The sequence below is a fragment of the Mucilaginibacter sp. P2_D11 genome, from assembly GCF_056404435.1.
Genome location: NZ_JBFUEA010000016.1, coordinates 57672 through 115342 on the forward strand (window position 1 = coordinate 57672; position 57671 = coordinate 115342).

53 protein-coding genes (2 of these 53 cut by a window edge) are annotated in these 57671 nt (G+C 45.8%); 21 read left to right on the forward strand and 32 right to left on the reverse strand.

What is annotated here, in order from left to right; genetic code table 11:
- Positions 1-1046 carry the 3' portion of a SusD/RagB family nutrient-binding outer membrane lipoprotein gene (locus tag AC1DXC_RS22325; protein ID WP_477461385.1) on the forward strand. It extends 394 nt beyond the left edge of the window, so only the last 1046 of its 1440 coding nucleotides appear in the window; its start codon lies off the left edge, out of view; the stop codon is at positions 1044-1046.
- Positions 1047-1159: 113 nt separating this feature from the next.
- Here the strand turns inward: AC1DXC_RS22325 and AC1DXC_RS22330 are convergent, their stop codons facing one another.
- Positions 1160-2338 (reverse strand): metallophosphoesterase, encoded by a 1179-nt coding sequence (locus AC1DXC_RS22330; protein ID WP_477461386.1) that lies wholly within the window; start codon positions 2336-2338, stop codon positions 1160-1162.
- A 200-nt stretch (positions 2339-2538) separates the two neighbouring features.
- Here AC1DXC_RS22330 and AC1DXC_RS22335 point away from each other — a divergent pair, with 200 nt between their 5' ends.
- Positions 2539-3228: a hypothetical protein gene (locus AC1DXC_RS22335; protein WP_477461387.1), complete on the forward strand. Its 690-nt coding sequence runs from the start codon at positions 2539-2541 to the stop codon at positions 3226-3228.
- Between the two features lie 65 nt (positions 3229-3293).
- Here AC1DXC_RS22335 and AC1DXC_RS22340 read toward each other — a convergent pair whose 3' ends face one another.
- The 8 genes from AC1DXC_RS22340 to AC1DXC_RS22375 form a co-directional block, all read right to left on the reverse strand.
- On the reverse strand, positions 3294-7418 hold the full coding sequence (locus AC1DXC_RS22340) for a hybrid sensor histidine kinase/response regulator transcription factor (RefSeq protein WP_477461388.1): 4125 nt from the start codon (positions 7416-7418) through the stop codon (positions 3294-3296).
- 500 nt (positions 7419-7918) lie between these two features.
- On the reverse strand, positions 7919-9055 hold the full coding sequence (locus AC1DXC_RS22345; protein WP_477461389.1) for a glycoside hydrolase family 26 protein: 1137 nt from the start codon (positions 9053-9055) through the stop codon (positions 7919-7921).
- Between the two features lie 54 nt (positions 9056-9109).
- The gene (locus AC1DXC_RS22350) at positions 9110-10024 is read right to left on the reverse strand and encodes a hypothetical protein (RefSeq protein WP_477461390.1); all 915 of its coding nucleotides are present in this window, start codon (positions 10022-10024) and stop codon (positions 9110-9112) included.
- 8 nt (positions 10025-10032) lie between these two features.
- The gene (locus AC1DXC_RS22355) at positions 10033-11541 is read right to left on the reverse strand and encodes a RagB/SusD family nutrient uptake outer membrane protein (protein ID WP_477461391.1); all 1509 of its coding nucleotides are present in this window, start codon (positions 11539-11541) and stop codon (positions 10033-10035) included.
- A 20-nt stretch (positions 11542-11561) separates the two neighbouring features.
- A complete protein-coding gene (locus AC1DXC_RS22360) occupies positions 11562-14585 on the reverse strand; it encodes a SusC/RagA family TonB-linked outer membrane protein (protein WP_477461392.1) in 3024 nt (1007 codons plus the stop codon).
- Positions 14586-14833: 248 nt separating this feature from the next.
- Positions 14834-16243 carry a DUF4403 family protein gene (locus AC1DXC_RS22365; RefSeq protein ID WP_477461393.1) on the reverse strand — a complete coding sequence of 470 codons (1410 nt, stop codon included), beginning with the start codon at positions 16241-16243 and terminating at the stop codon, positions 14834-14836.
- Positions 16244-16509: 266 nt separating this feature from the next.
- Positions 16510-17934: an MBOAT family O-acyltransferase gene (locus tag AC1DXC_RS22370; protein WP_477461394.1), complete on the reverse strand. Its 1425-nt coding sequence runs from the start codon at positions 17932-17934 to the stop codon at positions 16510-16512.
- 82 nt (positions 17935-18016) lie between these two features.
- Positions 18017-19042, reverse strand: coding sequence for a hypothetical protein (locus tag AC1DXC_RS22375; protein WP_477461395.1), 1026 nt, complete (start codon positions 19040-19042; stop codon positions 18017-18019).
- Between the two features lie 321 nt (positions 19043-19363).
- On the opposite strand from AC1DXC_RS22375, the gene AC1DXC_RS22380 reads away from it, so the two are divergent.
- From AC1DXC_RS22380 to AC1DXC_RS22420, 9 genes are all read left to right on the forward strand, one after another.
- Entirely contained in the window at positions 19364-20041 is a 678-nt protein-coding gene (locus AC1DXC_RS22380; RefSeq protein WP_477461396.1) for a response regulator transcription factor, read from the forward strand.
- A gap of 8 nt (positions 20042-20049) precedes the next feature.
- Positions 20050-21408 (forward strand): HAMP domain-containing sensor histidine kinase, encoded by a 1359-nt coding sequence (locus AC1DXC_RS22385; RefSeq protein WP_477461397.1) that lies wholly within the window; start codon positions 20050-20052, stop codon positions 21406-21408.
- 97 nt (positions 21409-21505) lie between these two features.
- Positions 21506-22777: a TolC family protein gene (locus tag AC1DXC_RS22390; RefSeq protein ID WP_477461398.1), complete on the forward strand. Its 1272-nt coding sequence runs from the start codon at positions 21506-21508 to the stop codon at positions 22775-22777.
- Between the two features lie 37 nt (positions 22778-22814).
- On the forward strand, positions 22815-23909 hold the full coding sequence (locus tag AC1DXC_RS22395) for an efflux RND transporter periplasmic adaptor subunit (RefSeq protein ID WP_477461399.1): 1095 nt from the start codon (positions 22815-22817) through the stop codon (positions 23907-23909).
- 69 nt (positions 23910-23978) lie between these two features.
- Positions 23979-27116 (forward strand): efflux RND transporter permease subunit, encoded by a 3138-nt coding sequence (locus AC1DXC_RS22400; RefSeq protein ID WP_477461400.1) that lies wholly within the window; start codon positions 23979-23981, stop codon positions 27114-27116.
- 46 nt (positions 27117-27162) lie between these two features.
- A complete protein-coding gene (locus AC1DXC_RS22405; protein ID WP_477461401.1) occupies positions 27163-27525 on the forward strand; it encodes a hypothetical protein in 363 nt (120 codons plus the stop codon).
- A 53-nt stretch (positions 27526-27578) separates the two neighbouring features.
- Positions 27579-27809, forward strand: coding sequence for a hypothetical protein (locus tag AC1DXC_RS22410; protein ID WP_477461402.1), 231 nt, complete (start codon positions 27579-27581; stop codon positions 27807-27809).
- The gene (locus AC1DXC_RS22415; protein WP_477461403.1) at positions 27802-28224 is read left to right on the forward strand and encodes a putative toxin-antitoxin system toxin component, PIN family; all 423 of its coding nucleotides are present in this window, start codon (positions 27802-27804) and stop codon (positions 28222-28224) included. Before AC1DXC_RS22410 ends, AC1DXC_RS22415 begins: the two co-directional genes overlap by 8 nt.
- Positions 28225-28283: 59 nt before the next feature.
- Positions 28284-28883 carry a DUF2238 domain-containing protein gene (locus AC1DXC_RS22420; protein ID WP_477461404.1) on the forward strand — a complete coding sequence of 200 codons (600 nt, stop codon included), beginning with the start codon at positions 28284-28286 and terminating at the stop codon, positions 28881-28883.
- A 157-nt stretch (positions 28884-29040) separates the two neighbouring features.
- On the opposite strand, the gene AC1DXC_RS22425 is transcribed toward AC1DXC_RS22420, so the two are convergent.
- Positions 29041-29529 carry a cupin domain-containing protein gene (locus AC1DXC_RS22425; protein ID WP_477461405.1) on the reverse strand — a complete coding sequence of 163 codons (489 nt, stop codon included), beginning with the start codon at positions 29527-29529 and terminating at the stop codon, positions 29041-29043.
- A gap of 103 nt (positions 29530-29632) precedes the next feature.
- Positions 29633-30211 (reverse strand): fasciclin domain-containing protein, encoded by a 579-nt coding sequence (locus AC1DXC_RS22430; RefSeq protein ID WP_477461406.1) that lies wholly within the window; start codon positions 30209-30211, stop codon positions 29633-29635.
- A 364-nt stretch (positions 30212-30575) separates the two neighbouring features.
- On the opposite strand from AC1DXC_RS22430, the gene AC1DXC_RS22435 reads away from it, so the two are divergent.
- Entirely contained in the window at positions 30576-31367 is a 792-nt protein-coding gene (locus AC1DXC_RS22435; RefSeq protein ID WP_477461407.1) for a phosphatase PAP2 family protein, read from the forward strand.
- Positions 31368-31457: 90 nt separating this feature from the next.
- Here AC1DXC_RS22435 and AC1DXC_RS22440 read toward each other — a convergent pair whose 3' ends face one another.
- The 5 genes from AC1DXC_RS22440 to AC1DXC_RS22460 all read right to left on the reverse strand — a co-directional run bounded on the left by AC1DXC_RS22440 (position 31458) and on the right by AC1DXC_RS22460 (position 38352).
- Entirely contained in the window at positions 31458-32378 is a 921-nt protein-coding gene (locus AC1DXC_RS22440) for a leucine-rich repeat domain-containing protein (RefSeq protein ID WP_477461408.1), read from the reverse strand.
- Positions 32379-32385: 7 nt separating this feature from the next.
- The gene (locus AC1DXC_RS22445; protein ID WP_477461409.1) at positions 32386-35097 is read right to left on the reverse strand and encodes a family 78 glycoside hydrolase catalytic domain; all 2712 of its coding nucleotides are present in this window, start codon (positions 35095-35097) and stop codon (positions 32386-32388) included.
- 335 nt (positions 35098-35432) lie between these two features.
- Positions 35433-36503, reverse strand: a complete 1071-nt coding sequence (locus AC1DXC_RS22450; protein ID WP_477461410.1) for a polysaccharide deacetylase family protein — start codon at positions 36501-36503, stop codon at positions 35433-35435.
- A complete protein-coding gene (locus AC1DXC_RS22455; protein ID WP_477461411.1) occupies positions 36490-37839 on the reverse strand; it encodes a glycoside hydrolase family 140 protein in 1350 nt (449 codons plus the stop codon). The genes AC1DXC_RS22450 and AC1DXC_RS22455 overlap by 14 nt, the downstream gene beginning before the upstream one ends.
- A 90-nt stretch (positions 37840-37929) precedes the next feature.
- Complete coding sequence (locus AC1DXC_RS22460) at positions 37930-38352, reverse strand: GNAT family N-acetyltransferase (RefSeq protein ID WP_477461412.1); 423 nt, start codon at positions 38350-38352, stop codon at positions 37930-37932.
- Between the two features lie 168 nt (positions 38353-38520).
- Here AC1DXC_RS22460 and AC1DXC_RS22465 point away from each other — a divergent pair, with 168 nt between their 5' ends.
- Together AC1DXC_RS22465 and AC1DXC_RS22470 are read left to right on the forward strand one after the other, a co-directional pair.
- Positions 38521-38766, forward strand: coding sequence for a hypothetical protein (locus AC1DXC_RS22465; RefSeq protein WP_477461413.1), 246 nt, complete (start codon positions 38521-38523; stop codon positions 38764-38766).
- Between the two features lie 3 nt (positions 38767-38769).
- On the forward strand, positions 38770-39102 hold the full coding sequence (locus AC1DXC_RS22470; RefSeq protein ID WP_477461414.1) for a hypothetical protein: 333 nt from the start codon (positions 38770-38772) through the stop codon (positions 39100-39102).
- Positions 39103-39179: 77 nt separating this feature from the next.
- Here AC1DXC_RS22470 and AC1DXC_RS22475 read toward each other — a convergent pair whose 3' ends face one another.
- Positions 39180-39509, reverse strand: coding sequence for a hypothetical protein (locus AC1DXC_RS22475; RefSeq protein WP_477461415.1), 330 nt, complete (start codon positions 39507-39509; stop codon positions 39180-39182).
- 343 nt (positions 39510-39852) lie between these two features.
- Here AC1DXC_RS22475 and AC1DXC_RS22480 point away from each other — a divergent pair, with 343 nt between their 5' ends.
- The 6 genes from AC1DXC_RS22480 to AC1DXC_RS22505 all read left to right on the forward strand — a co-directional run bounded on the left by AC1DXC_RS22480 (position 39853) and on the right by AC1DXC_RS22505 (position 44582).
- Positions 39853-40227 (forward strand): hypothetical protein, encoded by a 375-nt coding sequence (locus tag AC1DXC_RS22480; protein WP_477461416.1) that lies wholly within the window; start codon positions 39853-39855, stop codon positions 40225-40227.
- A 59-nt stretch (positions 40228-40286) separates the two neighbouring features.
- Complete coding sequence (locus AC1DXC_RS22485; protein ID WP_477461417.1) at positions 40287-40949, forward strand: hypothetical protein; 663 nt, start codon at positions 40287-40289, stop codon at positions 40947-40949.
- Positions 40913-41707 carry a sensor histidine kinase gene (locus AC1DXC_RS22490; protein ID WP_477461418.1) on the forward strand — a complete coding sequence of 265 codons (795 nt, stop codon included), beginning with the start codon at positions 40913-40915 and terminating at the stop codon, positions 41705-41707. The genes AC1DXC_RS22485 and AC1DXC_RS22490 overlap by 37 nt, the downstream gene beginning before the upstream one ends.
- A gap of 7 nt (positions 41708-41714) precedes the next feature.
- On the forward strand, positions 41715-42419 hold the full coding sequence (locus tag AC1DXC_RS22495) for a response regulator (RefSeq protein WP_477461419.1): 705 nt from the start codon (positions 41715-41717) through the stop codon (positions 42417-42419).
- Between the two features lie 196 nt (positions 42420-42615).
- Positions 42616-42876 (forward strand): hypothetical protein, encoded by a 261-nt coding sequence (locus AC1DXC_RS22500; RefSeq protein WP_477461420.1) that lies wholly within the window; start codon positions 42616-42618, stop codon positions 42874-42876.
- A gap of 38 nt (positions 42877-42914) precedes the next feature.
- On the forward strand, positions 42915-44582 hold the full coding sequence (locus AC1DXC_RS22505; protein ID WP_477461421.1) for a hypothetical protein: 1668 nt from the start codon (positions 42915-42917) through the stop codon (positions 44580-44582).
- On the opposite strand, the gene AC1DXC_RS22510 is transcribed toward AC1DXC_RS22505, so the two are convergent.
- The 15 genes from AC1DXC_RS22510 to AC1DXC_RS22580 all read right to left on the reverse strand — a co-directional run bounded on the left by AC1DXC_RS22510 (position 44564) and on the right by AC1DXC_RS22580 (position 56730).
- On the reverse strand, positions 44564-45025 hold the full coding sequence (locus AC1DXC_RS22510; protein ID WP_477461422.1) for a phosphatidylglycerophosphatase A family protein: 462 nt from the start codon (positions 45023-45025) through the stop codon (positions 44564-44566). The two genes, AC1DXC_RS22505 and AC1DXC_RS22510, sit on opposite strands and share 19 nt — an antisense overlap.
- Positions 45026-45033: 8 nt before the next feature.
- A complete protein-coding gene (locus AC1DXC_RS22515; RefSeq protein ID WP_477461423.1) occupies positions 45034-45855 on the reverse strand; it encodes a TerC family protein in 822 nt (273 codons plus the stop codon).
- A 7-nt stretch (positions 45856-45862) separates the two neighbouring features.
- Positions 45863-46840, reverse strand: coding sequence for a hypothetical protein (locus tag AC1DXC_RS22520; RefSeq protein ID WP_477461424.1), 978 nt, complete (start codon positions 46838-46840; stop codon positions 45863-45865).
- A 290-nt stretch (positions 46841-47130) separates the two neighbouring features.
- Positions 47131-47553, reverse strand: a complete 423-nt coding sequence (locus tag AC1DXC_RS22525) for a contact-dependent growth inhibition system immunity protein (protein ID WP_477461425.1) — start codon at positions 47551-47553, stop codon at positions 47131-47133.
- Positions 47554-47773: 220 nt separating this feature from the next.
- Positions 47774-48139 carry a hypothetical protein gene (locus AC1DXC_RS22530; RefSeq protein ID WP_477461426.1) on the reverse strand — a complete coding sequence of 122 codons (366 nt, stop codon included), beginning with the start codon at positions 48137-48139 and terminating at the stop codon, positions 47774-47776.
- 388 nt (positions 48140-48527) lie between these two features.
- Positions 48528-48965, reverse strand: coding sequence for a hypothetical protein (locus AC1DXC_RS22535; protein WP_477461427.1), 438 nt, complete (start codon positions 48963-48965; stop codon positions 48528-48530).
- Positions 48966-49357: 392 nt separating this feature from the next.
- The gene (locus tag AC1DXC_RS22540) at positions 49358-49846 is read right to left on the reverse strand and encodes a hypothetical protein (RefSeq protein ID WP_477461428.1); all 489 of its coding nucleotides are present in this window, start codon (positions 49844-49846) and stop codon (positions 49358-49360) included.
- A gap of 831 nt (positions 49847-50677) precedes the next feature.
- A complete protein-coding gene (locus tag AC1DXC_RS22545) occupies positions 50678-51169 on the reverse strand; it encodes a hypothetical protein (protein ID WP_477461429.1) in 492 nt (163 codons plus the stop codon).
- 340 nt (positions 51170-51509) lie between these two features.
- Positions 51510-52661, reverse strand: coding sequence for a toxic anion resistance protein (locus AC1DXC_RS22550; protein ID WP_477461430.1), 1152 nt, complete (start codon positions 52659-52661; stop codon positions 51510-51512).
- A 28-nt stretch (positions 52662-52689) separates the two neighbouring features.
- A complete protein-coding gene (locus tag AC1DXC_RS22555) occupies positions 52690-53304 on the reverse strand; it encodes a TerD family protein (protein ID WP_477461431.1) in 615 nt (204 codons plus the stop codon).
- Between the two features lie 107 nt (positions 53305-53411).
- The gene (locus AC1DXC_RS22560) at positions 53412-53966 is read right to left on the reverse strand and encodes a TerD family protein (protein ID WP_477461432.1); all 555 of its coding nucleotides are present in this window, start codon (positions 53964-53966) and stop codon (positions 53412-53414) included.
- Positions 53956-54801: a phosphoribosyltransferase family protein gene (locus AC1DXC_RS22565; RefSeq protein ID WP_477461433.1), complete on the reverse strand. Its 846-nt coding sequence runs from the start codon at positions 54799-54801 to the stop codon at positions 53956-53958. The genes AC1DXC_RS22560 and AC1DXC_RS22565 overlap by 11 nt, the downstream gene beginning before the upstream one ends.
- A gap of 1 nt (position 54802) precedes the next feature.
- On the reverse strand, positions 54803-55501 hold the full coding sequence (locus AC1DXC_RS22570) for an HAD family hydrolase (RefSeq protein WP_477461434.1): 699 nt from the start codon (positions 55499-55501) through the stop codon (positions 54803-54805).
- 371 nt (positions 55502-55872) lie between these two features.
- Positions 55873-56310 (reverse strand): Fur family transcriptional regulator, encoded by a 438-nt coding sequence (locus AC1DXC_RS22575; RefSeq protein WP_477461435.1) that lies wholly within the window; start codon positions 56308-56310, stop codon positions 55873-55875.
- A complete protein-coding gene (locus AC1DXC_RS22580) occupies positions 56311-56730 on the reverse strand; it encodes a MerC domain-containing protein (protein ID WP_477461436.1) in 420 nt (139 codons plus the stop codon). It lies immediately after the preceding gene.
- A gap of 197 nt (positions 56731-56927) precedes the next feature.
- Here AC1DXC_RS22580 and AC1DXC_RS22585 point away from each other — a divergent pair, with 197 nt between their 5' ends.
- Positions 56928-57671, forward strand: the 5' portion of a protein-coding gene (locus AC1DXC_RS22585) for an alpha-L-fucosidase (protein ID WP_477461437.1). It continues 648 nt past the right edge of the window; only the first 744 of its 1392 coding nucleotides appear in the window; it begins with the start codon at positions 56928-56930; its stop codon lies off the right edge, out of view.

Below are 57671 nucleotides of genomic sequence, written 5' to 3' on the forward strand. Positions count from 1 at the left end.
TTACATTGCTTACAGATAACTACGGCGATATCCCCTACACCCAGGCTACCAACATCAGCACCTACCTTACGCCGGTTTACGACAAACAAAAGGATATTTACTTCGCCTTGTTAGAGGACCTGAAAACGGGACAGGCTGCATTGAATGCATCCGGCCCTGCTATAGCAGGCGATGTAATCTACAGCAACAAAATTGCACAATGGAAAAAGTTCGCCAACTCGTTGCGTTTACGCATTGCCTTAAGGATAGCCGACCGCGAGCCCGAAAAGGCAAAGCAAGTTTTAGCCGATATTCAGGCAGAAGGCAGTGGTTACATCAGCGCAAATAGCGAAACTGCCCAACTGGTTTACCTGGCATCGCCAAATCAAAACCCGATAAGCAACCTGTTTGATACCCGCGACGATTACCGCATCAGTAAAACGATAGTAGATAAACTATTTGCGCTGAACGACCCACGTTTACCTGTTTACGCCAGCAAAACCCAGGATGCTACCCCCAATACCTATGTGGGCATACCAAACGGTTTATTGGTTGGCGATGCCAGTAACCTGGGCTTCACCAAAACATCAAAACCAGGCACCTACTTTTTGGCACCGGGCGCACCGGCGGTAATCATCAGCTATGCAGAGGTATTGTTTGACCGTGCAGAAGCTGCCGCACGTGGCTTCACAACCGAGAATGCTGCCGACCTTTACAATCAAGCGGTAACCGCATCCTTAAAGCAGTATGGCATCGGCGATGCGGCAATAGCCACCTATATCGCGCAGCCATCGGTACAGTACGATGCTACCAACTATAAAAAATCGATAGGCGAACAAAAATGGCTTGCACTATTTGGGCAGGGCTTAGAGGCCTTTGCCGAATGGCGCAGGCTGGATTACCCGCAACTGCAACCAGCGGTAGCAGGTACCCTTAGCGGAAAATTGCCTTTGAGGTTTATCTATCCCGGTACGGAGCAATCCTTAAACGGGACAAGCTACCAAGCTGCTGTAGCCAGCCAGGGTGCAGATGTGCTGACCACCAAACTTTGGTTTGATGTGAATTAATCGCACTTAAAACGGCACGATAAACAAGCTGCCCGCAATGGGCGGCTTGTTTTATTTTAAGGGCATACGGCGTATCTGAAAGAGCCTGGGCCCGGCAAGCTGCGCGATTTGCATCAAACCGCAACCTGAGGCTTCCGTCTCAGCGTGAGCACGGCTATTTCGGGCCAGATACCCACCCGCCCTTTAAGGCCTAAAAAGCCAAAACCGCGGTTAACATACAAGTAACGGCCTGCTTTTTCATATAGCCCCGCCCATTGCTTGTAAACGTATTTGATCGGGCTCCACTTAAAGCCAAAAAGCTCGAAGCCGAACTGCGCGCCATGCGTATGCCCGGCAAGCGTAAGATCTATACGCTTATCATGGCCCAACGTAACGGCGTCCCAATGCGAGGGATCGTGCGACATCAATATCTTAAAATCCTTATCAGCCACGTTGGCCGTAGCCAAATTGAGGTCGCCGTATTTATGGAAACCGCCTTTGCCCCAGTTCTCAACACCGATCAACTCTATCGAGCGGCCATCTTTTTCAATCTTCACCCTTTCATTCAGTAACAAACGGAAGCCTATCTCGGTGTGTACTTCCTTCAACCTTACCAGGTTATTGCGCTTTTCTTCGGCATTTTCCCATTGCAGGTAATCGCCATAGTCGTGATTGCCCAATACAGAAAACTTTCCAAGCGGTGCTTTCAATCCGGCAAAGGCGGGTATCCAGGGGTCCATTTCGCTGGCCTGGTTGTTTACCAGGTCGCCGGTAAACAATATCACATCGCTTCCTTGCGCATTCACCAAATCGAGCCCTTTCTGTACGCCTTCGGCATCGCTGAAACTGCCTGCATGGATATCTGATAATTGCGTGATGGTAAAATCATTAAATACCTCCGGCAGGTTCTCAAAATACAAGATAGTGCGCCTAACCTTATAGTAATGCCGGCCTTTAGTAATACCGAACAGCACCGAGAAGAAAGTAATCAACGCCACGGCAATTACGAGCTCGCTAAAAAGATAGCTTCTGGCAGGGGTATGGCGGAACGGCCTTGTGAGATCCTCTAATAGTAGAAACACATCCCCGATAAGTTTAGGTATAAGCGACAATAGCATTAGCGACATAAATGGCGACACCAATCTGCGCCTGCCGGTCAGCAGGCTAAGAGCTATCCCGCCGGCCAGGAAAATATCCACTGCCCAATAAATATAAAAAGTAACCGGCCCCGGGGCCAAGGTGTTAATTGCTGCAAAAAAATAAATGTCGATCAGCAGCCATAAGATCAACACGCTAAATATTCGTGATTTCATATGAGGTAAGACGACTGCGGCTGAGAAACATTTTAACGGGCAATTCAAGATTGCCGTTCGATGACAAACGCCGGAGCATCCGCCGGGCGCATGCAATCGGAAATCCAAATCCATCTGTGTACTAAAACGAAACTTTTGTGGACTTATTTAAATAAGAAGCAATATAGCTTTGACCAGTTATAAACCAAAAACCATTTTTTATGAGAAAAATCAATCAAATTGGGGTTGGCAGCTTGCTGCTGCTAACGCTTGCCCTTGGCTGTGCAAAAGATGCCAGCAAACCATCGTCAACAGATGTTAATGCCGATGGCAAAAGCACTACCCCGCGCGCCGCACTGCCGCAAAGCGCCTTTAACCTGTGGCAAACCTGTAACGGTGTACCCTACAACATCTCGGGCACTAATGGCATCTGTATTCCGGTGGGCAATTGCAGTACGGATATTGATGCCGCGCAACAAAAAACAGGGCAAACCGCCAATGGCATGCAGTTTAACGGCGCGTTTAAAGGCGGTAGCAACGCCTACAGCGGCTCAAGCGAAGAGGCTGTATTTGTGTGCGACAATGTAACCCAATGGAACGGCAACGAGATGGGTTTCGTTAAAACATTGGAGAACAACGACCTGAAAGCCTACCTGCAAGGCGGCGGGCAGTACATTACCGCGCTAATATCGCATAACGATAACGGCTACCATACCTTTAAAGCCCAGGCACGTTCTACCAACACGCACATGGTTGATTTTTATGTAGATGGCACTTACAAATGCACGCTTACCAACAACAGCGGCAGCTACTACAACAAGTTCTTCTACTTTGTAGGCACCAACCACTGGTACGGAGGCAGCACCCCTACCGGCCAGCAGATAGAGATGTATAATATGGTTACTTATTAAGTAACAAAACATAACAGCAAAGGCGGCCTTTCGGTCGCCTTTGCTGTATTAAATCATTTCGGTTATTACTTCGAGGCTTTGATGCCCGGCAACCTGTTTTGCGCCCGGTATTCGTTTGGCGAGCAATTGTATATCTTTTTAAACTCCCTAAAGAAATAGGTTTTATTGTTGAACCCCGTGCGGTAAAATATCTCAGATACGGTTAAGTCCGATGCGGTAAGCAACGCCGATGCCTTTTGCAGGCGGATGTGGCGGATGAGCTCCGTAGGCGTCATATCTGAGAGGGTTTTTATTTTACGGTACAGCTGGATTTTACTGAGATTGAGGGCGTTTTCCAGGAAGGCGCCATCCAATTCCTCATCTATATTTTCCTCTATCACACGGGTTACTTTTTCTATGAAGCTTTTATCGCTGGCATCCAGGTCGCGGGTATCCAGTTGCAAGGCGGCGTTGCCTGTGTTGAACAGCTTGTGTAGCTTATCGCGGTATTCCAGCAGTTTCTGCACGCGCACCAGCAAATGCTCGGTTTGGAAAGGCTTGGGGATGTAGGCATCGGCGCCGCAGCTATAGCCCTCCGTCATGTGTTGGATGGTAGTGCGGGCAGATAGCAGCACAAACGGGATATGGCAGGTTTCGGCGGTATTTTTTACCAGGTCGCAAAGTTGCAGGCCGTTCATATCCGGCATCATCACATCGCTGATGATGAGGTTGGGCATGGCGCGGTTGATTACTTCTATGGCTTGCTTGCCGGTAGATGCCTCGTAAATGATGTATGCATCACCCAAAATATCTTTCAGCAGGTAGCGAATAAGCTCTTCATCGTCTACAATTAAAATGGCTTTTTTCTCCTCCTGTTCAAAGCTTTTCACCAGCGATTTTTTGTTATTATCCGCCAGGTTGAAATGCACCACCGGCGTTTGGATATCGGGCAGGGAAGCAAACACGTAAGATGCATTATCGCTTTTATCTGCCGCTTCCACAATTTTGTGCTTATCGGCGGGGACGAAATTGAGCGGCAACAGCACTTTAAAAGCAATCCAGTTGTTCTCGCAGCTAACGCTTATCTCTCCACCTAGCAGGTTCACTAGCTGCCGCGTAAAGGCCAGCCCTATGCCCGAACTTATCTTGCTTTGCTGACTGCCATCCACCACAAAGAAGCGGTCGAACAGGCGGCTCGTCTCCGCATGGGTAAGCTTACAGCCCGAATTAGCTACTACGATTTCCAGCATGTCGGTGCCTTTTTTGGGATGGGCATCAAAAATAATATACTCCCTTGGGCCGCAGTGCTTAAAAGCGTTTGAGAGCAGGTTGAAGATGATTTTCTCCAGCTTATCTTTATCCATCCACATGCTGATGCCGGCATCTATATGGCTCGAAAAATCGAGCTTTTTTTGCTCGACCAATGCATCGAACAAACCCGAGCGGTTCGTCAATAAATCCGATACATCAATATAGCTGTAATGATTTTGCAGTTGCCCGGCCTCTGCTTTACGAAACTCCAACAACTGGTGCAACAGAAAGTGCAGCCTTGATGCCTCCTGTTTTACGATGGACAGGAAATTGCCGCCTTTTTCCTGTTGTGCCGTATGTTTCGATTTGAAAAGGTAACGCTCCAGCGAGCCGAGGATTAGCGTTAAGGGAGTTTGCAGTTCGTGCGCTATATTGGTGAAAAAGTTGAGTTGCTCCTGGTGCAGGTGTTCGTCTTTCTCGCGCAGCAGGTGCTCCATCTTCAGCTCCTGTGCCATCACGAATTTGTTCTTTCGGTAACGTACGAACAAGGATACCGACCCGAAAATGACGATCATGTAACCTGCAAAAGCAATGGGCGTAAGCCACCAATACTGCCTTACGGTTACGGTAAAAGCGGTAACCCCGGGTGTCCAAACTCCTTCGCCGTTGCTCCATTTTATCTGTAGGGTATAATCGCCCGGGGGCAGGTTGTTGTAGATGATTTTCTCGTGCTTGCCTATAAAGTGCCAGCCTTTATCGCTGCCTGCCAAGAAATAAGCGTACTGGCATTTTTGCGAATTGGTATAAGTAATGGGCTGCAGATTAAGTTCGAAATAATTGTCCTGCGGCTTTAGAACATAGTGCTGGGTAATTACCGAGCCATTCCTGGTCAGTACCTTCAGCCCGCGCTCCGGCGCATTTTTCCCGGCGAACTGCATATCAGATATCAGCAGGTGCGGCTGCTCGTTGCTTACGTTGATATTTTGCGGCATAAAGTAGTTGAAGCCGTAAATACCGCCGAAAAACAGCATACCGGCCTTATCCTTCCAAACGGCGTTATCGCTAAACTCGTCGCTTTGCAAACCGTCGGATTCTTTATAGTGGACTATCTTAAGGCTCTGCGGGTTTATCTTCGCCAGCCCTTTATTGGTGCTTATCCAGATGTTATTTTGGTTATCATCGCTGATGGCGTGGATGGTATTATTGGGCAGGCCATTATCGGTACTAAGCTTTTTGAACACCGGTTTGGCAGATGCGGCCGCCTCGCTCTCGTCAATCCAATTTAGCCCAAAACTTGTGCCCACCCAAAGCCGCTGCGCTTTATCCATGTAAAGCGATAGCACATCGTTATTGGACAGGCTACCATTGTATGAGAAGGCCTTGAACGTTTTAAAGCTTTTGGTGGCTTTATCGAACATGCTCAAGCCACCATACCGGCAGCCAATCCATATGCGGTTGCCGCCGCCCTGTGCAAGGGTGTAAATAACGTCGTTCGCCGGGCCTTTATTATCACCGCTGCGATAGCTTTGCAGATAGCTTATCTTTATCTGCCCGGCTAAGTTTTGCTCCAGCTTTAAATGTACCAGCCCGGTCTCGTTCAGGCCCAGCCAAACGGAGCCATCCTTATCGGGCAGTACGCAATGCACCGAGCCGAAGGATGGGTAATCTTTACTGTTGAGGATTTCGCTCCAGCGGATGAAGTGCTTCCGTTTAAGGTCGTACACGGTGATTCCCTCCGCGTCAGAGCCGATATAGGCCAGCCCATCCTGCCCTTTTTCGATGGCGTAGACACAATTATCCAGCAAATCCACATTGGTGTGGAAGGTATTGATGGAGGAAAACGACACGTTTTTGCTGCCCCAATCTTTTATGGTGATAATGCCGTTGCCCTTGGTGCCTATCCAAAGCTCGCCATTGATGTCAGAAAAAGCCCTCACCGGAATATGGAACGATTGCCCGTTTGGCTGCTTTTGTACGATGCCGAAGTAGTTCTCTTTTTTGGCCACCTTCATTACACCATTGCCATCGGTACCAAACCAAAGCAGGCTGGTAGCATCGTTCATCAGCGAGGTTATTCGTACGTTCTGCAACACCGGTATCTGCGTGGCAATAACCTGGGCGGGTTTAAACTGCTCGTCGTACTCGCCTATCCCTTTTGATGCCCATGCAAATACGTAATGGTTCTTGAAGAAGCTCATCGAACGTACCTCGTGCGGCAAGCGGGTCAGCAATTGCTTTTGGTACTGCTTGTCAATCGCATTCAATTCGGCCTTAGTGGTATAAAATACGCGGTGATTGCTGAAGAAGATGTTATCGATGTTTTGTACCGATTTGAATTGTTTTACCGCCACGAAGCCGGAAGTTGTACGTTTAAATGCTTCCAGTATCCCGTTATCCTTTAGCAGCCAAAGGTTATCCTGCTCATCGAACAGGATTTTCACCAGCATAAAATCAGTAAGTCCTTTGATGCCAATCTTATCGAAGGCATCGGTTTGTTTGTTGTAGAGATATAGTTGCGAGCTGTTCTTATTGGCGGCAAATACGTTATCGTGGCTGTCTATCGCCACCGTAAACCCGCTCGATTTTACCTTTTTGGCGTTGTAGAAGTAGTTGGTAAAATCTCCGGTATTTTTGTTGAATTTACTGAGACCCTGCACGGTGCCTATCCAAATATTGCGGTTTTTATCGCCCTCTATCTGGTAGATGATATTGCTGGCGATGGCATTTTTGTTGTCGGCCTTTTCGTAGTTGAAAACGTGGATATTGTTGCCGTCATAATAGTTCAACCCGTCCCAGGTGCCGAACCAGATGATGTTGTCGCTATCCTGATAAATGGAGTTGATGCAGCTGTTGGAGAGCCCGCTGCTGTTGTCTATTTGCTGAACCGTGAACTGTGCCTTACACAGATTGGCAGACAACACAAAACCAAGCAATACTATTAATGCACGTAAATATCTCATACAACCGGCATTTAAATTTAAGCAGATGCTGACGCTGCGGATAGCATAGGAAACACCCCGACAGGTCATTTATAATTGTGTATCAAAACTAAGTTTACAGCCCAAAGTAAAGTAATACTATTTTAACATTTAAAACGCCTGGCTTACGAAAAACGCTGTTTACGCGTTTTGAGATAGCATTTTTACAATGCAAAATTTACGCATAAAGATGAGCTTGTGCCAAACCCGCGTTGCTTGGTGGATAGAGCGTAGATGTTAAAAGCAAGGTTTTTTGCGCAAATTTAACACACTGCAACAATACTGATGGTGACACCGTTTTGACACCATTTTAAAATTTACAAATGCCTGATTAAGAGAATATTGAGAATGTTCACGGTGTTCACGCTGCGCCGCGTGAACACTTAATGAGAAAAGAAAAGCTAAATCCATCTAATTTTCCGATAAACAAAGAAAAGGCGGAGAACCTCCCCGCCCTTCAACCAATATAAAACTAAAATTACCTACCAACCCGGCATCTTATCCAGCGTAACCACACGCGGAGAAGTGTATAGCGTTTTGATATTCGCTTCCGTATTGCCCGAGAAGGTAAGCTCTGACCAACTCATGAAGAACGACCATCTGGGTTGCGAAGCAAGCTCATCGGCCGTGGGCAATTTCTCGCACTCGCCTATCACGATGGGCTTGCCCGCGGCCGCAGCAACCATAATATCATACTTGGCTTTGGTGTAGCCACTGCCATCGTACACGTCCAGCGCGGCTACATCCCAGTAAGCATCGCCCGGTTTGTAGGTGGATGCATCGCTGCCTAGCGAGCCAAAATCCTGTATATCCCAAACCCAAATGAGGTTGGTGAGGCCCTTGGTCTTGGTCATGTAATCGTGCAATTGTTCGTACAAATTGCGCGTACCATTGGCACCCGGGCGACCGCCCCACCAAAACGCGCCCTGGTTCATTTCGTGGTATGGGCGCCAGAGCACCTCCACATTCTTATCTTTCAGCTGTTGCAGGTACACACAAATCTCATCAACCAGGCCTTTCCATTTGGTATTAATGACCGTACCATCTGTGAGCAGTTCTGTCCATTGCGCATCCGTAAGTTTGCTTTGCACGCCTGTGGCATCAAATCCGCAAGGCTCGGCAAGGGCCGGGTTGCAGGAGTGCCACATGATGTTTACCAGCGCGCCCTTTTTGTATTGCGCAACAGCTTCGTCGGTCATTACCTGCCGGTTCATAATATTATCCGCCTGGAACAGGAAATCGCCGCTCCACAGTGCCGGGTACTTGCCGGTAACGCTGAAAGTTTTGTTGGTCCATACGGCGGGGGTTGTGTTTGGCTCGCGGTTATGGATGCCGCTTACCACTTTGCTACCGGTTATGCTGTAGAGGTATTTTAATGATTTGAATGGTGTATTGGGTATCACGGGTACGATTACCTCCGGTGCGGGCGGCGATTGTTTTACCTCTTTTTGGCAGGCGTAAAAGGCAAATGCTACACACATCAATCCTATTGCCGATACTATGGTTTTATTTTTCATCGATAACGATTTAAAGCGCCTTATTAAAGGCTGGTTTTGGAAAGCATCCGCAAGTGCTTTGGCGGATGCGTTTTTGGTACTGATATGCAGGTTATTAACCATCAGGCTTAAGTATTAACGGCGGGCATAACTATTACGCCCGCTGTTATAAATTTATTATTGTTTCTTAACATCAACCCAGAGCTTATATGGGCGTTTCACTATCTTATCATAGTCGCTATAGATATTGCCATAGTCATCCGCACCGGCTAAGGCGAAGGTGAAGGCATTATCGGTAATGGTTTTCTTAAGGCCGTTACCCAAATCCGTAGTACCTGCGCCATCAAACGTGCATACCTTGGTAGTACCGTCCGGGAAAGTGAAAGTGATGGTATTATTAGCATAGTTGTGCAGCCATTTGCCGTTACCTTTGGGGATAACGCGATACTTGCCGTTAACATCGGTAACCGGGTTTTTGATGAAGGTAAAATCGGCATAAGCCCCGTCGGCACCGGCCGCGTTTACTACATCGCCTTGCGTATTGCCATCGGCAGTGATGCCGGTATAGGTAAAGGTTAGCGTATTATCATACTCCGATGATGGCCCATTTGCCGGCCAAACTGATTTGGAAGCCAGATTCAATACAGCGCCACCACCATATTGCGGACCAGTACCGCCATACAAAGTATAATCCTGTATGCTAAAGGTGCCCAGCAATGCCTCGGTAAATGGCTGGATAATTACCGTCCACTCGCGGGTTTCGCCTGTTTCTGATGTAACGGTGTATTTGGCCTTATTGGCATTCGCCGCAAAATCTACCGGCTGGCCGGATGCCGGGCTCACCGTCGATTTATACGAGGTTTGGATATTGGGTTTCACCGCGTTGAAGCTGGTACCTGCCTGCAGCAGCACACGCACGGTAACGGTAGCGTTCGGCCTGTCTACAACGGCGGGGCCAACCTGCACCAGGCCATCGCCCAGACTTACTGCTTCTATCGCACGCTCATGGCTTTGGATACCCGCGGCAGGGTCTTTTTTACAGGCCGCGAATAACAGCAGGGCCAGTAGAAATAAGTAATTTATGCGTTTCATTTTCTTGCTTAGTTATTGTTAAGATTTGGGTTCCTGTCAACTTCCGATTGCGGGATAGGGAAAAAGTAAGGGTCGCCGCTTACGCTTTTGCCGTATTTGGTTACCAGTATATTCTCGATATTATGCGTACGGCGCAGGTCGAACAAACGCTGACCCTCGAAACATAATTCCCATGAACGTTCCTGCAAAACCGCATCGCGGAACTGTTGCACGGTTAATCCCGGCGGCAGGTCGCCCAGCCCGGCACGCGTGCGGATGGCTTTTACGGCGGCATAGCCTTCGGGAGTAGGGCCGCTTGCTTCGGCATAAACCAATAGCACATCAGAGTAGCGAAGGATGGGCGTGTTACAGCTGGTTTGGTCGCCGGCCTGCCAGCCCGAATCGTTGAATTTATTGCTAAAGGGGCGGGTGTAAGCATCGGTAATGCTCAAATTTTGGGTTGGCCCGGTGCCAGAATTACCGCCATTCACATCGCTGATGGTAGAGATGATAAGCTGCGTTTTGCGCTTATCATTGGCATCAAAGCTATTGTATAGAGCCGATTCAGTTAAAAACTCGTTAAACCCTCCCGGAACGAATACCCCGTTTGGCAACCTGAAATTCAGGTTCGGCATGAACATTTTTGGGAGTTTGGAGTAGAGGCCCTCGTTGGTGCCGGTGCGGTCGGCGCTGGCATCCCAAAGGTGCTCGGGCCCTGCCTTCTTGGTTACATCGTAAATAGCTACAAGGCTTGGGTCTAAACCATAGGCGGTTTGATCGTTTACTACTTTGCCCGAAAACTCTTTGGCTTTGGCGTACATATCATCGGCGCTGGCCACAAAATCATAACCCGGTGAGCCGGTAGCTTTGCCCGAAGCCAGCGTTAAATACACCTTCGAAAGTAATCCCCACGCCCCTACCTGGTTTACGCGACCGAGGCGACGGGTTTGATCCATCATGCCTGCGGCTTTGGTAAGGTCGGCGATAATCTGGTCGTAAATATCCTTCATGGATGATTTACCGAGGTTGGTTTTGCTGGGGTCGTCTACCGGTTCCAAATGCATTGGCACCGCACCGAATAAACGTACCAGGTTAAAGTAGTGCAAAGCACGCAGGGTGTATGCCTCGCCTAATATTTCATTCTTGGCGGCATCAGCTATTTTGGTAATTGCGGGCACATAGGCTATAACTAAGTTAGCCCTGTTGATGCCCACATAAGGCAACTGGAAACCCGGCCTCAGCGTACCGTTTGTTGATGTTGCCGATAATTTATCCAGCAAAATATTATCCGCGCTTTTACCTGCGGCTACTTCCATATCCTCGGTTGGTGCCTCGGTGAGGGTGATGAAGTTACGCGAGTAATAATCTAGATCGGGCAGAATGGAGTAGGCATATATCAATGCCGAATTGGCATCCGCCTCGGTTTTATAAAAGTTATCGGTGGAGAGGAAGCCGTAGGGCTTCTCTTCCAGTTGTTTTTTACAGGCAGTGAAACCGGTAAGGGCTACAACCAGCGCTATATATTTTAATTTTTTCATGTGTTGTTTGCTCTTATGAATTAGAAACTAACATTTACGCCCAATGAGTAAGTGCGTGGTTTGCGGTAATTGCCGCCAAACTGCCCGTTCTCCTGCACCTCGGGATCGAAGCTTGGGTTGAATTTGGTAAACGTGTATAGGTTATTCCCCGAGAAATACACCCGCAGATTAGAGATACCTTTGATGGTTTGCGGCTTAAGCGTATAACCTAAATTCACGTTCTGAATGCGCAGGAACGACCCGCTTTCAATATACCAATCCGATGCATAGTTTACCCTTGTAGAGTTTACGCTCGGGTAAATATTACTTGGGTTATCGGGCGTCCAGCGTTGTAACTGTGCGCTTGGGGTAAATTTGGAAAAGTTAAAGATATCGTTCCCTTTTACGCCGTAGAATTGTGTCGACAAATCGAACCTTGCATACTTCAGGCTGGTGTTAAAGCTGTAAGTAAAATCGGGGTTAGGGTTGCCTATGATGTATTTGCCGTTTTGGCCAACAGCCAGCGGACCGCCTGCGATATATTTCAGGTCACCGGCTTTTTGCACGGTACCATCAACAGGAGATGTACCGCCGGTTTGCTGTACGATGCCATCGAACAAGTACCCCACAAACACCTGCGCAGGGTAACCGTTGATGTAATAGTTAAGCGGCGCGCGGATGGCTTCTATATCGCCCTGCGCAGCTTCGATGGAGTTGCCACCGCCAATGTTGAGCACCTTGTTGCGGTTGAGGTTGAAATTCCCGCCAACGCTCCAATCGAATTTGCCTTGCAGGATTTGGGCATTCACGCCGAACTCAAAACCTTTGTTATCGATAACGCCATCGTTTATCTGGATAACGCTATAGCCTGACGATAACGCAATCTGATTAAGCCTTAACAGGTCGGTTGTGTGTTTAAAGTAGTAATCGGCGTTCAGCGTGAAGCGCTGGTCGAACAGGCCTAAATCTATACCAATATCCAGCTGGCGGGTGGTTTCCCATTTCAAACTCTTATTGCCGAGCCCGTTGAACACTTTACCATTGGTGTTAGAGCCATCATTGAAAAAAGGCGGACCGTAACCTGTTTGGAAACCGCCATCAGTAAAGTATTTATAGCTACCCAACAGAGATAAAGATTGGTAAGGCGAGATGCCCTGGTTACCCACAATACCATAGCTAGCGCGCAATTTCAATTCTGATACCTGCGGGATGCTTTTCATGAAAGCCTCTTCGTTCACCTTCCAGGCTATGGCACCGGTTGGGAAGAAAGCGTATTTGTTATTCGCACCGAATTTTGATGAACCATCCGTACGGCCTGTAAAGGTAAACAGGTAGCGGTTCAGGAAGGTGTAATTGAACCTGCCATAGTAAGATTCCAATACCGACTTGGTGGAGTTGTTACCTACCAGGTATGTTGTGGCGCCTGCGAGGTTTTCGTCCTTCAAAATATCATTTACAAAACCCTGGCCCTGTATGCTTGAAGTGCGCACGGTTTGGGTTTCGTAACTAGTACCTGCCACAAAATTGATGTGGTGATTTTTGCCGAAATCCCTGTCGTAGGTTAAAAAATTCTCTACAATGAGGTGATTCGAATCATAATTGCTGATGGTCCCCAATCCCTGGAACTGGTAGCCCGATCCTGTTGCATCCCTCGGCTGATAATTATCGCTGATGGAATTGCCGAACGCATTGCTGATGCGGGTGCGGAAGTTCAGGCCCTTCAGGATATCCCAGCTGATATAGGCCGAGGATAATAAATCTAACGTTTTGCTTTTGTTAAGCACCTCGTTGGCAATTTGCACCGGGTTGTTGTAATCGTTGCTGCCGATGTGGAAGTAAGTTCCATCGGGATTGTAGGCCGGGAAGATGATGTTCCTGTCTACCGATAAGCCTTGCCCGTAATTCTTGGTCCAGGTGGCTATTATGTTTACGCCCAGGGTGACATTTGATTTTAACTTCTGCTCCAGGTTGGCACGGCCGATGTATTTTTCGTAACCGTTCTTGATAGCAAGCCCCTGCTCGTTGTAATAATTGCCCGATACTGAATATTTGGTTTTATCGGTACCGCCATCTGCAGAGAGCGTATAGCTTTGCGAGATAGGATTACGGTAAACCAGATCGACCCAGTTGGTATTGTATGGCCATGGCTGCTTAGTAGGGTCTATGCCACGTAGTTCTGCAACGGAGGGGTAATAAGTACCGCCGATAACCTGCCCAACATATTGCGGTGTTTCGCCACCATTGATGCGCGATTCGTTGTTGATGCTGGCTACATCCACCGGGTCGGTAAACAAATCAAGTTTGTTGCCCAGGGTAGATACGGTTGTCAGCGCACTCAGGCTGATGCGGGCCTGCCCGGTTTTGCCACGACGGGTAGTAATCAGGATAACGCCGTTTGCACCACGCGAACCATAGATGGCAGCGGATGATGCATCCTTCAATACCTCGATAGATTCGATATCATCCGGGTTTACCTGCTTGATTCCGCCGGCATCGCCCAATGGGATACCATCGATAACCACCAGCGCATTGGCATCGCTTCGCGAACCATAGCCACGCACCCGGATAGTTGCCCCCGCGCCCGGCTGGCCCGAAGGCGCAATTACCTGCACGCCTGGGATTTTACCTTGCAATAGCTGGTCAACATTGGCTGATGGCACACGGTTGAGGTCGCTGCCTTTGATAGAGGCTACCGCGCCGGTAACATCGCTCTTTTTGGTAGTACCGTAACCCACCACCACTACCTCGTTCAGGTCGCGCGGAGCATCCTGTAACGATACATCTACTTTAGTTTGCCCTGCGGCTACCTGCACCTCGCGGGTTTGCATGCCGATGAATGTAAAAACAAGTGTGGTTTGTTGCGCGGGCAGGGCAATGGAGAATGCGCCTTTAGCATCTGATACTACCCCCGTTGCTGTGCCTTTAACCGCGATGCTAACGCCGGGCAGGGTGCCCCCTTGCTGATCTGTTACTACACCGGTAACCTGCCTTTGCTGCGCCAGTGCCGTTGCCGCGCTGATGCAAAGCCAGATTACACACATGAAAGTTGTGTAAATTGTCCTCATAAATTTAATTGGTTTTTATGAGGGCAATATTAGGGGCACAAAGGCGGTACACTAATCCACCATTTATTCAATTAGGTACACCAAACAGGCATTCTATCCAAAAACCGGCCTAATCCTGTAAAAATAGGCTTGGTATATAGGCTAAATTGAGTGAAAAATCCGTCACAGTCGCTTAAACAATAAAGGCCACCCTTAAACGGATGGCCTCTTCTTTTTGTGTTTTATTTTCGATTCCTTCGGAAAGCTGCTTACATCACTGCTTTAACCTTCATCTGCCCGCTGGATAAGGTGCGGATAATCAGCTTCTCACTGGTGGGATAAATGGCCATGATATCCATGTCGCGTATGGCAACCTCAGGGCGGATATTTTTATTGGCGTTGCCGGCAATTTCGCTTTGTATCCTGGTTTTGCTATCGGCAATAAACTGGCTTAAATTATAAGCAGCCTTTTGGCGTATCATATCGGTTATTTTGCCGTTGAACATCCACTTGGCGGCTTTAAGCATCCATGCTTTAGTCTGCAGGTCGAAGGTAAGATCGGGGAACGACAGTTCGTGCGTGGCGGCGTTGTAGGTTGGCGTACCAACCAGGTAAATGGTGCCGGTGTTCGAACCTTTAAAATCAACCTGCATGGCTATCTGCTTTCCAATGCCATATATTTTGGTATTGTCTACAATAAAATCCTTACCCGCTATCTGTGCGCTTTGGCCAACGATTTGCTTGTTTACCACATCGGTAAGGTGATTGTAATTCTCCAGCAGATCAAGGTAAATGCTAAAACCATTTGCCGGGGCATAGGTGGTTAAATTAGGCAAGGACTTAGCCGGCAGGTTTGCGCTTGCGGTTGTTACGATGGGCTTTGCCGACAAGCCGACCGAGAAGTTAAGCACCGAGCCATTTAAGCTGAATTTGCTTAACCTAACCGTTTGCGGGTTGATAGAAAGATACCCCACATCACCAATTTTTACCTCCGAGGCCATATTCTTCCATATCTGTTCAACCATTGGCCTGATGTTATAGGCCGCAATTTTCGCATCAACCTGTTTGCCAAGGTCGTTTAAGGGGCCGCTTACATACTGTATCAGCCTGTCGGTTACATCGATATTACCCATCAGAATATTGCATCTGTCCAACGGTTTCGGGGCAGGATACAACACCGTTTTAGAACTCAAATGAAAATCGGGCGAGATACTGAAGGTTGATTGGTAAGATATCTCCATTTTTCGTGGAGGTTCGGTACCCCATCCGCATTGCGCAGATAGCGTGGGCACCATGCACTTTGTGTCGCCGCCAAACAAACTACCGCATTTGGCACAGTAGGATGCATTGATACCATAGCTGCCCACGAATTTTAAATTGACAACATTGCTGCTGCCCGTAATATTAAAGGGGCTACGTGTAAAGGTATAAGCGTATCGCAAACCCTCGCAAGGCTGCTGATTATCGGTGTACTTAACCGGTACAGAATTTTCGGCCTGCACAAAATAGCTTTTCAGGTCTACACTAACGGGAACCTCTATATTCGATACGGGCTGTATAAGTTTAGGGATATCTTCGGCCGCGAGATTTACAGGTGCCGGTGGTTTTACAACGGAGCAGGAACAAAAGACAAGCGACAGCAACAAGGCCGTAAAAAGGGGTTTAGGGGCAAACTTCATGTGAAAGGTTAAAATATTAAATACAGGGAATAATCAATGCGGCAAAAATAACAAAGCAACGGGGTTTTCCTCAATATTTTTGCAGGGATAGCTAGGGCCGGTAAGTATGATTATATCGCAATTACTAAACCGATGATTTGATGTGCAGATGTGCAAATTTCAAATGTCCAGATGAACACAAACCCGGTTATGTTATTACAAACAGCCCATAAAAAATCCGCCCTTGCTGGTGCGCTGGAGCGGATTTTTAGGTGTCAAAAAAAATATTAAAACTGAAAATAGATAAACGATTTGCCCGATTCCTGGCTGAGGACAATCATCACCAGCATAAAGCCCCAAACCATCGCCACGCCCCACCAGGGCATTTTAGCTGCGGTTTTTAATACGCTGTTTTTGCGCATGGTCCATTGCACTACCAGCATCAGTGTGATTAATACTGCTACTTTAATGATGGCTATGCTAGTGAGCAGCGGTGTAAGGCCCGCTTTTGGCGCAAACATAGCATTGAGCAGTCCCCATGCACCGCCAAAGGTGGCAGAGCGGAAGAACACCCAGGTAATGCATATCAGGAAAAAGGTAAGCAGGGCCTTTAAAAAATTCTCTTTTATCTTAACGCCTGGAAGGATAGATGCCGTTACTACCACAGCCTCGGCAGACTGCTGATTTGTAGCCTTGCGTTTGTTGTCTTCAAAAGCTTTTTCTACCCAGAGGTACAGACCGTGCAATCCACCCCATACCACAAAAGTCCAGTTTGCGCCATGCCATAGGCCGCCTATAAGCATGGTTATCATGAGGTTGATATAGGTGCGGAATTTACCTTTTCGGTTGCCGCCCAGCGGGATGTACAGGTAATCGCGCAGCCAGCTCGACAGCGTGATGTGCCACCTGCGCCAAAAATCAGAAAAACCTATGGCAGCGTACGGGTACGAGAAATTCTGCGGCAATACAAAGCCCAGGCACATGGCCACGCCGATGGCAGCGGTAGAGTAGCCGGCAAAATCAAAAAATATCTGCCCAGAGAATGCCAGCACGCCGGCCCAGGCATCCAGCGAGGTAAGTGGTGCATGCGCGCCAAAAACGGCATCGGCAGTGGCGGCCAACATATTATCGGCCAGGGTAACTTTCATGAAAATCCCCAGGGTTAACAGCAGCAGGCCATCGATTAAGTTCTGCTTGATGGTTTTGCGTTCGCTCTCAAATTGTGGCACTAACTGCTCGGGGCGCACAATGGGCCCGGCAACCAAATGCGGGAAGAAGGTTACGAACAACGAAAAATCGAGCAGGGATTTTACCGGCTTGCTGTGACGTTTGTACATATCCACGGTATAGCACAGCGTGGTAAAGGTGTAGAACGATATACCTGCAGGCAATATAATGTTAGGCTGCGCCGGGTGATAATCAAAGCCGAGCGCGTTGCTGAGGGCCACAAAATTCTCTAAAAAGAAGTTGCCGTATTTAAAGAAGCACAGCATGCCCAGGTTGCCTATGAGGCTTATCACCAGCAGTGCCCTGCGTTTCATTATATTTTGCTGCGTGTAAAGTGCACGGCCCACAAAAAAATCCACCACGGTGCTAAGCCATAGCAACAGGATAAAAGGTGGATTCCAGGCAGCGTAAAATATATAGCTCGCCAAAAGCAGGTTTATTTTTTTTACCTTCCACGATAGCGGAAGGTTATGTAGTAGCAGCATTGCTGCAAAAAATACTACGAATGTATATGAATTGAATACCATGATGAGATAGGTGTAGATGTTGAAAAAACTTATTGAACGATTATAACTTCCAGTCGGTTTGCTGTTTAAGGGCGGCTATGAGGCCATTGGTGTATAAAACAGCATCCTGGGGTGTCAGGTGCGAAAACTCGGGACAAACCAGGTTAGCCATTGCCGGATAATCTTTAAAGTAAATGCCTTTGCAGCCGGTGGTGGTCAGTATGCGATCGTAATACTTTTCGCGGGGGTAGCCCATGCTTTCGCCCATAAAAAACGGGCCGCTTGATGGTGTGCGCGTAAAAACCACATCGCCGCCGCGTGCTTTTATTTTATCTACATCGGCTTTTAGCGCGGCCAAAAAAGCATCCAGTTCTTTACCGCTGATTGGCGGCGGGCCGGGCTTTTTCGCCAGCATGCCCCAAATGCCACGCACCTGGTTTATTCGGTTAGTATCGGCCAAAAAATCAGGCGTCATTTTGGTTTGCCTGTTATAGCAGGTAGAACCGAAACCAACCGGAAAATCGGGCCCCGCGTAAACACCCATCCGGTCGGGCACCCCGGCGTGGTTAAGCAAGCCATTCAACGAGAAAAAATCCTGGTTGAACATGGCCAGGTTAGCCTCAGCGTATTTGCTGATGGCAAAACTTGCCTTTTGGGCAGGCGTGCGTTTTTGGTAAAAACTGATGCCGGCCTCGGGGGATTCGAGCACATAAGGCGCATTATTGAAAAACAAGATTTCGGTCACGTCTACAACCAGGCGACCTTTAAAGTTAGAGTCGTTGGCAAGGTTGGCCAGTATGGTGCGCGGCGATGAGCCCACCATGGCCAATTGCACGGCATGGGTTTTGGTAGCGGTTTCCCAGGTTGGAATATCCAGATCGTATTTAATGCGCGATGAGCCGATGAAAACAGTGGCTTTATCAGATGGTTCGTAAACCATATCGCGGGCGTTTGACCATAGTTCGGGGCTGTCGTCAAAATCGGGCGCGATGCCATTGCTTCTTAGATATAGTTCCCAGCATACAGCTGCACTTGCTACAAATGCCAATGCCAGAATTAGTGATTTTACAGGTAGGTGTACTTTCATTTTACTTTTACTTAATTTTTATCAATAACTAAATACATAAAACATTGTAAAGTAGCTATTTATAAGGAAATTTTAAAACACAAACGCGTTTTTTAATTATTATTTAATATTATTCGAATGGCCGTTCAGTTGCTGTAGACTTGTTGTATCACAAATCCGTTACAAAGGATTTCAAAAAATAATAAGCGTTAAAACACCGATTTTGCTTCATAGAGGGACGACTCAGCCCGACAAGCCTCTCCCAGCTCAATTAATTATCGTTGTATCCTGTATAGAAAGCTAAATACAACTAAATTAGGCCGTTTAAAATATATTGCCTTTATGGATACTATTTGCCTGGTTGAGGATAACGAGAAGGTGTCGTCGTTTATAAAAAAGGGGCTCAACGAGCATAAATACCATGTAGACGTTACCGCCACCGGCGAGGCAGCCCTGGAAATGCTGCTGCAAAAGAACTACAACCTGCTTATATTGGATATTATGCTGCCCGGCATGAGCGGTATTGAACTATGCCGGCAGATACGCAAAACCCGGCCCCTAATACCCATACTGATGCTAAGCGCCCTCGGCACAATCGACGATAAGGTGAATGGCCTGAAATCGGGCGCGGACGATTACCTGCTCAAACCTTTCCATTTCAACGAGCTGCTTGCGCGCATAGAGGCCTTGCTGCGCCGCAAAAAAGTTGCCGACGAAGAAGAGCATATCCTTAGTTTCGGCGGCCTCAAACTAAACACCTGGACCAAAACCGCAGAGCGCGAGGGGCAACAGATTATCCTTACGGCCAAAGAATACAGCTTACTTGAACTTTTCATCCAGCACCCGGCCAAGCTGCTATCCCGCGAGTTTATTATGGAGAAAGTATGGGGCATCAGCTTTGATACGGGCACTAATATGGTTGATGTGTACGTAAATTATCTGCGCAATAAAATACAGAAGGGTTTCGATAAAAAACTTATCCATACCGTTATAGGCATGGGCTATATACTGAAAGATTAAGGCACACCATGAAGATAAAAACACGCCTTTCCTTATACTTCACGCTTATTAGCTCCGGTGCCTTGCTGCTGGTGCTGATTGCCGTGTACGTGGCGGTTTTCTCTTTCTTCAATGCCGATTTTTACAACAGGCTGCGCGAACGCGCCAAGCTGGCCTCGCAATTCTACCTAAAAGCCGATGAGCTGGCCACCGATTCGCTGGTGCGGGTGCAGCAAAAATACCTGGAAAAACTGCCCGACGAGGTCATCCGCATTTATGATGATTACAACCTATCGGCATTCAACACCAAAAACAATGTGTATTGGACCAAAGACATTATTGATCAGGTGCGCCGCGATGGAAGCATACAATACGAAGAGGGACGAAGAAAGGTAGTAGGCGAGTATTATAAAGACAATCAAGGTAATTTCGTTATCCTGGTATCGGCAGTTGATGCCAACCTGGAGCACCGCACTTGGGTGTTAGCAAAAATTACGGGCGTGCTGTTTCTTATTTTCGGTACATGCTTATTTTTTGCCGGCCGGGTATTTGCCCAACGGGCACTATCGCCGGTGGATAAAATAATAGCCCAGATAAACAATATACAAGCCAGCAACCTTCATTTACGTGTAGATAAGGTAAACAGCCGCGACGAGATTGCCGAACTGGTAAACAACTTTAATCGTCTGCTGGAGCATCTGCAGAACGCCTTCGAACTGCAGCAAACCTTTGTAGCCAATGCCTCGCACGAATTGCGTACCCCGCTTACCAGCATCATGGGCGAAGTGGATGTAGCTCTTACCAAAAAACGCAACATCGTTGAATATGAACGGGTGCTGCGCTCAATAGCCAACGATGGCGGCCGCCTGCAGGAAACCATTACCAGCCTGATGGAACTGGCACAGGTAGACCTCAACTACACCCGCGCCGCGCTCACCCCCGTGCGTGCCGACGAATTGATATGGGAATTGGAAGAATATTGGGCCACCAAAAAAGGCCCGGGCATGCTCAGGATAGAGTTAGGTACTTTGCCCGAGGATGAAGAACTGCTCACCCTTCCTGCCCATAAATCTATGCTGTACATCGCGCTGAACAACATTATCGATAACGCATTCAAATATTCGGACGGCAACCCGGTCACTTTAAGCTTCAGGGCAGACGTGGGGCGTATCAGGATTGCCATTGTCGATAAAGGGCAGGGAATCAGCGTAGAAGATGCCGAAAAAATCTTCCTGCCCTTTTATAGGGTAAACAAAGATAAAAGCATATCAGGCAGCGGTATAGGCTTGTACATCACCAGTAAGATTGTCGAACTATTCAAGGGTACGATAAGGATACAGTCGGAACTGGGTAGCGGCAGCACCTTTATCGTCGAGTTTTTAAAGTAGCAAGCGCTTGCTGCAATTCTAATGCTAATCTAATTTGGTTTTAATGCGCCTCTAATTTGAGTGAAATAGGTTTGTATCATCAAATTCTATTGAACTCATGATACGCAGCTATTTCCGAACCGCCCTCCTGTTGGCCCTGCTCATTGTGGCGGGCCAGGGCGTAAAAGCACAAACAGACACGCTCAAAATCACCTTTAAAGATGCCGAAAAGGCCTTTTTAGACAAAAACCTAAGCCTGCTTGCTCAAAAATACAATGTAGATGCCGCCCAGGCATTGGTTAAGCAGGCAAAACTTTGGGACAACCCCGTATTAAGCACCGACCAAAACATCACCGATGCGGGCCATAAATACTTTGCCCACAGCAACGGGCAGGGCCAGGTTTTGGTGCAGTTAAGCCAGTTGATAAAAACAGCAGGCAAGCGCGGCAAGCAGATACAGATAGCGCAGGATGGCGTGCAGATACAGCAAGCACAGTTTAACGATCTGCTACGCAACCTGCATTACAACCTGCTGTTAGATTTTTCGCAGGTGGCCGGCCTGATAGAGCAGCGCAAGGTGTACCAAACCGAGATAGCTTCTGCTACTGCGATGGTAAACGCCACCGAAAAATCGTACCAGGCAGGCAACAACTCGCTTAAGGATGTCATCCGTTTAAAGGCCTTGAATTTTGGCTTGCAAAACGACCTCGTAGAGATAGACCGCCAGATAAACGATTTGCAAAGCGAGCTAAAAACACTGCTCACGGCCAACGAAAACCAGTTTATTGCGCCGCAAATCACTTTCAACAATAGCGATACTACTTTGAACGCTGCTACCCTTGCCGAGCAAGCCAAAGCCAACCGCGGCGATTACCTGGCCAGCAAATACCTGCTTGACCAAAGCAACCACAACCTGGCCCTGCAAAAAGCAATGGCCGTACCCGATATCACCATCGGTAGTACATACGATCAACATAGTAGCTATGCCAGCAACTACGTGGGCCTGGAAATTAGCCTGCCCCTACCCTTCTTCAACCGCAACCAGGGCAATATCAAAAGTGCTAAGTTAAGCGCGCAAAGCCAGGGATTTACCGTGCAAAGCAACGAACTGCAGCTAAAGAACGAGGTGTATTCGGCAGTAAACCAGTACAAACTTAGCCAGCAACTGCTGGGCAATAACGAAACCGATTTTTACAGCAAGTACGACCAGCTTTACGCCAGCATGCTCAAAAGCTTCCGCGAAAAACAGGTGGGTTTGCAGGAGTTCATCGATTTCTTCGACTCGTACCGCGAAACCAAATTAAAGATATTACAACAGCAGCTTAACCTACAAAAGGCCATTGCCGACCTTAACTACGCCGTGGGCACCACCGTAGTTACGCCTTTATAACACACAGAACAAAAAACACAGCATATACAGCAATAACATGAAAAAGGGATTAATATATATAGCGGCAGCATCCATAGCACTTGCATCCTGCCAGGAAAAGAAAACCGGGACGATGGCAGTGGAACAGGTTTGCGTAAGCGATTCCATGGCCAAAATAATAAAAATAGATACCGCCAAAACCACGCCGATGGAAGACGAGCTGGCACTTACCGGCGAGGTATCGTTCGACGAGAACAAGGTAGTGAAGGTGTTCCCCTTTACCAGCGGGCAGGTAACCGAAGTAAAGGTTTCCCTGGGCGATAAGGTAAGCAAGGGCCAAACCCTGGCCGTACTGCGCAGCGCCGACGTGGCGGGCAACTATACTGACCTCAGCTCCACCAAAGCCGACCTCGCCATAAGCAAACGCCAGATGGAGCAGGCAGAATACCTGTACAAAAACGGCATTTCCAGCGAACGCGACTATGTTGAGGCAAAAGAAAACTACGCTAAGGCCCTGGCCGCTAACAGCAAGGTACAGCAGCAAATAGCCATCAATGGCGGCGGCAATACTAATGCCAGCGGTACGCTCATCATCAAAGCGCCTGCCGATGGCTTCATCGTGGAGAAAAACATCAGCGCAGGCAACTTCATCCGCCCCGATAACAGCAGCAGCCTGTTTACCATATCAAACATGAAAGATGTTTGGATATGGGCCAACGTATTCGAAACCGACATAGCTAAAGTAAAGAAAGGCTACGATGCGCACATCACTACCCTGGCCTACCCCAATAAGGTGTTCACCGGCAATGTAGACGAAGTAAGCACGGTGCTGGACCCAGATAATAAGGTAATGAAAGTGCGCATAGCCCTAAGTAACAACGATATGCTGCTTAAGCCCGAGATGTTTACCAACGTATTGATAACCAATAAGGAGGCTTCAAGTTCGGTAGCTATACCCGCATCGGCAGTGATATTCGATGACAGCAAAAACTTTGTGGTGGTGTACAACGGCAAATGCAATATGCGCGTGCAAGAGGTTAGCGTAATCAAAACGGTAGATAATATTACCTACATCTCTAACGGGCTTAAGCCCGGCGACAAGGTGATTTCACAAGGGCAGTTGTTGCTGTATAACGCACTTACCGAAGAATAAGCCGCTAAAGCCCAAAAAACAATGGTTGTCAACAGTGCCTCTACAGGCGCTATCATCACATAAAAATATATGAACAAGCTCATTAAAAATATAATATACTTCTCGCTGAGGCATCGGGGGATGGTATTCTTCCTTACCGCTGTGCTGGCCGTGCTCGGGGTATGGAGTTACGTTAATACCCCAATAGAAACCTTCCCGGATGTTACTAACACCCAAATCATCATTATTGCCCAATGGCCCGGCCGCAGCGCCGAAGAGGTGGAGAAAATGATCACCATCCCCATGGAAACAGTGCTGAACTCGGTGCAAAAAAAGGCAAACCTGCGCACTACATCTTCTTTCGGCCTATCATACGTCCGCATTATTTTTGATGATGATGTAGACGATGCATTTGCCCGCCAGCAGGTGCTTAGCCGCCTGGGCAATGCCGACCTGCCCGATGGCGTAAAACCCGAAGTGGAGCCACCATACGGCCCCACCGGCGAAATTTACCGCTACACGCTTAAAAGCAAAACAAAATCAATACATGATTTAACCGCCATACAGGATTGGATACTTGATAAACAGTTTAAATCGATAGAAGGCGTAGCCGATGTAAACAGCTTTGGTGGCGAGGAAAAAACTTACGAAGTGAGCGTTAACCCCTCGCTGCTGCAAAAATACGGTTTAACCTCGCTGGATGTTTTCACGGCCATAAACCGCAGCAACATCAACGTAGGCGGCGATGTGATAGAGAAGAACGACCAGGCCTTCGTGGTGCGGGGCATCGGCCTTATCAACAACATCAGCGAGATACAAAGCATCATCATCAAAAACGTAAACAATGTACCCATATTGGTAAGCAGTGTTGCCGACGTAAAAGAAGGCGGCCTACCCCGCTTAGGCCAGGTGAGCCGCGACAGGCAAAAAGACGTGATAGAAGGCATCATCGTAATGCGCAAGGGCGAAAACCCGGCCGCAGTGCTGGATAAGATACGCGCAAAAGTTACCGACCTGAACGATAACATACTCCCAAGGGGCGTTAAGATCGATACGTTCTACGACCGTACAAACCTGATGGATTTTTGTACCGAAACGGTGATACACAACCTTTGCGAGGGTATTATACTGGTAACCGTTATCGTGTTCCTGTTCATGGCAGATTGGCGCACCACACTTACAGTAGCTATCATTATCCCGCTGGCTCTGCTGTTTGCCTTTATATGCATGCGCATAAAAGGGATGACAGCTAACCTGCTATCGATGGGGGCGGTAGATTTCGGCATCATTATAGATGGCGCGGTGGTGATGGTAGAGGGTATCTTCGTGGCGCTGGACCATAAGGCAAAAGAAGTTGGGATGCAAAAGTTCAATGGCCTGGCTAAACTGGGCCTGTTTAAGAACGTGGGCGCCGAAATGGGGAAAGCTATCTTCTTCTCCAAACTGATCATTATTACTTGTTTGGTGCCAATCTTTGCATTTCAAAAGGTAGAGGGTAAAATGTTTTCTCCGCTGGCGTACACTTTAGGCTTTGCTTTGCTGGGTGCGTTGTTGTTTACCCTTACGCTTGTGCCTGCTTTATCCAGCATTCTGCTGCGGAAAAACGTCAAAGAAAAACACAACCCGGTGGTTATCTTTTTTGAGAAAAGTATCATGCGGATGTTTAATTTCACTTACAAAAATCAAAAGCTCAGCATCATCATTGCCCTTGTTTTTATGGCGTTGACTTTCTTCTCCGCCAAATTCTTAGGCACCGAGTTCCTACCCGACCTGAATGAAGGCGCACTATGGGTTGAGGCTGAATTGCCCATGAGCGTTTCCTTAAACCAGGCAGAAAGCATCAACCAAAAAATGATGCAGATACTGGAGAAGTTCCCCGAGGTGAAACAAACCCTGGCACAGGTGGGCCGTACTAACGACGGGACCGACCCCAAAGGATTCTTCGACGTACAGATACAGGTTGACCTTAAAAACAAAAAAACCTGGCCTAGCGGGCTTACTGAAGAAGAACTGATAGACCAAATGGACACGCAATTGCGTAAACTACCGGGCATTGTTTACAACTACTCGCAGCCCATACGCGATAACGTAGACGAAGCCGTAGCCGGGGTAAATGCCAGCATGGCCGTAAAAATATTCGGTACCGACTTTGACGTACTGGATAAAAAGGCTGATAAAGTGATGGACGTTTTAAAAACCGTGAAAGGTGTGGATGACCTTGGTGTACTGCGCAATCTGGGCCAACCCGAGTTTAGGATAGAGCTGGACCAGCGTAAGATGGCCCTGTACGGCGTTGCCACTGCCGATGCCAACTCGGTAATAGAAATGGCCATTGGCGGTAAAGCAGCAACCCAGTTATACGAAGGTGAACGCAAGTTCGATATCCGTATCCGGTACGAGAAGCAATACCGCGATACCCGCGATAAAATAGAAAACCTGATGGTGCCAACGCTCAACGGTTCTAAGATATCTATCAAAGAAATATCTACCATCAAAGAGCTTACCGGTCCGGCGTTCATCTTTAGGGATAATAACACCCGTTACATTGCGGTAAAATTCTCGGTACGCGGCCGCGATTTGGGCAGCACTATTGCCGAAGCACAGCAAAAGGTAAACGCAAAGGTAAAGCTTGACCGTGGCTACGCTTTCACCTGGAACGGCGAATTCGAAAACCAGATACGTGCATCAAACACCTTATCGCACGTGGTGCCTATCTGCTTGCTGGTTATCTTCCTGATATTGTATATCATGTTCGGCAACGCCAAAGATGCGACGTTGGTTATCTTCAACGTACCGTTCGCCTTAATTGGGGGTATATTGGCGCTGCATATTACGGGCATCAACTTCAGTATATCTGCAGGGATTGGTTTTATAGCCTTGTTTGGGGTATGTATCCAAAACGGGGTTATCCTTATCTCGGTCTTCCGTAAAAATCTCGAAGAAGGTAAACATTTGGACGAAGCCATCATGACGGGCGTACTATCCCGCATCCGCCCCGTGGTGATGACGGCCTTGATGGCTGCGATAGGCTTGATGCCTGCTGCCTTATCAACCGGTATCGGATCCGAAACGCAGAAGCCACTGGCAGTGGTAGTTATCGGCGGCTTAATAACCTCCACCATACTTACCCTGCTCATATTACCGCTTATTTATGCCATAGTTTACAGGTTTATCCATAAACGAGAAAACCGTAAAACACTAAAACGGATAGGTGCAATTAATTCATAAACATTTACTTTTGGCCGCAGAGCCCCCCTGCGGCCAAAAGTTTTTTATGATAAAAGCCTACAAACTATACACCGGCCCCGATGGGCACTCGCATATACAAACCGGCACGATTGCCCAGAGCGTGCTTAACCAGGCATCCAGCATCCGTTTCCAGGAATCTCCCCCGCATTCGTTTTACGATTGGCATAACGCGCCCACCTGCCAGTATGTGATTACCCTAACAGGCACACTAGAGTTTGAGACTTTCCCCGGCGAAACCTTTGTTTTACGCCCCGGCGAATTGCTTATAGCCATGGATACCACCGGCACAGCCCACAAATGGAAAATGCTGGGCGATGAACCCTGGCGGCGCATTTACATAGCGTTCGATGAGAGTCAGCCGGTTAATTTTGTGGAGGATGAGGCTTAAAACCGACTCATTTTTTGTATTTTTGATATTATCAAAATCTAAGAGATACGCATATGCAAAGGATTATATTGGAAGTTGAGGATACCGTTGGGAAAGCTTATCAAGGGTTTAGCAACGAGACTAAACAGCAGTTTAACAACACGGTTAGCTTGATGATAAAAAAAGCCTTGAACGATGCCACATTTGCCGATTATTCTAAATTATTAGATGATGCAGGTAACGAAGCGATCAAAAATGGCCTAACCCCCGAAATACTCGAAGCGCTGTTAGCCCAAAATGATTAACATATTTGTTTTCGACACCAACAGCCTGATAAGCGCCAATTTATTGCCAAACTCCATAACCAGGAAAGCATACGATATCGCACGCGAAATCGGCATTCCCGTTTACTCTAAAGAAACCTTGGCAGAATTTGCCGAAACATTTATCAGACCAAAATTCGACAAATATCTCACCATAGAAACACGTTTGAAAGAGATATCCGTGTTCGAAGAAAAAGGGCAGTTAATCAACATTTCTATTCAGATTGATGCGTGCAGAGACGTAAAGGATAATAAATTTTTAGAACTGGCTGTAGAATCCGGAGCAGCCTGCATAATAACCGGCGATTTGGATCTATTGATATTAAATCCATTCAAAAACATTCAAATATTATCCCCGGCGGATTTCGTCAAAACTTTTTCAAAGGACAATAACTAAAGCCTTCCCTCTTACCCGCCGCCAGCTTTTTATTACCATATTTCTTCATACCTTACCGCATGAATAAACATGCCGTACTCATCGTACTGTTCTTTGTTGGCCTTCTCGGCTCGGCCATCAACCCGCACGATTATTTTACCTGGATACTGGAAGTCTTCCCGGCCATTATTGGTTTCGTGGTGCTGGTGCTTACTTACAAACGCTTCCAATTCAGCTACCTTACCTACTTGGCTATTTTGTTTCACTGCTATGTATTATTCATCGGCGGGCATTATACTTATGCCGAAGTACCAGCATTCAACTGGCTGCGCGATGCCCTGCACCAAACCCGCAACAATTACGATAAAGTGGGCCACTTTACACAAGGGTTCGTGCCAGCCATGATTGCCCGCGAGCTTTTTATCCGCTGTGGAATCATCCTCAAAAAAGGCTGGGTGGCATTCCTAACCGTATGCGTTTGCATGAGCATTAGCGTAACATATGAATTTATCGAGTGGTTCGTATCGGTAACCTCCGGCTCCAGCGGCGATTCGTTTTTAGGCACACAAGGCGATATATGGGATACGCAAAGCGATATGCTATTCGCCACAATCGGGGCGATTTGTATGGTCGTGCTTTTTTCGAAACTTCAAGACAAGCAAATCAATACACTTGCTTAGTTATAATTAAACCGCGTCATTGCGAGGCACGAAGCAATCTCTATGCTTGCAAATCAGACTTGCAAGGCGGCTCTGCTCATTGGGAGATTGCTTCGTGCCTCGCAATGACGTTGGTGGTGAATGATTGCTTCGCAATCGTCGAATGGCGATGATAAGACTACCGGCACAACCTCCCAAACAACTCCTCATTACCAAGATAAGCTTTTATCAATTCCCCCTTCTCCGCCATCTCAAACTCGCTGAACTCGAAACCCGGCGCAACGGCGCAGCTAACCAGCGTATAACCTGCTTTGGAAGATATCTCGGCTGCAAACCATAAACCGGCGGGCACTATCAAGGACAAACTGCCATCGGGCTGGTCTGATAACACCCATGCTTCGGGCACGCCTTCTGCAGTTATCACATGGATGGTAAGCGGCAGGCCTTTATGAAAATACCATATCTCGTCCGAAGAAATCCTATGGAAGCCGGAGTAGTCGTCCCCTTCCAGCAGATAGTAGATAGATGTACAAGCCTGCAGCGTTTTTTCGTCGCCAACCCTCTTCACCTCTTGTTGCGACCGGAATACCTCTTTATAATAACCACCCTCGGGATGGGGCTGTAGCGATAATTGCTTTATCCAATATGCGGCATCGTTCGTTTCCATATGTACAGAATTTTTCCTGGCTAAATGTAAGTTTTTAGGCGACGCTTTAAAACAGTAAAACCCGGCTGTGGCCGGGTTTTGCTGTTTTAAATTACCAATTTATTTACGGCTTGGACGCGAGCACGCCGTTAAGCCCGTTCACGATGCCGTTGGCTCCCACCAAATCGAACAGTATAACCTGCGCCGAACTACCTGTGGCATTGGTGAGCTGCAATTTACTGCCTGCCAATGATAGCGTGAGGGTCTGCCCATCTAGGGTGGTTACCGTTGCTTTGCCTTTACCTGCGGTTAGTGCTGCTACAATTTCTTTTTTTCCATATTTGCCTGTAACCACATGCCCTTTAAGCAGGGTTGCCAGCTTTACAGGGTCTTTCAGCAGGCTATCCAGCTTGCCCGCAGGCAAACTGCCGAAAGCAGTATTATTGGGCGCAAAAATGGTATAGGGCCCGCCGACCTTTAAAACAGAATCGAGCTTGGCTGCCTTAACGGCTAATAATGCGGTGCTATAATCGGCATTGCTGGCCAGCGCACCTACTACATCGCTTGCGGCATCAGTAGTTGTTGTGGTAGTGGTGGTAGTTGTGGTCTTTTTAGTAGTATCTTGTGTTGTTTGTGCAAATACGCTGCTTGTAGTAAAACCAAATGCGATTACCGCTGCAGCCATAAAAATGGATCGTTTCATGTTTCTCCTTTGTTTTTAGATGTATAATAATTAAGTGTTGTGTAATTATTTATCGCATAGTAATTTTTTATTAACTATTGAATAAGCAAATAAATAGAAAGATTGTTTAAGGAAATTTGAATTTGTGGAGCGGCGACCGTTCTATCGCACATACAAGGCCCATTAATACTGCAAACAAGAACACGGGGAAGCAAGAATATCCTCCGGAGAAAGGAAAAATTTAAAACATGGCTGACGAGCCGGTGTTAACTATTTTTAAGTAAATTATTAAATCAGACACCACTATCCCTAATATCGCGTTATATCCAGATTTTCTACAGATTAATAACTTAAATAGCAACAATTTTAACTCAGCTTATATTCTTTGAAAAAGATAATCCTCATACTCCTTTGCATCGCGTCTTTAACCGCTAACGCCCAAATAAAGGTTAGTACTAAAGATTCCTTAAAAACGGATTCGGCGAACCTGCTGGCCCTGCCCGATACGGTTAAACATTTAAAGACGGCCTGGCAATCGTTTATCCCGCCTGCGGCATTTATTACTTATGGTGCACTGTCATTCAATGTAAAAGCTATCCGTAACTTCGATTTTTACATCGACAGGGAGGCGGAGAAAGACCACCCCGGCAACCTCTACCCGGTAGAAAACTACTTACAATATGCCCCTATTGTGCTGGTGTATGGTTTGAATTTTGCGGGCGTGCACGGCAAAAACACCTTTATCGATAGATCTATACTGCTCGGCTTATCAGAAGGTATATTCGGCCTGGCTACTTATGGTTTAAAACGCTCGTCAGACAGACTAAGGCCCAACGGTGCCGACCGTAATTCGTTCCCTTCGGGGCACTCGGGCAGTGCGTTCGTAGCAGCCGAGTTCATAGCGCAGGAGTATGGCGGAAAGTCGCCATGGTATGGCGTGCTTGGCTACACGTGTGCTACCGCTACGGCAGTTTTAAGAGTTTACAATCACAAGCATTGGTTCAGCGATATTGTGGCAGGTGCCGGTTTTGGTATATTAGGTACTAAAGCAGCCTATGCCATCTATCCGCTGTTCAGGAATAAGCTTTTCCACGGCGATAAATCAAATAAACAGAGCATGATCATGCCAACTTTCAGCGACGGTGTGGTGGGGTTTGTGTTTACCAAGCAGTTGTAAGCTAATCGGAGGCTAATTTGTTAACCCTGGCTTGCGAGCGTATTTAAAAAACGTTTACAGGCAAGCTAAAGGATTATTACAGGATCTGTCTCACCGTGTTTTACTACCAAGCAACTGGATATTATAATGCTTCCTGGGCCTACAAAACACATCCTCAATATTTTGAGCGGGGGTTAAATCTCCATCGACGACATCAACATCTGCCAAGAGGTGAAACGTTTTTAAATTCTTAAGGTGGTGCAGAAAGTTTATTGAATTGATTTTTCCACTATCAACGATTCGCAAATCCTCCAACTTTGTTAAGGTATTTAAAGCCTGATAATCCTCTATGCGACGACACATATCGATTTTGAGCGACGTGAGATCTTTTAAATAAGAAATATCTGTTATCGATGTCAATGACCGACATGCGCCCAAAAGCATTGTTCGAACATTTATTAATTTCTCGACACCTTTTAACGACTTGATAGAAGCTGTTTTAATCACTAATTCATTTAAACCCGCCAGATTTTTAATAGGATCTAGGTCCTGTTCCTTGTATTCAATTAGAAAAAGCGATTTTAGGTTTTGGCAATTTTCGATACCTTTAACACGTCCTTTTCGCCATTGGATACTTAATTTTTGAAGGTGAGTTAGAGAGGTTAAATCGATAATATTGTTTCCTTGTAGATAGAGGCTTAACCCCTTCAACTTGTCTAAGTTGTTCAAAAAACTAAAGTCGGCATCGTCGAGGCTCGCTATACTAAGGGATTCCAAAAAGGTGAATTCACTTAAAAAATCAAAACTATCAAGCCTGTCTTCCTTTAAATGTGCAAAAATGCGAAGCCCATTCAATTTCTCCTTTCTGATGGTCGATTCAATAAATTCTTTGCTATACTCTTTTTTATAAACCAGCAGGTTGCCCGTTGGGGAAATCTCAAAATTCTTAATATTACCAGAGGAGTTTTTCATCCTGTCACTTACGCTGTTTAATAGGCTCTTTAAATTACGAAAGATTTCGCCGCCGGCCATATTAATTTCAATTAGTTACTGTATAATGATACGTACCCGAGCCAAGTTCTACCTGTACATAAGTTTCTTTGCTGTTGGCTGGCTGATAAGGCTTGCCGTTTTGTAATGGCTTGCCGTTATCCATTACACTTGCCGCATCCTTTGCGGGGATATACACCGATGCCGTGGTGTTTACCGGGATTTGTACGTCCAGGCTTAGCTTGCCCTCGGCTATCTTCCATGCGGCGCTCACTGTACCGTAATACGTTTGCAAACTTGCCGATGCATTGCTGAAACCGCCACCCGGGTGCGGCATTATTTTGATATGCTTATAGCCCGGCGCATCGTTATAAGTATCCAACCCTACCATGGTGCGGTACATCCAATCGCCAATGGCACCGTACGAGTAGTGGTTGAAGGAGTTCATGGTAGGCGTTTCGAAAGTTTTATCGGGCTTAATACCGTCCCAACGTTCCCAGATGGTGGTTGCGCCCATTTTTACGGGGTATAGCCAGCTTGGGTAAGTATCCTGCAACAACAGCTTATAGGCCACATCGGTATAACCGAACCTGCTGAGCACCTGGCAAAGATAGGGCGTACCCAAAAAGCCGGTAGTGAGGTGATTGTTGTAGGCTTTTACGTTAGCTGCCAGCCTTGCCGCAGCCTGCGGGCGAAGGTTCTCGGGCATCATATCGAAGTTAAGCGCCAGCACATAAGCCGTTTGCGTGCCCGATACCATCCTGCCGTTGGCGGTTACATATTCGCGCATGAAGGCATCCTTGATGTTCTTAAGCTGCTTGCCGTAGGTTTCGTAATCATCGGTTTTGCCTAATACCTGTGCTGCATTGATGAGCAATTGCGTAGAGTAGGCGTAGAAGCACTGGGCAATGAGGTATTTATCGGTAACGGCTGATGTGCCGTCGGTATCGTCGTTCACGCTGTAGAACAGCCAATCGCCAAAGTGGAAACCGGTGTTCCAAAGGTCGTTTTTGGCGTTATTCTTCATATAATCTACCCAGGCTTTCATGCTGGGGTACTGGTTAACCAACACCTGCTTATCGCCGTACGCTACATACATGTTCCAAGGGATAACGGTTGCGGTTTCGCCCCAGCCTGCGCTGCCGGCGGCCCCTTGGCCCAGCACGTTGGGTACCACGAATGGCACCGAACCGTTACTTAATTGGTCGGCAGCCACATCTTTAAGCCATTTGGAGAAAAAGTTATCTACATTCATATTGAAGGATGCGGTGCGAGAGAACACCTGCGCGTCGCCCGTCCAGCCCAGGCGTTCATCGCGCTGCGGGCAATCGGTAGGTACATCTAAAAAGTTGCCTTTTTGCCCCCATTGGATATTATGTTGCAACTGATTTACCAGCGCATTGGATGAACTGAAGGTACCTGTTGGTGCCATGTCCGAATACAAAGTCACCGCCGTAAAATCATCCGGGTTAAGCTCGCCGTTATAGCCTTCCACTTTGATGAACTGGAAACCATGGAACGTAAAGTGCGGCTCGAACACCTCCACATCGTCGCCACCAAGTATAAAATTATCCTGCGCCTTGGCCGCCCTCAGGTTATCGGTGTAAAAGTTACCGTCTTTATCCAATACTTCGGCATGCGATATGGTTACTTTCTGGCCTTTTTTCCCCTTAAGCCTTATTTTTACCCAACCCACCAGGTTCTGCCCAAAATCAACAATATGTTCGTTCTTCTTGGTTTTGATTACGCGCAGGGCCTTAAAAGTCTCGTGTTTGCGTACAGGCTCGTTATAAGTGGCCAGCAGGTTCTTCACACCATAATCCATTACCTGCACACCGCTCCAACCACTATCGTTGTAGCCATTTACGGCCCAACCCTTTTTTATCTTACGGTTATCTATAGTTTCGCCGTTGTATATCTCCGAGTAGGTGATTTCAGCGGTGCTCGATTTCCAACTATTATCCGTTACAATTACTTCCGATGTGCCGTCGGAATAGGTTACATGCAATTGCAGTAAAAGGGCAATATCCTTACCAAAATAATTCACGTTGTTATTAAAGCCAATAGTGCCGCGGTACCAGCCGCTGCCCAATGTAACGCCAATGGTGTTGCTACCGGTAGCCAGCAGGTCGGTAACGTCATAAGCCTGGTATTGCAGGCGTTTGCTGTAGCTGGTCCAGCCCGGTGTAAGGTAAGCATCTCCTACCCTGTGGCCGTTTATCTGTGCTTCGTACAGGCCGTGCGCAGTAATGAATGCAATAGCCGAGCTTACTTTTTTTGTGGAGCTGAAGCTTTTGCGGAAAATTGGAGATGCCCGCAGGCTATCTTCTTTATAGCCGGGAGCAATCCATTTGGCCTGCCATTCGGTTGGTTTAAAAAGCGATGTAATCCAATACCCGGTTTCGCTCCAGGCCGAAGCTTTTTTGGCGTTATCCCAAATGCGCACCTGCCAATAATATTTGGTGTGCGAGGCCAGGGGCTTGCCCTTATATGCCACATGTACAGATGAATCTGAAACGATTTTAGCCGACACCCAGATAGGTTTCCTGAAATCGGGATAAGTGCTCACCCTTACCTGGTATGCCGTTTGGCTAACGTTGCGCCCGGCAGAAGCCAGTTCCCAGGTAAAGCGGGGCTGCGCCACATCAAGCCCTATGGGGTTGCTGCGGTTTTCGCATAAAATTTTGTTTACGGTAACCTGTGCCTGCGCAAAAGCGGTAATTAGGGTAAAGACGGTAACAAGGAGTAAAAATTTTCTCATTTTTTTTTCAATAATTGGCGGTAATAGGGCCTGCCGGGATTTATACAGTGGCGAACAAAAAGCAATATTAATTAATGTGCGTACAAACGCATTAAGTATGGTCTCGGTACATTTTCAACATGAATTACAGGTTAAAAGGTGGTTTTATGTATGGTGCGACTAATGTAAAAAAGATGAAAGCAACAACTGTCCTGAACTGTCATGATAACATGGGTCTTCAGTAATTTTTTGTACGGCTATAGATGTAATAATAGCGGATATAAAAAAGAGAAAGGATGAATGCATAATGCTTTCCCATTGAAAGGGTCAGAAAAAGGGTGATCATACCTATCTGACTATCGCGGCGCGAAAACATGCTTAAACTCCACAATTATCTTATCCCTCCCGGGTACAGCATCAAAGGTGACTATATTGCCATTTTGTTTAAACGGCAGTCTCTTATTTTTTTGAGTGACTTTCTTTAAAAATCGCCTTTCAATATTGAGGTTGATGGTAAGCGGCTGATCCCAGTTTTGGCGGTTGGTCAAAGTATCGGTAAGGCTCAGCTTCCAGCTCCAGGCCTTCTTTTCTATCAGCTTAAGCGTTGCCGAATTACGCTCCTTGTGATATTGAATAACATTCTTAAAAGGCGCAATCCAAACAGAATCCTTACGTTTTTCTAATTCAATTAAATGCTGCGCGAAAATTTTGCCGGGTGTAATGATCCAGCCATCTTCAATGCCATGATAGGTAGGGCAAAACCAGCCACCAACGGCAATAGTTTCGTCGATGCATTTCCCAAAATTCGCCATCGATGCCGAATCGGCTATCATCTGGCTGTTTACGTTGTAGTAATCGTCGTTGGTTTTGGCAAAATCGTAGGTATTATAAGCGTATGGCTTGTTTTGCGTGGCCCTTGCCCCTATAAAGTATGGCGCAACCGTTTTGCGGATGGCCCTGTCTTTATCGGTATTGCCGCCGCCCTCGCCAAAGGGATAAGCATGGGTAATCATCCGCTGCGAGGGTATCAGCGCGTCCATCTGTTTATTGGCTTCGGCACACTCTATGGCAATGGTATCTAAAGCAATTTTGATGAAATGCGGATGGGTTAGCGCGTGGTTGGCAATCTCGTGCCCTTCAAGCGCAGCATTCCTGATGAGCTGCCAACTGATGTGCTGCGCATTTACGATGGAAACCGACATGAAAAACGTGCCCTTGAAGCCGTATTTATCCAACAACGGTATCGCAACGGCATATTGCCCGGGGATACCGTCATCAAACGTTAAGCTTACCGCAGCCTTTTTATTGCCATACCATGGCGCTATGGTGTAGTTAAGTTTTTGCTGCGCCTGCGCAGCCGAAACCAGGGGCGCAAGGCTGCCGATAATGGCAACCAGCGCAATCATTATGTGTTTATAATTTCTCATATTGTTTAGCGGCATCATCAAGTATCAGCACCCAATCCTGCCCGTAACCGGTGGTGGGTGGTTGAAACCTGCAATTTTGTGTGTTAACTATTGGTGGCAACTGTTGCACCTTGCCATTGCGCGGGTTGAGCCAGCAGGCGTTCAGCTTATCGCCTTTTATCTTGCCTGCCACCACGGTAAAGGGCTTGCCTGCTGCAGTGTAAACAAATAGGTAGTCGTTCCCTCGAGTGGCCTGTATCCTATCGGCGGGTCCATAATTATTTTCAAGTATGGCAGATTGGTCGGGCACCCTATCCGTTAAAGGGCGGGCTTGCATCAGTTTGCTTAGTGTACCCATCTGCATGGCCCCCGGCAAATCGAGCGCATCGTACCAAAACATATGCGGGCCGTTCAGCGGTTCGTACCTGGGCGAGTACATCTGCCATACATCGTGGCAGCCATAGGTATGGCCAAACGCGCCAGAGAACAAATCGAGGTAGGCGTATTTACGCACATCGTAAGCGCTGGAGGTACCCAAATCTGCCACGTTGAAACATACAGGGTGGTCTTCATAAATGGGCTCGGCATCAAGAACCGGCTTTAACGGCAACGCATTGTAGCCGGCAAATATCTTATCGTAAACCGGGGTATCGCGGCAATGCCCGTTTTGGAACATATTGAACGAGAACCACGCCTCGCCCCTGAACCATTCGGCAGAGCCTAATTGGTTGGGTTGGCAATGATAACTGATAAGCGCTTTGCCATCGGTAGCTTTCATGATAGCCTGCCCCATGGCGCGCCAAATGGCCAAATCGGCCTGGCCGCGGGGCTGGCGGTCGCCTCCCAATACCCATATAATGTTGGTCTTATTTTTATACCGGTTGGCCAGCCAGCCTGCATAGGCAGCTGCGTTTTGTAGATTGAATATCTCGGGCCCGGCACCCCATCTATCCTTGAACACTTTATCTCCCCAGGTGGGCAGCAGAGCTATGTTTAGGTTGTATTGGTTGGCCTTATCTATTATATAATCTACATGCGCAAAATACTTTTCGTTGGGTTTTTCGGGGTCGTCGCCTATTAGCGGCTTTTCGCCATAAGCATTAGGGATATGCAAGCCGTCGAGCTCGGCCAAAGCAACAGCCTGTATAACCGTAAAGCCCTGCGCACTGCGATGTTTCAAATACCTGTCGGCTTCTTCCCTATTCAGCCGGTGGAACAGCTCCCAGGCCGTATCGCCGAGCCAAAAGAATGGCTCGCCTGCTTTCAGAATGTAATGCCTATTTGCAGACACCGCGAATTGCGCGAATGCGGGCGTTGCAAACGCGAAAACGAGCACCAGGAGCAGGAGTTTTTTCATTACAGCAGCATTTACAATCGGCGCTGTAAATTATGTATTTTTTGCCTATCGAAATACTCCTACATCCTTAAAAAAACAATTTAGCAACATTTATACTTTCAGGTCGGCAACGTTATCCAGCAAAAAGCTATGGGTGAACCTCGTCATGCCGGTTTTGGGGTAATAATCTACCGCCGCAGGCGCAGCCAATAGTATCAGTTTGGCCAGGGGACTATGTATCTTGGTTTCTTTTATCAGCCTGATGCCGATGCCCTGGCGCTGATATTGCTCGTCGACCGCCAGATCTGACAGGTAGGTGCAGAAAGCGAAATCGCTCAGGCTGCGGGCAATGCCTACAAGTTTACCGTTGTGGCGGGCGGTAACAAACAAGTTTCCATTTTGGCACATCAGCTTTATGCGTTCTATATCGTCAACGGGGCGGCGTTCGGCCAGCGTGCTGCGTTTCAGCACATCAATAAATTCTTCGGCATCCAGGGTGTCTTCACGCTGGTATTCAATTTGTGGGATGGCCATCTCTTGTCGTTTTAAATACTGAAGGTAAATATTATCAGCATCCAAATGTTAGCAATACGCACGCAAATTGAATAGGCCAAAAAATATAAATGGCGTAGGCCAGGGGAAGGAATTGAATCTGGTGCGCTGTTTTAATTATTTAAGTACTTTTTGTATTTTTGATATCGTATGACCACGCTAACTGTAAACATAAATAACAAGAAAGCCGAAAAGGCTGTAAAAGCTGTTTTGGATGCTTTAGGGCTGAGTTATGATATACAACCCACTGCCGCCGGCAACATCGACCAACCATTGAATAAAGCCGAGCTTGCGATGTATAAGCGACTGAAAAGGTCGCTTGAGGAAATTAAGCTTCATGAAGAAGGTAAAATAAAGCTAAAAACAATTGAAGAGGTTCTTGCCGATTTGTCGTAAGAGATGGCTATCGAAGTAATACCAACCTCAGATTTTGTTAAAGGCTTAAAGGCCATATCAAAAAAGCACAAAAGTGTACTGCATGATATAGCAGCGTTATCTATCGAATTAAAGAAAAACCCGACTACAGGTACAGATCTTGGCCAGGGTATTTACAAAATAAGGTTATCTATTTCGGGTACAAACAAAGGTAAATCGGGTGGCGCAAGGGTGATAACCTATGTTGTATTGGTCAAAGAAATCGTTTTCCTATCCGAAATATACCTCAAAAGCGAGCACGATACCGTAGATGCTGATAAAGTAATCCAACGCCTGAAAGATCAGGGATTAATTTAACCCTCAACACTAACGCAAAAAAAAACGCCCCGGCCTCACAACCGGAACGTTCCATTATAAACCACAGATCAGTATTTCTATTCATAAAACGCGGGAGATATCGCCATCTCCAGCAGTGTTTTTTGGTGTTTATCAAATAGCTTCTTCCACCAGAACTGGTAGTTGCGCGGGTACACCACCTGCTCGGAGCTTTGGCGTTTAGGCAAATTCTCCAGCGCGAGCAGCTTAAACATCACTTTGCGCGAATGATCTACTACCGCGTGCGATCGTTGCGTGTAACCGAAAAGGCTGTTGATTTCCTTGTTTGTCTTCCCCAGCAGTATCATCATAAAAATTTGAATGTGCAGGGTAGAGAAACCCTTGGTTTTAAGGTTGGGCCTGGTTGGTGCAATAGCGTGTACTTTCATAATGATTAAAATAAAAGGTTTATACGTTCGTACCTGGGTTTTTGCTTTGCTACGATAATTGGTTGCGTTAAATGATGCCGCGAATGGTTAATAATTGCGGCATCATTTAATTTTAACTTATATACGAGTGAGGGGTAAAAAAAAACGTGTTCATTTTGTTCATTGTAATAAAGCGACGCTTAAGCTTAATGTATTTGATAATTTGCCGGCAAAAAATGCCCCAGAGGGCTATATTTACCGCGTTATCCCCGTAAAAGGCCATATTATTAATCGGGGATAAATCCTTAACCTTTACATATAGAGAAATTAACCCAATCCCTTAATATTAACTTTTAAACAACCAATGAGCAACGAAACCGAAAATTCAGCAGACGGCACTATCCCCTTAGCAACCGGAAAAGCATGGGCAGCAAACTGGCGCAGCCACCTGTCAACATCAGAAGATGTTTTTCAGGTGAGATCTTTTTATGTCCCAATCGCGTCTATAAACACTTTGCTTACCAACAGCCCCGGTCTGGAAGGCATAAGGACTTATATGGCACTTGAAGATGCCGGCGACATGACGACGGCCAAAATGGTAATGGTAGCGATTGTTGACGGCGAAGAAGTACTTACCCTGCCCCACGAACACGGCAAAGTACATAGCGGCACCGTAGACATGTTTACCCCCTGCCCTCCCTATTGCCCAACCGGCGGCGGCCCCACTTTAGAAAGCTGATTGAAATTTCTTCCGCAGATGTTTATAAGCTTTAATATCTTTAAGGCTTATAAACATCAATGGAAAAGTTTTTCTTTATTTACACCACGTTCATCGCTCCTCCCACCGCATTAATCCCTATCGTTTATGCATTTATTAACTACCGGCATTTAAGCCGCGCGTTTAAAATACTACTGGCCTTTATTATTTTTTCGGTGGTTATGAACACTACAGCTACTGTTATGGCGCGTGTTTACCATTTGCCCACGCTCTGGCTGTTCCATATTTATACGCCTTTTGAGTTTGCCTTTATTATCGCCTTTTTCGCTGAATTTTTTAGCAAACGTATAAAGTATATCATGTACGGTGTTGCCGTAGCGTTTGCGTTTTTCTGCTTGTGCAATACGCTTTTCTTCCAAAGCTTTAAGCAATTAGATGGCTACTCCCGGTCGGTAGATGCGCTTATCCTTATTGCCTGCTGCATGTTGTTTTTCTCTAAAAACAATAACGATCTTGACCATAAATGGGGCGACTTTGCCAGCAACTGGATTGTCGCCGGCGTGTTGCTCTATTATAGCAGTTCGTTATTTATGTTTATTTTCTTTAACATGATGACGGTAGCCGGCACTATACAAATGATTATATTTATAGGATACGCCACTGTTTTAGCAATAGAATATATTTTATTTGCAATAGGATTCAACAAATGCAGGGCACAACAGACAATATCTACATCCAAATGATCCTGGGGATGAGCGGTGCCGCCATTTTGGTAGTATCGTTCATCTTATTTTCTATACGCAACCAAAACAGGCTGCTAAGGCAACGCCAGCAGTTTCAGCAGGCCGAAATCGCGCACCAGAAAGATTTGCTGCGGGCCGTGATAGAATCGCAGGAGGCGGAACGTAAACGCATAGGGCAAGACCTGCACGACGACGTGGGCACCAGCCTCTCGGGCCTGAGGCTGCTTATAGAAATGTTTAAGCCGGCCCAAAAAGATCAGCACTACGCAGATTTCTTACGATCGAGCAAGACCACGATCGATAAGATAGTGAAAGATGTAAGGCATATATCGCACAACCTCTCCCCTGCTACGCTGGGCTACTACGGGCTTGCAGCGGCTATAAACGAGCATTGCGACATCATCAACCAATCGGGCAAGTTACAGATAGATGTGGTGAACGATGCCGAAGCTGCATTGGAGCAACTGAATATAACCGTTGCCACCGCACTTTACCGCGTGCTGGAAGAATTACTTAACAACACCATCAAACACTCGGGTGCCAGCAGGGCGGTAATTGCGTTTGCAACCAGCAGCCAACAAATAACGATAGATTACGGCGACAATGGCAAAGGCCTGCCGGTATCTGCCGATACGGGCAGGAAGGGAATGGGCATGCAAAACATCGAGAGCCGCTTGCTCAACATAAATGCTACATTTGTATTGAGTACCCAGCCGGGACAGGGGTTTGGCATCAACATAAACTACCCCCTGGCCTAAACTATTAATGATGGAAAAGATAAGCGTAGCAATTGTTGACGATCAGAACCTTTTCAGGCAGAGCCTGGCTATGCTTATCAATTCGATAGATAACCTTAACCTGGTTACCGATAGCCCCGGCGGCCAGGAACTGCTGGATACACTTAAGGTATTAAATACCGGCGTAGATGTTGCCGTGATCGATATGGATATGCCCGGCATGAACGGCATACAACTCAATAAACTGCTGCACGAACTTTACCCTGAAACCAAGGTAATTATACTATCTGTACATGTAAATGAGGCACTTATATCCAAAATGATCAATGCTGGGGCAGCCTCATACCTGGCCAAAAACTGCGATAAAGACGAGTTGATAACAGCCATAAACACGGTGCATGAAAAAGGCTTTTATTTCAATAACGAGGCGCTGAACGCCATCAGGAATAGCAGCAACCACAGAGGCCAGGCCCATACCCTGCTTAATGCAATACCCGTAGCTTTAACCAAGCGCGAAAAACAATTGCTTTTGCTGATTTGTAAGGAGTACAACAATGCCGAGATAGCCGCAGAGCTTTTTTTAAGTGTACGCACTGTAGAAGGGCACCGCAACAACCTGCTGATAAAAACAAACTGCCGCAACACCGCCGGCCTGGTGCTTTTTGCTATTAAATACGGCGTTTTCGAGGTGCATTTTAACCAGGTAATTATACCCGATTTTAAAAACGAGTAGAAATACCAATTCCCCCGATTGGTATATTTTTAATTTATTTTATTAACTAATTAAACATATTGGTAAATTTTGAATGCCTTTATAATTAAAATTAACTAATAAGAAAAATAAAATTAACAACCCGCATTGGCTGCGAAATTCCTTACAACTTAATAATTATATTTACGTATTAGAAAGTATTCGATTAAGTTGTAAGATGGACATTGTATATATCAGTAACCAAATTAAGTTTGATATACTAACGATATGCGGGCAATCGGCAGCGCACCCGTACAATTTGCTGACGGATACCCCGCTGTATGCTATGGGCTATAACGATGACGGAGAACTGTGCCGCATGCTCGAAAACAGGCTGCAGCTTGTGGCCGAGGAATACAAAACCGGCAAGCATATAACAGCTGGTTCGGTATCTAAAAACCTTACGGTGTGGCAGTGTATCCAGCTGGTTATTGTTTAAATATAGCTTTCCGTTCCTTCCATATATATTAGCTATCCATGACCGCCTTCTTAAATTATTACCTAGAGATCCTTAAACAGGCCGTACTAGCCAATTCTGGCTTGAAGAGCGTGGCACCGGGCGACTGCAAGCTTATATCGTTCAAAATATTCGAAGCTACCAGGCAAAGCGTAAGTGAAACCACGCTGAAACGCGTTTACGGGTTTGCGTACAGCAAGTTCCGCCCATCGTTATTCACTATAGATGTAATGGCCAGGTATTGCGGCTATGAGGGCTGGGACGATTTCCGCCTGCAGCAGGATGGTATGGCCGGTAAGCAATCGACAAGCAACGCCAATTGGGAAACATTGAAGCAAAACGCTGCCAAAATAACCAACTTTACTTTGCATGCCTTAAAAAACAAATCGGGCATCCCTTATAACCAAACCATAAAAAGGCAATTCATCAACCAGCATCTCAATGACTTTTTGCCGGGCAATTATTCGGCAACCGTATTGGCTGCGCCCGCCGGATACGGTAAAACCATAGCGATCTGCCATTGGGTGGAAACCGCTCTGTCGCTCAATTCATCGGGCCAGAGCAATGATATCATCTTATTCTTCAGCAGCAATGCGCTCATGAACGTATTCCTGAGCGGACGCGACCTTAACGATTGGCTGCTAGGCCTGCTGGGCTATTCTACTGATAAAGACCTGCGGGCATTGGTTGACAACGGCGGCGGACAGGACGGCAATTTTTACCTGATTATAGATGGGCTGGACGAACATTCATACAAATCTGAGCAGTTTGAGCTGTTGATGGACCAGGTGATCGACATACTGGCGCTATACCAGGATACTTCATGGTTTAAGCTAATCGTCAGCATGCGCTCGGCTACCTGGATGAATAATAAGCACCTGCTACAAAACCACCCCGAAAGCTGGCACACCGGGCTTTGGAACGAGAACAGTAATGTGTGCATAAACGTGCCCCTGTTTACCGTGGCCGAAATAAAAGAGCTCTGCCTCAATATCAATCCCTTTATCAAAAACTTTTTGGCAATAGACCTGGCCGATAACTTTAACCATCCACTGTACTTTCAGTTTTACTATAAGGAGCATAAGGATAATTTCTCGCTGAACGATGTTAATCATATTTGCCTGTACGAGCTGATATCAAATTTCGTGCTGAACAAGATTTACCTTGGCCCGCATTCCGACGAGAAAATATTATTGCTTGATGAGTTGGTTAGCTTAATGAATTTTGAGAACAGCCGATTTGATATAGACAAACTAAAGGTGAGCGGCCTGATAAAACAATACCACCATGCCTACCACGATTTGATAAGTGTTGGTTTTTTGCGCGAGATAAATACCAGTACCGACCTGCATTACCAAACCGTGGTACAATTCAGCAACAATCATTTCCTGGATTTCACTATAGCCAGGGAATTGCTGCTTAAAAACCACAATGTTTTTGATGATAAGCTGATTACTTTCGTAAACCAAAACTTTGGGGATAGCGCGCGTAAGTTACAACTGATCAAATGGTGTCTGCTGCATGCTGCAAAAACAAGCGGACAGCCCGATGTAGCGGCCCTTAAGCTGATGCAATTAACCGACGACGAAAAGGCCGATCTGTTGGTTTTTTTGAGCGAACTGGAAGAAAAAGCCCGGGCCAAACCCCAATTATACAAGCATGCAAGCTATCAGCTCAACTGGAATTGAGGCAAAATAAAGTACACCACCACTTGCAGTACAACATTGCCATAAATCCCGGCCAGTACATCATCCATCATAACGCCGGTGCCGCCGGGCAGGGCCTCCAGCTTGCGGATGCCCAGCGGTTTTAAAATATCAAAAAAGCGGAACAGCACCAAACCTGCCAGCAGCAAGTACAGGTTTGCCGGGATGAATAGCATGGTTACCAGCATGCCCGCTACCTCATCAATTACCACGCGGTAGCTATCCTTACCCCATTCGGGCTCCACCTTGTTGCCAACATAAATACCCACGAAGGTGATGATTACCGTAACTATGAATAAAATATAGGCAGGGTAAACAGGTAATTGCCATATGGCCCAAATAAGCGGGCAGGTTACTATAGCGGCAAGTGTGCCGCCGCCTTTTATGTATCCTATTCCAAAAATGGATGCGATGAGTTTATTCATAGCCCGGTTTAGCTTTTATTCAGCACATCTTCCGCTGCTTCGGCAACTTCCGGTTCGATGGTATGCTTTTTAGGGAAATTGAACAGCAGCGAAGTAACTACCGGTATCAGGAATATGGCTACTGTAAATACCGATACGGCTATATCTGCCGTTTCGCCCTCCATAAATTTGGAGAATGGCGTTTCGGGCTGAAAATGGATGTATAAAGATGAAGTGAGCTTGATACCCAATACCCCTATCACAATAAACGCAACCGTTTCTAAAAAGGTGAACTTCTCCATCAGCTTTACAAAGGCCTGCGCCACAAAACGCATGGCCAATATGCCGATGAATACGCCGGTGTAAATCAAAAAAACATGGTCCGTAAAGGCAACGGCGGCAAATACGTTATCTATCGAGAAGGCAAGGTCCATCAGCTCTACCAGGGCAACTGTTGCCCAAAAGGTACCAATCAGCCCAACGGTTGATTTGTACAACCAGTTTTTCTCTTTATCTACAGATTCTTCCCCGCCGTCGGCATCTTTTTCCTTTAGCTTACCTTTAAAATAATCAAACGCCAAATACATCAGGTACAAGCCGCCCAGTGGCTTCAACCACCAAATTTTCACCAACCATGCTGCTAAAAACAAACATACACCGCGTAGCACATAAGCGCCAATAATACCATATTTAAGTGCCCTGCTGCGCTGTTTTGGTGGCAGGTCGATAACCATGGTGGCCAGCACTGCGGCATTATCTACAGAAAGCAAGCTTTCTATTACTATTAAGTTCAATACAATTAATAAACCTGCTTTTATATCTTCGCCAAGCAGTTGGTGTAAAATGTCCATATCGGTGTTAAATTAAGTCGGTATTAAGCATCGTTTTTAAAATGTTCGCTTGCACGTCAAAGCTATTCATATGTTCTAAGAAATCAACATCGGCAATTTTTTTATAATCCTCATCCAGCAGGCTTATCACTTCGGCCGGCAAATGGGTTTTCATTACTCCTGCCTTGCTTTGCAAGCGCACGTTCTTATCAAGCAGTTCCTGCATTACGCGCTCTTTTTTTGATAATTTGCTATCGGTTGCCGCGTTTCCAATTTTGGCTACATCGCAAAACAGGAAAATGTTGTTAGACGGTGAATATAGAAAATACTCGCCTATATCGATAATTTTATAAACCTCAATAGTTACATCGGCACATTTTACGCCGGCATAAAATTCAATTTTAAAGCCGTGCTTGTTTAGTTTGCCCATCAGCTTGCGCTGTATGGTGGCATATTTATCGGTGTAAAGGTCGGCCGGGTTGTAACGCAGCAATTCGTCCAGTACTTCTACCGGTATCTCGGCAAAGTAATCGGGTGCGTAGCGCGCGCTAAAAAGGTTTATGTTTTTGGCGAAGGGGTAATCCTCCAGGTCGTTTGATAACACATCAAACAGCTTGCGCAGGCTTTGCGCCATTTTTAGCGCCTGCCGCTGCTTATCATTACTAAAATCATGCTCACTGAACACGGTATCGTCCATTTGGTCGATGAGTTCGGTGTTCAACGCAACCTCGTCTAACAGCAGGTCGGCCCGGCTCTCGTTATTCTTCTTTATTTTTTTAAGCAGATCTATCAGGGTGACGGTAAACTGCAGGTGGAACAACTCCAGTTTACCGGCATCCAAATCGGGATTGGTTGCAAATAACTGGTGGATAACCTGGGTACGCAGGTAAATTTTATAAATGATGTCGTTGTTGAAGAACACCGTAAGCAATTGCAGCTTGCTGATGGTGCGGGTACTATCATTTAAAATATTTATCCTGTTTTCATCCATCAATCGTAAGCCCATTTAAAATGTAAAAATACAAAAATACTATGGTAGGTGCTTATCAGATTTTGATTAGCAAAAGGGCGGTGCATAATGCAGATTAATGTAACTCCTCGCTCCCTTGTCATATCGAACGAGCGATAGCGAGGAGATATCTTGTTATACTTGCAAGGCTCGCCACTATGCAAATCGGCTATGCATGCCCGCTTTGCATAGCTAACAAGATCCTTCGCTATCGCTCAGGATGCAAAAGGCAAAATAAAAACTTTACCGAAGATGGTCGAGGCATTGCGTTGCATGGCTGGCTAACGTTATTTCTTTAAGAACTCTTGGTATGAATCCTTGATTCGTTGAATTAGCTCATCAGTCAAATCAATTGAACCCAATCTCTTTTTCTGTTCCGTGTAAAGTTCAATTATTTCCTGCTTTTCTTTTAAGTGCGTTATCCAAAAATTCGGCTCATTATTGATTCTTAACAAAGAACAAAGTAAATCACCAGGATAATATTCCACCTCTACAAACAAATCTTCCTTTAGTCTATCAATGGCAATATTTACCAAATATTCTAATCCTGTGTTTTGAACTATTAAAAACCTTATATCTGCCAAGTCAAGTTCCGATACAGGTTGATTGTGCAGTTCATAAAATCTACATTCAATCCCACCGTGTGTTTTCCTTGACGGGATTTCACTTTTCCATTTCCATCCTTCTAATTGACTTATGCTTTTATCCATTTTATTACAAACTTGCTGCTGCCTTTTTTGCCCTCCCCGTTACTGGCGCACGCGTGCGCTTTAGCCGCTATAAAAAGTCGATATCTATTAGGCCCTTTCCATCAGAATAAAGCTACAGGATTTTAATGATATTTTGCTTTGCATGGTTGATTAGGAACGCGCGACACGTGCGCACCAGCGTGGCGCGCTGTCGCCGCTGTATACGCCTGCCGAGATTTGCTTAAATATCAATCTTTGGATGTTTAAGATGTCTAAGCAAAATAAAAACTAAAATTGACAAACTTAACGAAACGATATGAAAAGTTAATCCATATTCATTAAACACCAAATAACTAAGTATAAATCCTAAAATCGACGATATAAACCCAACAAGTGCACCAATTAAACCCGATCTTAATCTATGGTGCTTAGCATAGACAAGAAAAAGCAAAGAACTCAAAAAAATGACCGACGAAGCACGTGCCGAAAGGCCATCATCCTTTCCTTGATAAAATGACATATCATAGCTTTTTATTTTTTCATCTATGTAGAAGATCACTACGAATGCTATTGTCGCCATGATAATTGATTTCAAAATTGCATTCATAATTAATTTATTTGTTTTTCAACGGCATCATTTAACTCCCGCCCGTCCAGGCGCCCCTCGCCTGGATGCAAAAGTTTTAAGCGTCCACGCTTAAGTTACCCATTTTTTTAATATCCCCCTATTTAATTCCCTGGCATCGCGATGCCGCAACTGCTAAGTTTATACTCACAAGAAACCAATAACCACCGGGTCTGCAGGCCAGGCGCACAGGTTTGGCCAGGTAACGCTAACCGGGGGATGCTTGTCGAGGGTTATCTATTAACACCCGCCATCGTGGGCGCTGAAAAATATCGTCAGTCAGGCGAGGACGCCCGCCAGTGCGGGGAATATTCAAATAAACTTATTTTTAAAGACAGTACCTCGCGCCAGCTAGGAAGAAAAGACGAATCTAAAATAATCGAGGTTTCATTAACGTTATCATTTCAATCGATTCTCCGCGATTTCGATATTGAACATGAATGTCGCAATCATCAAAAAAATATTTCTGCCACTTTGGCGTGATGCCATAAATCATGCTGTAATCATCGCCCCCTTCCGCTTGAGGTTGCCCCAATAACTCTCTTACCTGGCTATCATTTAAAGAAAAATTTAAATTTAACGGCAATGGTTGCTTAAACTCAGAAAAGCCTTGGTGATTTTCTGAATAAAAATAAATAGTACGCAGTCCATGTATTTTATCAAATACGGCCTCGATACCAAGGCTTTCGTTAATTAAATAGCTTTTATCTTCGACTTGATCCAATTCTGCGAAGGCAAAAAAATTAATAAACTCTCCATCTTCTTGTAGATTCTCAATGGTTCTTCCAAGCCATTTTTGATAACCCATAATTATTGCTTTTTGTCAGTAGTGAAAGGTGCAGAAAGTTGTTGTATTGCATGATCAATTTGTCCATTTTGTATAGCCGTCTTTAAGAAGACCCGCCCGTCCAGGCGTCCCTCGCCTGGACGCAAAAATTTTAAGCGTCAACGCTTAAGTTACCCAATTTTTTAATATCCCCCTACTTAATTCCCTGGCATCGCGATGCCGCAACTGCTGACTTTATCCTCACAAGAAACCAATAACGACCGGGTCGCAGGCCAGGCGCACAGGTTTGGCCTGGTAACGTTAACTGCGGGATGTTTATCGAGGGTTATCTATTAACACCCGCCAGCGTGGACGCTGAAAAATATCCTCAGTCAGGCGAGGACGCCTGTCAGGGCGGGGGTATTCGCACCAGGCTAGGGCCCGATCGGGCGGGTTTGTTTTTGTAGTTCGTTAAAATGAATTTGCAACTTTTCTAAAAAATAACATGGAGAGTTTTTATCACAATTCAACACTTCATTGAGAAAAAAATTTCGCTCTTTATTTACCTTTAAATATCGTATAACATATTCGGTTTTTGTAATCCCTTTGCAATTGCACTTACTATAATCTTTAATCTTTGCAACTTCTCCCAAATCAATATTGTTCAGCAAATCCTTTAAACCATTATTCTGTATTTCCCTTGCATTTACCGGAAGTTTTTTATAAGTCATCAACAAACTATCGTTTGCTAAAAAATATACTTTTCCATTTACAAGTGCTATACCTGTTACACTTTCATACAATCGTTCATCATATTTTATTTGATAGACAAACATATCATAATCATTTTCAATTACTTTTTTATTCTGCGCAGATTGACAACTGCAAAAAAACATCATTAAACCAAATAAATACTGCCTCATTTTATGATTAATCTGTTCTTTTCCCTTGTTCTGTTCGTGTCCTACCTCGCCGGTTCAAGCGTCTCGCTTGAACCCAACCGCCTATCAGCGTCCCGCTGATGTAACGGCATGATTTTTAGCGACTGTTTTGTTGAGGCGTTGCGTTGCATGGTAATAAATATGCGGATGTTTCCTGACATTGCAAAAGTGCTGTTGTAAGCGGGACGCCTACTTTTGTTTTGATTCAAGCGGCACGCTTGAACCGGCGGGAGTGAATGTAGCACAAGTATGCTCACGCTCTTTCTCCGCTACATACTCGCGCCAGCGTCGGGCAAATTTTCTTTTATTGCGGGCATGTTGGGCAAGTACTTGAAGAAAAGTACAGCAAAATCCACACAATAATTTGTATCAACAGATAAACTAATTCGGTTTTAAAATACGACAATGGAATTTTCCTGAATAGATAATTATAAAACATTATAAAAATAAAAATTAGCAGGATTGGCGTTTGAACCAGGTTAACATAAAAATAAACAATGGCCATAATGGGTATACCTTTTATAAAAAGGTAGTTAATTACCCAATATACACCCAAAAAAATAGCTAATCCGAAGATACTTTTAAAAGTAATTTTGAATAGTTCCATGTCTTAAACATTTGTTTTGCTAACCCCGCCGGTTCAAGCGTCTCCCATTGCTGGCTCACGCGTGCCGCGTGTGCTTTAGCCACTATAAAAAGTCGATATCTAACAGGCCCTTTCCTTCCGAATAAAACTACAGGATTTTAATGATATTTTGCCTTGCATGGTTGATTAGGAACGCGCGACACGCGCGCACCAGCATGGGATGCCGGCTATGCCCCGATACGTAATTTATTATAATTTTTGAGCAATACGAATCCAATTAACAATACTAATAAGTTAATTTCTATAAAATATCCTATGATTTGATGATCCTTGTGAAAAAACATTAAAGTAATATTGAACCAATCGTACATTATTCCATAATCTGAACCAGTTGAGTTTTTGAAATAATAAATCGACAGCTTAATTCCGATCAAGTTGTTTATAAACCAACTACCCAGCCGGAGTTTAAAACTAAAAACTAAACAAAACAATGCATTATACAAGAACACCCTACGTGACTCAATAACGTTTAGTTTTTTTAGAAAGAAAGCTATATTAAACGATGCCATTGTTAACGCCAAAAGCAAGAAAAAAACAACAATGTAGTTTCCACTATATAGTATAACATTGATATTTTTAATCAAAAATGCAAATAATATTACGTAAGTCACTGTCAAATAAACAAGTGTCATTTTTGACACCAACAATAGCTTATTCATCTATATAATTTTGTGGTTTAATCATACAATGATCTAAAACCTTGCCGCCGCGTCAAGTGTCCTCACTTGGCGCAAAAACATTGGTAAGCGTCCACGCTTACACTGCTCAAATGCAAAGCTCGTTAACTTTCGCATAATTGACCCAAATACTACATCCGCAAGCGTGGACGCTTGCCATTTCCTTTCGTCAAGTGTGGACACTTGACGAGGCGGGAGGAAAGATAAAAACACAGAGGTCACAGCGCTTTTACTGCGTTTAACCCAGCAAAAACTCTGTGACCTCCGTGCAAACCTCTCTGCGGACTCTGTGTTTAAACAACCACCAATGGTGGCAGGTTGGTTAACTTACATTCGCCACGTTCTTCTTCAGTTCCGATTCCAAATTTTGCAATTCGGTGTTCAGTACCCTGCGGTTTTGCGTGCCTTCGTCATGTATGCGTTTCACTTCGGTAAGCGTTTCTATCAACGAGGCCGTAGTACGTTTTAAGGTATCTAAGGAAACTACCGTTTTTTCATTCTCCCTGGCAACCTCTATGCTGTTTTGCTTTAGCAATTCGGCATTTTTCTGCAAAATGGTGTTGGTAGTGTCTGATATCTTCTTCTGCATCTCCACGTTCGACTTTTGCCTGTTCAGGGCAACAGCAATGGTGAGCTGATTCTTCCAAACCGGGATGGTGGTAGATACGATGGACTGCGCTTTCTCGGCAATAGTGGTGTTATTGTTCTGCACCACCCGTATCTGCGCCAGCGATTGCATCATAATGAAGCGTACTACTTTCAAATCGGCAAGTCGTTTATCCAGGCGGTTCACAAAATCGCGCAGATCGGCAATTTCGTAATCTTCGTAAGCTGCCGGGTTGCCATCCATCACGGCAAGCTGTTCGTTCAGTTCGTTGTACTTTAACTGACCTGAGATGATCAGCTCTTCCATCTGGTGGATATAGGTAACATTGCTATCGAACATAGTTTGCAGCGATGCATTATCCTTAAGCGAGTTTACGCGACCAGCTTTCACCTTGTTCACTATCTTATCAATATTGTTCACCACGGTATCGTATTTGGCAAACAACTTCTTGGTATCCATCACGATATTTTTAAGAAACGGGATGGCAGAGATAAATTTGGTGAACGCGCTTTGGTTCAGTTCATCTACATCGATATAATTCAGCTCGGAAAGCAGATCGGTTATCAACACGCCCACCTCGCCCGAGTTGTAGGTACGTACCGAAGTGAGGAAGGTGTTGCTATAACGCTCCATCGAATTCTGCACCTCGGTACCGTAATTCAGTATGGAGTTTACGTCTTTAGGGTCGATGGTTTTAGCAATTTCTTTAAACTTGGTTTCTTCGGCCGGGGTGATAGTGGTCAAATCCACCGTACCATCTTTAGCCAGTTTGACCGGCACGGTGGTGCCAGGCGCTGCTTGCGGCGGCAGGTTCATGTCCGGTAAGTTTAAATTCTGCAGCTCGTTATTGCTTGGGTTGGTTTCCATTTTGCTTAATGTTGATGCTGATTACAGCTTATAAATAATTTTGTGTAACCGTTTTTACGGTTTCTTCCAGCTTGCGGTCTTTGGTTGGTTCGCCAATGGCGTTAAATTTCCATTCGCCATTCTTTTTATAAAATACGCCCATTACCATGCTTACATGGCCTTTAAATTCGGGGCCGTGGGCGATATCGTATTTGGCGAAGATCTCGGTAACACGCTTTGGTGTACCCTCATAAATGCGGATAGATGCAAAAGGGATGGCACCAAAATCCTGCCCGCGGAAACTGTTCAGCACAAAGGCCACGTAGGTTACAGCCGGGCTAAGGCGCGAAAAATCAACCGTAATTACCTCGTTATCCAGGCCGTCGTCGCCGCCCATATCGCCGGTAAGGTCGTCGCCACTGTGGCGAACAGACTGGTCTTTAGATTTTAGGTTACCGAAGTAAACCACCTCTAAAAGCCTTTTTTGATCGTCGTACAAAGCGCAGCTGGCGTCCAGGTCTACCGCTTCTTTGGTGCTGCCAAAGCCAAACAGGCCTTTCTTTTCTATAGCGCCCCAGTTAATGCCTACACATATATTTTGCAGCTTGGCGCCGTCGGTTTTTTCGAGGCTGATGCGCTGTCCTTTTTGAAGATTAATTGCCATTGTTTTAAGTTAAAAGTTGGAAGGTTAAAAGTTGAAAGGTTTTTTCAGTTGAAGGTTGAGGGTTCATTTATTTTAACTTTTCAACCTTCAACTTTTAACCTTCCAACTTAATTGTATTTATTCAAATAATCCTGCAGGCCGCCTTTCATGCCGGCACCTACGGCTTCAAATTTCCATTTGTTGTCGCGTTTGTAAATGCGGCCAAACTCTACGGCGGTTTCTATCGAGAAATCCTCCTCCAGCTCGTATTTCAAAATATCGGCGCCTGTACCTGCATCGGCAATGCGGATGAATGAGTTACGCACCTGGCCAAAATTCTGGCGGCGTGCTTCAGCTTCGTGTATGGTTACCACAACGCAAATTTCGGTAACGCGCGGGTCTGCTTTGCTGAGGTCTATTTTGATCTGCTCATCGTCGCCATCGCCGGCACCTGTTAAGTTATCGCCGGTGTGCTCAACAGCGCCATCCGGAGATTTTAAGTTGTTATAAAACACAAAGAATTCATCGGCCACTAACTTTTTATTATCGCCCATAACGAAGATAGAAGCATCTAAATCGAAAGCCGCTCCGGTTGATGAACTGTTGGTATCCCAACCTAAACCTATCGTAAATTTAGGAGCGTCGATAGCTTCGCGCTGCCCCTTTTGAAGACTAATTGCCATATTCTATTAATTTATAATTATCTAAAAGTAAATGTTTTTTTAGGTGGTTAAGGTTTTGGGCATAGGCATCAATGGTATGGTAAGCATTGCCTAAAGCCATGTTATATAAATGCAGGGTAAATGTATCATTTTGCCCTTGAATGAAAATACAAAAACTGTCGAAATCGTAATTTAGTATGTATTTTACTATCCGCGTGTTTATACAGAAATCTCCGCCTTTTATGATATCCTCTAAATGGAATATCGATTTTACATGATGATAGTTTAAATGGTTCTCCACATTCGGGTGGATGGACTTATTGGTCAGCTCGGCAAAGTAAAGCATATAAATATCGTTGCTTAGGCCGTACTCGCCCACCATCTTCATGATCATGCGCTCGTGGCTGCCGGTGATGCGGATATCATCCAAAAATATCAGCGTTTTGCCGGTTAGGAAGTCTTTATCGATATGGAACTGGTCGTTGCCTATCAGTTTCATACGTTGCTCGGCATCCAGTTCGCCATAATCTTCTTTATAGGTGATAGTACGATGCACTTTTGCCTCCTGCGCTACCGCGAAGTTATGCTGCGCCAGCCAATGGTTCAAGCGGTAAATAAACCAGTTCTTCATAGCGAAGGTAGCCGTCGGGATAAACGAGTACGGGCTTGATATCACCACAATTTGCTGGCGGATAGGGTTCACGGCCAGCCTTTGGGTTATGAAACCATCTGCCAGGGCTGTGCCGAATGCCTTGGACACCAGGCCGTCGCCAAACTTAAAGCGGCTGTAATCATCGGCATTAAAGCCAAAGTTTTGCGCGCTGTTGATATGGTGTAATGAATAAGTGCTGTTCATATCAGTTGATAAGGCTTAGGATGGTTTTTTTGTTTGAATTGATCAAAAGGCTATTGATACCAATTGCCGCAGCAGGCAGTATATCGTTCTTTGGGTTATCGCCCACGTGGATAATATTGGTTAACGGGATATGTTTGCCAGGGTTAACAATATCAACATTCTTCAGCATCAGGTTGAAGAACTCCGGGTTAGGTTTCGACATGCCCGCTTCATCCGAATACAGCTGAAAGTCAAAAAAATCATCCAGCTTATGCAACGCTAATACCTTTCTCAATGTTTTACCGGTGATGTATCCTGTATTACTCAGCAGGCTAAAAGTGCCCCCGCTGTTTTGTTTTAGATGCATAAGGGTAGAAAATGTTACATCGCTGTACAGTAGCGGCGGGTACCGAAACAGCAAATCCTTCATATTGGCGGCCAGGTGATCCGTATCCACATCATCCAGGTTGATGTTGCCATCGTGTATCGAATCGATTACCATCAGGTACATTTCGTCGGCATCGATGTTCTTGCCGGTCTTTTCGTTTATGGCGTTTACCATCAGATCTACCCGGCGGAATATCCCGGCTATCTCTTCTACGGATTTATGTTGAGCGTTGTGGTGCCGGTGAAAATATTTGGCCCGTTCGCTCTTAAACTCCGGATTTGATTTAATGAGCGTGAGCCAGAGGTCGAAAGAATAATGCTGGTAGTAAGGCATTAGCAGATGTATAGGTAAGCGTTGATGTAGCTTGTAAAGTACGAACAAAAACCAGAACTAATGTTTTGTTTGCTTTTTATTAGCGTAAAGAAATTGTTATGGAAAATGGCCATCGTGCTCTGCATTTTTTATGTTGCCGATTGAGGTTGCTTTTTTGAGAAAAACATCCCTTTTTTTAACGCATTATGGTAAAAACACGGAGATTTTCGACACAAGTTTTTGCGACTTTCAGGCTTTTTACCAAACCAAAAGGAAGTTCAAAGAACAGCCAGGAAAATCAAAGATTTTTAAAGATTTTCAAAGGAATTTTACGGTAAATGACCGCTTTTTTTTGCCTAAAAATGGCAATTAATGCCATTTTAATTGCAACATTATTGCATCTTACTACACTTAGGGCAAAGGCCGGAGGCGTAAACAGTAAAGCCGCTTGGCAGGAAACCAGCGGGCAGGTTGATGGCCGGCAAGCTTAGCTCGTTAAGGCAAAACACACCTTTGCAAGCGGTACAGTTAAAATGCAGGTGCTCATCGTGGTGGTGGTGCTCGTGGCAGCCTGATTGGCAAACGGCGTAGTTGGCCGTGCCATTCAAATCGAAAACCTTGTGGATAATGCCTTTTTCTTCGAATACGTTCAGCACCCGGTAGAGGGTAACACGGTCAATATCATGCATAACGCTTTCCAGGTCGGGTTGCGAAGTCGCGGTATTTTTGGCGTACATCATACTTAGCACGCGCAGGCGCGCAGCAGTTTTCTTCAACTGGTGCTTATCCAGCAGATCCTCAAACTGGTACGTATTTTGTGTGTGTGCCATTTATTGATGCTTGTGTGTTACATGCAAAAAACTATCGCCCGATGTACAGGTGCCTGCATACTTATAGTTTACGAAGTGCGCCGCTGCTATAGTAAGCCCCCCAACAGGTACAATAACAGCCTCCAGCCAGCCTTTGGTAAAGATATGGCCCAATATGATAGTAGCGAAACCGATAACCAATAGTATCAAAGGTAACGCTTTGTGATGCGAATTCAGGAACGAACCGGCAATAGACCACACGCCTACCACTAAGGCTACGATGATCATCCCCCACTCTACCCATGGGTTGGCCAAAAAACCCAGGCCTACCAGAGGTAAACTTGTCAAGAACACAGGCACTGCCGCGCAATGGATGGCGCAAAGCGTAGATGCCGTCATCCCTATATTATCAAGCCTCGTACTTACCTTAACCGATCTCATGCAGCAAATATAACCACTTAATGCAACATAATTGCGTTTACGAATTGTAAAATTTGTTCGTGACTCTTTTCGCTAAATTAAATATTATATCGCTTACAGATTTGCTGTTTTTACTGAACAAATTACCTGCGCCATTTCTAACAATAAACATGATAAGCCGTATGTTTAGCTTTTATTAACACGCAATCATTTGCCACATGAAATTCAAGCATCTGTCACTTTCCCTGTTGAGCCTTGTTATCTGCATCCTGCCTGCATCGGCACAAACCAAGTCCTTAACGGAGTTGCAGCAAAACTTCGTGAACCTGAAGTTCGGCATGTTCATCCATTTCAACATGCCGACCTTTAATGATGCTGACTGGCCCGACCCGGATGCCTCCCCCGCCCTTTTCAACCCCAAAAAGTTGAACCCTACGCAGTGGGCAAAGGCCGCAAAATCGGCTAATATGAGTTATGGTTGCCTAACAACCAAGCACCACAGCGGTTTCTGCATATGGGATACCAAAACCACCGATTACAACGTAATGAACAGCCCGCTGAAACGCGATGTAGTGCGCGAGTACGTGGATGCTTTCCGCGCCAATGGCTTAAAAGTGATGCTGTATTACAGCATCTTAGATACCCACCACCGCCTGCGGCCAAACAGCATTACCCCGAAGCATTTCGAGATGGTAAAAGCGCAGATAACCGAATTGCTGAGCAATTACGGCAAAATAGAAGCCCTTATCATAGATGGCTGGGACGCGCCATGGAGCCGAATCTCTTATGATGATATCAACTTCGAGGATATCTATCACCTGGTAAAATCGCTACAACCCGAATGCGTAATTATGGACCTTAACGGCGCTAAATACCCCGCCGAAGGTCTATACTACACCGATATCAAAACCTACGAAATGGGGGCCGGTCAACGCATATCCAAGGAAACCAACCGCATGCCC

Coding starts and splice junctions, on each gene's coding strand:
- AC1DXC_RS22425 (WP_477461405.1), bottom strand. CDS start 29,529: ATGGAAACGAACGATGCCGCATATTGGATAAAGCAATTATCGCTACAG.
- AC1DXC_RS22520 (WP_477461424.1), bottom strand. CDS start 46,840: ATGGGCTTACGATTGATGGATGAAAACAGGATAAATATTTTAAATGAT.
- AC1DXC_RS22540 (WP_477461428.1), bottom strand. CDS start 49,846: ATGAGGCAGTATTTATTTGGTTTAATGATGTTTTTTTGCAGTTGTCAA.
- AC1DXC_RS22530 (WP_477461426.1), bottom strand. CDS start 48,139: ATGAATGCAATTTTGAAATCAATTATCATGGCGACAATAGCATTCGTA.
- AC1DXC_RS22455 (WP_477461411.1), bottom strand. CDS start 37,839: ATGAAAAAACTCCTGCTCCTGGTGCTCGTTTTCGCGTTTGCAACGCCC.
- AC1DXC_RS22350 (WP_477461390.1), bottom strand. CDS start 10,024: ATGAAACGCATAAATTACTTATTTCTACTGGCCCTGCTGTTATTCGCG.
- AC1DXC_RS22340 (WP_477461388.1), bottom strand. CDS start 7,418: ATGAGATATTTACGTGCATTAATAGTATTGCTTGGTTTTGTGTTGTCT.
- AC1DXC_RS22575 (WP_477461435.1), bottom strand. CDS start 56,310: ATGGCACACACACAAAATACGTACCAGTTTGAGGATCTGCTGGATAAG.
- AC1DXC_RS22495 (WP_477461419.1), top strand. CDS start 41,715: ATGATGGAAAAGATAAGCGTAGCAATTGTTGACGATCAGAACCTTTTC.
- AC1DXC_RS22475 (WP_477461415.1), bottom strand. CDS start 39,509: ATGAAAGTACACGCTATTGCACCAACCAGGCCCAACCTTAAAACCAAG.
- AC1DXC_RS22380 (WP_477461396.1), top strand. CDS start 19,364: ATGGATACTATTTGCCTGGTTGAGGATAACGAGAAGGTGTCGTCGTTT.
- AC1DXC_RS22360 (WP_477461392.1), bottom strand. CDS start 14,585: ATGAGGACAATTTACACAACTTTCATGTGTGTAATCTGGCTTTGCATC.
- AC1DXC_RS22515 (WP_477461423.1), bottom strand. CDS start 45,855: ATGGACATTTTACACCAACTGCTTGGCGAAGATATAAAAGCAGGTTTA.
- AC1DXC_RS22395 (WP_477461399.1), top strand. CDS start 22,815: ATGAAAAAGGGATTAATATATATAGCGGCAGCATCCATAGCACTTGCA.
- AC1DXC_RS22390 (WP_477461398.1), top strand. CDS start 21,506: ATGATACGCAGCTATTTCCGAACCGCCCTCCTGTTGGCCCTGCTCATT.
- AC1DXC_RS22550 (WP_477461430.1), bottom strand. CDS start 52,661: ATGGAAACCAACCCAAGCAATAACGAGCTGCAGAATTTAAACTTACCG.
- AC1DXC_RS22415 (WP_477461403.1), top strand. CDS start 27,802: ATGATTAACATATTTGTTTTCGACACCAACAGCCTGATAAGCGCCAAT.
- AC1DXC_RS22335 (WP_477461387.1), top strand. CDS start 2,539: ATGAGAAAAATCAATCAAATTGGGGTTGGCAGCTTGCTGCTGCTAACG.
- AC1DXC_RS22330 (WP_477461386.1), bottom strand. CDS start 2,338: ATGAAATCACGAATATTTAGCGTGTTGATCTTATGGCTGCTGATCGAC.
- AC1DXC_RS22355 (WP_477461391.1), bottom strand. CDS start 11,541: ATGAAAAAATTAAAATATATAGCGCTGGTTGTAGCCCTTACCGGTTTC.
- AC1DXC_RS22555 (WP_477461431.1), bottom strand. CDS start 53,304: ATGGCAATTAATCTTCAAAAAGGACAGCGCATCAGCCTCGAAAAAACC.
- AC1DXC_RS22420 (WP_477461404.1), top strand. CDS start 28,284: ATGAATAAACATGCCGTACTCATCGTACTGTTCTTTGTTGGCCTTCTC.
- AC1DXC_RS22345 (WP_477461389.1), bottom strand. CDS start 9,055: ATGGTTAATAACCTGCATATCAGTACCAAAAACGCATCCGCCAAAGCA.
- AC1DXC_RS22485 (WP_477461417.1), top strand. CDS start 40,287: ATGGAAAAGTTTTTCTTTATTTACACCACGTTCATCGCTCCTCCCACC.
- AC1DXC_RS22430 (WP_477461406.1), bottom strand. CDS start 30,211: ATGAAACGATCCATTTTTATGGCTGCAGCGGTAATCGCATTTGGTTTT.
- AC1DXC_RS22480 (WP_477461416.1), top strand. CDS start 39,853: ATGAGCAACGAAACCGAAAATTCAGCAGACGGCACTATCCCCTTAGCA.
- AC1DXC_RS22370 (WP_477461394.1), bottom strand. CDS start 17,934: ATGCTGCTACTACATAACCTTCCGCTATCGTGGAAGGTAAAAAAAATA.
- AC1DXC_RS22545 (WP_477461429.1), bottom strand. CDS start 51,169: ATGAATAAGCTATTGTTGGTGTCAAAAATGACACTTGTTTATTTGACA.
- AC1DXC_RS22560 (WP_477461432.1), bottom strand. CDS start 53,966: ATGGCAATTAGTCTTCAAAAGGGGCAGCGCGAAGCTATCGACGCTCCT.
- AC1DXC_RS22470 (WP_477461414.1), top strand. CDS start 38,770: ATGGCTATCGAAGTAATACCAACCTCAGATTTTGTTAAAGGCTTAAAG.
- AC1DXC_RS22400 (WP_477461400.1), top strand. CDS start 23,979: ATGAACAAGCTCATTAAAAATATAATATACTTCTCGCTGAGGCATCGG.
- AC1DXC_RS22505 (WP_477461421.1), top strand. CDS start 42,915: ATGACCGCCTTCTTAAATTATTACCTAGAGATCCTTAAACAGGCCGTA.
- AC1DXC_RS22445 (WP_477461409.1), bottom strand. CDS start 35,097: ATGAGAAAATTTTTACTCCTTGTTACCGTCTTTACCCTAATTACCGCT.
- AC1DXC_RS22500 (WP_477461420.1), top strand. CDS start 42,616: ATGGACATTGTATATATCAGTAACCAAATTAAGTTTGATATACTAACG.
- AC1DXC_RS22375 (WP_477461395.1), bottom strand. CDS start 19,042: ATGAAAGTACACCTACCTGTAAAATCACTAATTCTGGCATTGGCATTT.
- AC1DXC_RS22410 (WP_477461402.1), top strand. CDS start 27,579: ATGCAAAGGATTATATTGGAAGTTGAGGATACCGTTGGGAAAGCTTAT.
- AC1DXC_RS22385 (WP_477461397.1), top strand. CDS start 20,050: ATGAAGATAAAAACACGCCTTTCCTTATACTTCACGCTTATTAGCTCC.
- AC1DXC_RS22580 (WP_477461436.1), bottom strand. CDS start 56,730: ATGAGATCGGTTAAGGTAAGTACGAGGCTTGATAATATAGGGATGACG.
- AC1DXC_RS22565 (WP_477461433.1), bottom strand. CDS start 54,801: ATGAACAGCACTTATTCATTACACCATATCAACAGCGCGCAAAACTTT.
- AC1DXC_RS22525 (WP_477461425.1), bottom strand. CDS start 47,553: ATGGATAAAAGCATAAGTCAATTAGAAGGATGGAAATGGAAAAGTGAA.
- AC1DXC_RS22510 (WP_477461422.1), bottom strand. CDS start 45,025: ATGAATAAACTCATCGCATCCATTTTTGGAATAGGATACATAAAAGGC.
- AC1DXC_RS22450 (WP_477461410.1), bottom strand. CDS start 36,503: ATGAGAAATTATAAACACATAATGATTGCGCTGGTTGCCATTATCGGC.
- AC1DXC_RS22570 (WP_477461434.1), bottom strand. CDS start 55,501: ATGCCTTACTACCAGCATTATTCTTTCGACCTCTGGCTCACGCTCATT.
- AC1DXC_RS22440 (WP_477461408.1), bottom strand. CDS start 32,378: ATGGCCGGCGGCGAAATCTTTCGTAATTTAAAGAGCCTATTAAACAGC.
- AC1DXC_RS22460 (WP_477461412.1), bottom strand. CDS start 38,352: ATGGCCATCCCACAAATTGAATACCAGCGTGAAGACACCCTGGATGCC.
- AC1DXC_RS22490 (WP_477461418.1), top strand. CDS start 40,913: ATGCAGGGCACAACAGACAATATCTACATCCAAATGATCCTGGGGATG.
- AC1DXC_RS22535 (WP_477461427.1), bottom strand. CDS start 48,965: ATGGGTTATCAAAAATGGCTTGGAAGAACCATTGAGAATCTACAAGAA.
- AC1DXC_RS22405 (WP_477461401.1), top strand. CDS start 27,163: ATGATAAAAGCCTACAAACTATACACCGGCCCCGATGGGCACTCGCAT.
- AC1DXC_RS22365 (WP_477461393.1), bottom strand. CDS start 16,243: ATGAAGTTTGCCCCTAAACCCCTTTTTACGGCCTTGTTGCTGTCGCTT.
- AC1DXC_RS22465 (WP_477461413.1), top strand. CDS start 38,521: ATGACCACGCTAACTGTAAACATAAATAACAAGAAAGCCGAAAAGGCT.